This window comes from Flavobacterium sp. Root420 (assembly GCF_001427905.1).
Taxonomy (GTDB): domain Bacteria; phylum Bacteroidota; class Bacteroidia; order Flavobacteriales; family Flavobacteriaceae; genus Flavobacterium.
Genome location: NZ_LMEF01000006.1, coordinates 1 through 57671, shown reverse-complemented (window position 1 = coordinate 57671; position 57671 = coordinate 1). Strand labels below are relative to the sequence as shown.

The 57671-nt window shown below is 32.6% G+C and carries 59 protein-coding genes (1 of these 59 running past the window's edge); 39 read left to right on the top strand and 20 right to left on the bottom strand.

All coding sequences use genetic code 11. The features are described 5' to 3' along the window. The 10 genes from deoC to ASC72_RS05905 form a co-directional block, all read left to right on the top strand. Positions 1-344: the 3' end of a deoxyribose-phosphate aldolase gene (gene deoC / locus ASC72_RS05950; protein WP_056188303.1), read on the top strand. 400 nt of this gene lie to the left of the window's left edge; only the last 344 of its 744 coding nucleotides appear in the window; its start codon lies off the left edge, out of view; it ends in the stop codon at positions 342-344. Beyond that, positions 345-2486, top strand: a complete 2142-nt coding sequence (locus ASC72_RS05945) for an energy transducer TonB (protein ID WP_056188298.1) — start codon at positions 345-347, stop codon at positions 2484-2486. Positions 2487-2642: 156 nt separating this feature from the next. After that, positions 2643-3545 carry a heme o synthase gene (gene cyoE, locus ASC72_RS05940; protein WP_056188295.1) on the top strand — a complete coding sequence of 301 codons (903 nt, stop codon included), beginning with the start codon at positions 2643-2645 and terminating at the stop codon, positions 3543-3545. Positions 3546-3547: 2 nt separating this feature from the next. Continuing rightward, positions 3548-4135 (top strand): cytochrome c oxidase subunit 3, encoded by a 588-nt coding sequence (locus ASC72_RS05935; RefSeq protein ID WP_056188292.1) that lies wholly within the window; start codon positions 3548-3550, stop codon positions 4133-4135. Positions 4136-4177: 42 nt separating this feature from the next. Further along, positions 4178-5158, top strand: a complete 981-nt coding sequence (locus ASC72_RS05930; protein WP_056188289.1) for a cytochrome c oxidase subunit 3 — start codon at positions 4178-4180, stop codon at positions 5156-5158. 18 nt (positions 5159-5176) lie between these two features. After that, complete coding sequence (locus ASC72_RS05925) at positions 5177-5533, top strand: cytochrome C oxidase subunit IV family protein (RefSeq protein WP_056188287.1); 357 nt, start codon at positions 5177-5179, stop codon at positions 5531-5533. Positions 5534-5611: 78 nt separating this feature from the next. Then, a complete protein-coding gene (locus tag ASC72_RS05920; RefSeq protein ID WP_056188283.1) occupies positions 5612-6268 on the top strand; it encodes a hypothetical protein in 657 nt (218 codons plus the stop codon). Between the two features lie 10 nt (positions 6269-6278). Then, positions 6279-6968 (top strand): SCO family protein, encoded by a 690-nt coding sequence (locus tag ASC72_RS05915; RefSeq protein ID WP_056188279.1) that lies wholly within the window; start codon positions 6279-6281, stop codon positions 6966-6968. Between the two features lies 1 nt (position 6969). Continuing rightward, the gene (locus ASC72_RS05910) at positions 6970-7509 is read left to right on the top strand and encodes a DUF420 domain-containing protein (protein ID WP_056188276.1); all 540 of its coding nucleotides are present in this window, start codon (positions 6970-6972) and stop codon (positions 7507-7509) included. Then, entirely contained in the window at positions 7502-7801 is a 300-nt protein-coding gene (locus ASC72_RS05905; protein WP_056188273.1) for a hypothetical protein, read from the top strand. Before ASC72_RS05910 ends, ASC72_RS05905 begins: the two co-directional genes overlap by 8 nt. 42 nt (positions 7802-7843) lie before the next feature. On the opposite strand, the gene ASC72_RS05900 is transcribed toward ASC72_RS05905, so the two are convergent. Next, positions 7844-9250, bottom strand: a complete 1407-nt coding sequence (locus tag ASC72_RS05900; RefSeq protein WP_056188271.1) for a DUF4403 family protein — start codon at positions 9248-9250, stop codon at positions 7844-7846. Positions 9251-9426: 176 nt separating this feature from the next. Here ASC72_RS05900 and ASC72_RS05895 point away from each other — a divergent pair, with 176 nt between their 5' ends. The 7 genes from ASC72_RS05895 (at position 9427) to tsaB (ending at position 17250) form a co-directional block, all read left to right on the top strand. Next, on the top strand, positions 9427-10128 hold the full coding sequence (locus tag ASC72_RS05895) for an ABC transporter ATP-binding protein (RefSeq protein WP_056188268.1): 702 nt from the start codon (positions 9427-9429) through the stop codon (positions 10126-10128). Further along, complete coding sequence (locus tag ASC72_RS05890) at positions 10121-11365, top strand: ABC transporter permease (RefSeq protein ID WP_056188265.1); 1245 nt, start codon at positions 10121-10123, stop codon at positions 11363-11365. The genes ASC72_RS05895 and ASC72_RS05890 overlap by 8 nt, the downstream gene beginning before the upstream one ends. 2 nt (positions 11366-11367) lie before the next feature. Further along, a complete protein-coding gene (locus ASC72_RS05885; RefSeq protein WP_056188262.1) occupies positions 11368-12633 on the top strand; it encodes an ABC transporter permease in 1266 nt (421 codons plus the stop codon). A 39-nt stretch (positions 12634-12672) separates the two neighbouring features. Next, positions 12673-13791 carry an efflux RND transporter periplasmic adaptor subunit gene (locus ASC72_RS05880; RefSeq protein WP_056188259.1) on the top strand — a complete coding sequence of 373 codons (1119 nt, stop codon included), beginning with the start codon at positions 12673-12675 and terminating at the stop codon, positions 13789-13791. A gap of 78 nt (positions 13792-13869) precedes the next feature. Next, complete coding sequence (locus tag ASC72_RS05875) at positions 13870-15255, top strand: TolC family protein (protein ID WP_056188256.1); 1386 nt, start codon at positions 13870-13872, stop codon at positions 15253-15255. A 6-nt stretch (positions 15256-15261) separates the two neighbouring features. Next, positions 15262-16551 (top strand): efflux RND transporter periplasmic adaptor subunit, encoded by a 1290-nt coding sequence (locus ASC72_RS05870; RefSeq protein WP_056188255.1) that lies wholly within the window; start codon positions 15262-15264, stop codon positions 16549-16551. A 27-nt stretch (positions 16552-16578) separates the two neighbouring features. Further along, positions 16579-17250 carry a tRNA (adenosine(37)-N6)-threonylcarbamoyltransferase complex dimerization subunit type 1 TsaB gene (gene tsaB / locus ASC72_RS05865; RefSeq protein WP_056188252.1) on the top strand — a complete coding sequence of 224 codons (672 nt, stop codon included), beginning with the start codon at positions 16579-16581 and terminating at the stop codon, positions 17248-17250. A gap of 8 nt (positions 17251-17258) precedes the next feature. Here the strand turns inward: tsaB and ASC72_RS05860 are convergent, their stop codons facing one another. The 3 genes from ASC72_RS05860 to ASC72_RS05850 form a co-directional block, all read right to left on the bottom strand. After that, positions 17259-18068: a mechanosensitive ion channel family protein gene (locus ASC72_RS05860; RefSeq protein WP_056188247.1), complete on the bottom strand. Its 810-nt coding sequence runs from the start codon at positions 18066-18068 to the stop codon at positions 17259-17261. A 90-nt stretch (positions 18069-18158) separates the two neighbouring features. Further along, positions 18159-18566 (bottom strand): hypothetical protein, encoded by a 408-nt coding sequence (locus tag ASC72_RS05855; RefSeq protein WP_056188242.1) that lies wholly within the window; start codon positions 18564-18566, stop codon positions 18159-18161. 156 nt (positions 18567-18722) lie between these two features. Next, a complete protein-coding gene (locus tag ASC72_RS05850; RefSeq protein ID WP_056188241.1) occupies positions 18723-19622 on the bottom strand; it encodes a NifU family protein in 900 nt (299 codons plus the stop codon). Positions 19623-19765: 143 nt separating this feature from the next. Here ASC72_RS05850 and ASC72_RS05845 point away from each other — a divergent pair, with 143 nt between their 5' ends. Beyond that, positions 19766-20755 carry a type IX secretion system membrane protein PorP/SprF gene (locus ASC72_RS05845; protein WP_056188238.1) on the top strand — a complete coding sequence of 330 codons (990 nt, stop codon included), beginning with the start codon at positions 19766-19768 and terminating at the stop codon, positions 20753-20755. Between the two features lie 6 nt (positions 20756-20761). Then, entirely contained in the window at positions 20762-21280 is a 519-nt protein-coding gene (locus ASC72_RS05840) for a gamma carbonic anhydrase family protein (RefSeq protein ID WP_056188236.1), read from the top strand. A gap of 97 nt (positions 21281-21377) precedes the next feature. Here the strand turns inward: ASC72_RS05840 and ASC72_RS05835 are convergent, their stop codons facing one another. The 5 genes from ASC72_RS05835 to ASC72_RS05815 all read right to left on the bottom strand — a co-directional run bounded on the left by ASC72_RS05835 (position 21378) and on the right by ASC72_RS05815 (position 25497). Continuing rightward, complete coding sequence (locus tag ASC72_RS05835; RefSeq protein ID WP_056188232.1) at positions 21378-22094, bottom strand: LytTR family DNA-binding domain-containing protein; 717 nt, start codon at positions 22092-22094, stop codon at positions 21378-21380. A gap of 101 nt (positions 22095-22195) precedes the next feature. Further along, positions 22196-23308 carry a sensor histidine kinase gene (locus tag ASC72_RS05830; RefSeq protein ID WP_056188229.1) on the bottom strand — a complete coding sequence of 371 codons (1113 nt, stop codon included), beginning with the start codon at positions 23306-23308 and terminating at the stop codon, positions 22196-22198. After that, positions 23309-23590, bottom strand: a complete 282-nt coding sequence (locus ASC72_RS05825) for a DUF4907 domain-containing protein (RefSeq protein WP_241775646.1) — start codon at positions 23588-23590, stop codon at positions 23309-23311. Positions 23591-23630: 40 nt separating this feature from the next. After that, positions 23631-24638, bottom strand: a complete 1008-nt coding sequence (locus tag ASC72_RS05820) for a kelch repeat-containing protein (RefSeq protein WP_056188227.1) — start codon at positions 24636-24638, stop codon at positions 23631-23633. Positions 24639-24654: 16 nt separating this feature from the next. After that, positions 24655-25497, bottom strand: a complete 843-nt coding sequence (locus ASC72_RS05815; RefSeq protein WP_056188224.1) for a DUF6268 family outer membrane beta-barrel protein — start codon at positions 25495-25497, stop codon at positions 24655-24657. 229 nt (positions 25498-25726) lie between these two features. Between ASC72_RS05815 and ASC72_RS05810 the strand changes: the two genes are divergently transcribed. Together ASC72_RS05810 and ASC72_RS05805 are read left to right on the top strand one after the other, a co-directional pair. Next, a complete protein-coding gene (locus tag ASC72_RS05810) occupies positions 25727-27055 on the top strand; it encodes a DUF4270 family protein (protein WP_056188221.1) in 1329 nt (442 codons plus the stop codon). Next, the gene (locus tag ASC72_RS05805) at positions 27056-28291 is read left to right on the top strand and encodes a hypothetical protein (RefSeq protein ID WP_056188219.1); all 1236 of its coding nucleotides are present in this window, start codon (positions 27056-27058) and stop codon (positions 28289-28291) included. It begins immediately after the preceding gene. A 5-nt stretch (positions 28292-28296) separates the two neighbouring features. Here ASC72_RS05805 and murI read toward each other — a convergent pair whose 3' ends face one another. The 8 genes from murI to ASC72_RS05765 form a co-directional block, all read right to left on the bottom strand. After that, positions 28297-29073, bottom strand: a complete 777-nt coding sequence (gene murI, locus ASC72_RS05800) for a glutamate racemase (RefSeq protein ID WP_056188216.1) — start codon at positions 29071-29073, stop codon at positions 28297-28299. Positions 29074-29226: 153 nt separating this feature from the next. Then, the gene (locus ASC72_RS05795; RefSeq protein WP_198528484.1) at positions 29227-29730 is read right to left on the bottom strand and encodes an OmpH family outer membrane protein; all 504 of its coding nucleotides are present in this window, start codon (positions 29728-29730) and stop codon (positions 29227-29229) included. A gap of 15 nt (positions 29731-29745) precedes the next feature. Then, complete coding sequence (locus tag ASC72_RS05790; RefSeq protein WP_056188214.1) at positions 29746-30768, bottom strand: OmpH family outer membrane protein; 1023 nt, start codon at positions 30766-30768, stop codon at positions 29746-29748. Positions 30769-30816: 48 nt separating this feature from the next. Beyond that, positions 30817-33576 carry an outer membrane protein assembly factor gene (locus ASC72_RS05785; RefSeq protein WP_056188211.1) on the bottom strand — a complete coding sequence of 920 codons (2760 nt, stop codon included), beginning with the start codon at positions 33574-33576 and terminating at the stop codon, positions 30817-30819. After that, the gene (locus tag ASC72_RS05780; RefSeq protein ID WP_056188362.1) at positions 33509-34249 is read right to left on the bottom strand and encodes an isoprenyl transferase; all 741 of its coding nucleotides are present in this window, start codon (positions 34247-34249) and stop codon (positions 33509-33511) included. The genes ASC72_RS05785 and ASC72_RS05780 overlap by 68 nt, the downstream gene beginning before the upstream one ends. A gap of 4 nt (positions 34250-34253) precedes the next feature. Beyond that, complete coding sequence (locus ASC72_RS05775; RefSeq protein WP_056188207.1) at positions 34254-34937, bottom strand: DUF6089 family protein; 684 nt, start codon at positions 34935-34937, stop codon at positions 34254-34256. Between the two features lie 173 nt (positions 34938-35110). Then, positions 35111-35995: an NAD kinase gene (locus ASC72_RS05770; RefSeq protein WP_056188204.1), complete on the bottom strand. Its 885-nt coding sequence runs from the start codon at positions 35993-35995 to the stop codon at positions 35111-35113. 109 nt (positions 35996-36104) lie between these two features. Beyond that, positions 36105-36764 (bottom strand): CBS domain-containing protein, encoded by a 660-nt coding sequence (locus tag ASC72_RS05765; RefSeq protein ID WP_056188199.1) that lies wholly within the window; start codon positions 36762-36764, stop codon positions 36105-36107. A gap of 116 nt (positions 36765-36880) precedes the next feature. Between ASC72_RS05765 and ASC72_RS05760 the strand changes: the two genes are divergently transcribed. From ASC72_RS05760 to ASC72_RS05710, 10 genes are all read left to right on the top strand, one after another. Next, positions 36881-37594, top strand: coding sequence for a pyridoxine 5'-phosphate synthase (locus ASC72_RS05760; protein ID WP_056188196.1), 714 nt, complete (start codon positions 36881-36883; stop codon positions 37592-37594). Positions 37595-37641: 47 nt separating this feature from the next. Beyond that, a complete protein-coding gene (locus ASC72_RS05755; RefSeq protein ID WP_056188192.1) occupies positions 37642-38406 on the top strand; it encodes an alpha/beta fold hydrolase in 765 nt (254 codons plus the stop codon). Between the two features lie 53 nt (positions 38407-38459). After that, positions 38460-38804: a phage holin family protein gene (locus ASC72_RS05750; protein ID WP_056188189.1), complete on the top strand. Its 345-nt coding sequence runs from the start codon at positions 38460-38462 to the stop codon at positions 38802-38804. Positions 38805-38920: 116 nt separating this feature from the next. Continuing rightward, entirely contained in the window at positions 38921-40243 is a 1323-nt protein-coding gene (locus ASC72_RS05745; RefSeq protein ID WP_056188186.1) for a trigger factor, read from the top strand. Between the two features lie 316 nt (positions 40244-40559). Further along, positions 40560-41234, top strand: coding sequence for an ATP-dependent Clp endopeptidase proteolytic subunit ClpP (clpP, locus tag ASC72_RS05740; RefSeq protein WP_026985566.1), 675 nt, complete (start codon positions 40560-40562; stop codon positions 41232-41234). Positions 41235-41399: 165 nt separating this feature from the next. Next, the gene (clpX, locus tag ASC72_RS05735; protein ID WP_056188183.1) at positions 41400-42632 is read left to right on the top strand and encodes an ATP-dependent Clp protease ATP-binding subunit ClpX; all 1233 of its coding nucleotides are present in this window, start codon (positions 41400-41402) and stop codon (positions 42630-42632) included. Positions 42633-42810: 178 nt separating this feature from the next. After that, a complete protein-coding gene (locus ASC72_RS05730) occupies positions 42811-44265 on the top strand; it encodes a hypothetical protein (RefSeq protein ID WP_131725783.1) in 1455 nt (484 codons plus the stop codon). A 19-nt stretch (positions 44266-44284) separates the two neighbouring features. Further along, positions 44285-45091 (top strand): hypothetical protein, encoded by an 807-nt coding sequence (locus tag ASC72_RS05725; RefSeq protein ID WP_056188177.1) that lies wholly within the window; start codon positions 44285-44287, stop codon positions 45089-45091. Positions 45092-45094: 3 nt separating this feature from the next. Beyond that, positions 45095-45886, top strand: a complete 792-nt coding sequence (locus tag ASC72_RS05720) for a hypothetical protein (RefSeq protein WP_056188174.1) — start codon at positions 45095-45097, stop codon at positions 45884-45886. Positions 45887-46973: 1087 nt separating this feature from the next. Continuing rightward, complete coding sequence (locus tag ASC72_RS05710) at positions 46974-47441, top strand: hypothetical protein (protein WP_131725782.1); 468 nt, start codon at positions 46974-46976, stop codon at positions 47439-47441. Positions 47442-47862: 421 nt separating this feature from the next. Here ASC72_RS05710 and ASC72_RS05705 read toward each other — a convergent pair whose 3' ends face one another. Continuing rightward, positions 47863-48828, bottom strand: coding sequence for a GlxA family transcriptional regulator (locus tag ASC72_RS05705; RefSeq protein ID WP_056188166.1), 966 nt, complete (start codon positions 48826-48828; stop codon positions 47863-47865). Between the two features lie 130 nt (positions 48829-48958). Between ASC72_RS05705 and ASC72_RS05700 the strand changes: the two genes are divergently transcribed. The 6 genes from ASC72_RS05700 to serB all read left to right on the top strand — a co-directional run bounded on the left by ASC72_RS05700 (position 48959) and on the right by serB (position 52720). After that, positions 48959-49369: a VOC family protein gene (locus ASC72_RS05700; RefSeq protein ID WP_056188163.1), complete on the top strand. Its 411-nt coding sequence runs from the start codon at positions 48959-48961 to the stop codon at positions 49367-49369. An 87-nt stretch (positions 49370-49456) separates the two neighbouring features. Continuing rightward, the gene (locus tag ASC72_RS05695) at positions 49457-49861 is read left to right on the top strand and encodes an SRPBCC family protein (RefSeq protein WP_056188158.1); all 405 of its coding nucleotides are present in this window, start codon (positions 49457-49459) and stop codon (positions 49859-49861) included. Positions 49862-49969: 108 nt separating this feature from the next. Further along, positions 49970-50377, top strand: coding sequence for a VOC family protein (locus tag ASC72_RS05690; RefSeq protein WP_056188359.1), 408 nt, complete (start codon positions 49970-49972; stop codon positions 50375-50377). Positions 50378-50379: 2 nt separating this feature from the next. Then, the gene (locus ASC72_RS05685; protein ID WP_241775645.1) at positions 50380-50826 is read left to right on the top strand and encodes an SRPBCC domain-containing protein; all 447 of its coding nucleotides are present in this window, start codon (positions 50380-50382) and stop codon (positions 50824-50826) included. Between the two features lie 60 nt (positions 50827-50886). After that, positions 50887-51333 (top strand): VOC family protein, encoded by a 447-nt coding sequence (locus ASC72_RS05680; RefSeq protein WP_056188155.1) that lies wholly within the window; start codon positions 50887-50889, stop codon positions 51331-51333. A gap of 157 nt (positions 51334-51490) precedes the next feature. After that, the gene (gene serB, locus ASC72_RS05675; protein ID WP_056188153.1) at positions 51491-52720 is read left to right on the top strand and encodes a phosphoserine phosphatase SerB; all 1230 of its coding nucleotides are present in this window, start codon (positions 51491-51493) and stop codon (positions 52718-52720) included. Between the two features lie 538 nt (positions 52721-53258). Here serB and ASC72_RS05670 read toward each other — a convergent pair. Both ASC72_RS05670 and ASC72_RS05665 read right to left on the bottom strand, forming a co-directional pair. After that, positions 53259-53579, bottom strand: a complete 321-nt coding sequence (locus ASC72_RS05670) for a hypothetical protein (protein WP_056188150.1) — start codon at positions 53577-53579, stop codon at positions 53259-53261. A gap of 73 nt (positions 53580-53652) precedes the next feature. Next, on the bottom strand, positions 53653-55161 hold the full coding sequence (locus tag ASC72_RS05665) for a GH3 auxin-responsive promoter family protein (protein ID WP_056188148.1): 1509 nt from the start codon (positions 55159-55161) through the stop codon (positions 53653-53655). Between the two features lie 243 nt (positions 55162-55404). Between ASC72_RS05665 and ASC72_RS05660 the strand changes: the two genes are divergently transcribed. Together ASC72_RS05660 and ASC72_RS05655 are read left to right on the top strand one after the other, a co-directional pair. Further along, positions 55405-56199, top strand: coding sequence for a DUF2797 domain-containing protein (locus ASC72_RS05660; RefSeq protein WP_056188145.1), 795 nt, complete (start codon positions 55405-55407; stop codon positions 56197-56199). Positions 56200-56456: 257 nt separating this feature from the next. Then, on the top strand, positions 56457-57536 hold the full coding sequence (locus ASC72_RS05655; RefSeq protein ID WP_056188142.1) for a glycosyltransferase family 9 protein: 1080 nt from the start codon (positions 56457-56459) through the stop codon (positions 57534-57536). The last annotated feature ends 135 nt before the right edge of the window (positions 57537-57671 follow it).

The window sequence follows — 57671 nt, the reverse complement described above, 5'->3', positions numbered from 1 at the left end:
AATGGATAATTGAAGTTGCTGCTTTAAGCGATAAAGAAATTATCCAACTCTCTGCGTTGATAAAAAATGTTGTTATATCAAATTTTAAAGAAGACGATTATGCTTCTGTTTTTGTGAAATCATCAACAGGATTTTATAAAACTGAAAATGATTTGCCAAACGGAGCGACAATTCCTTCGATTATAATGATGCTGGAAAATGCATCACCTTTGCCGGTAAAAGCTGCTGGTGGAGTGCGATCTTATGAAGATGCAATTGAAATGATTCGTTTAGGTGTTAAACGAATTGGAACTTCGGCAGCAAAAGAAATTGCAAACGGTGACAATTCCCCAAATGAATATTAAATGAAAACCAAAATTTACGTGAATAAGATTTTTTTATCCCTTACTTTTACATTAATTACATTATTTGTTTTTTCGCAAGAAACTAATAATTCTTCTGTAAAACCTGGTTTTACCACAGAACAGTTTCCTGTTTTTCCAAATTGTGAAAATTTAGAATCTAAAAAACTGGAAAATTGTTTTTATAAAGAAGTCCAGGATTTCGTCTTTCAAAATTTTCAGGTTCCTGAAAATTTAAAACAAACCAATTATCAAGGAGAAGTAAAAGTCCTTTTTGAAGTTGATGCAACTGGTGTGTTTAAAGTGATTTATGTAAATGCTGCCAATGATGCACTGTCTGAAGAAGCAAAGAGGGTTTTTGGTCAATTTCCTCAAATCAAACCGTCAACTTATAATGGAAGGCCAACGTATTCAAAGTATACAATTTCAATTGGAATTCCCTTAAAAAGTACGGAGCAGATTGCGTCTGAAGCGCTGGCTGCTGCGGAGATTTTAAAGCCGGTTGAAAAACCAATGACAGAGCTTGATAGCATAGTTTATAAAAAATACAATAACCCTGAGTTCGAAAGTCATTTAAATATTCCGTTTTCTCATAGTTATTACGCACAATTTGATGGAGCAATGAATCAGGTTGGAAGTAATAATCATACCGCTTCAAAACCATATACTTATGCTGAGGTTTCGAAATATTATAATTTGAAAGCCGTTAACGAGTCACTTAAAAAGAATGTTTCAACCTGGCTGGGAAGGAAATGGTGGAATGAAAATTTGGTTCAGATTCAAGGTGAAGATTATTGGTTAACGTTAAATCCTGTAGTCGATTTGCAAATGGGTAAAGCATCAGATCTTGACGCATCCTATACCTATGTGAATACACGAGCTTTAAATTTTAGAGGTGGTTTAGGAAAACAGATTAATTTTACAACCACGGTTTTTGAAAGTCAGGGAAGGTTTGCAGGTTATTTTAATGATTATGCAGAAACATTAAAACCTTCAGGAGGAAATCCGGCAATTATTCCGGGAGTTGGTATTGCAAAAAGATTTAAAACAGATGCATACGATTTTCCTTTAGCGGAAGCTAATATTACCTATGTACCAAGCAAATTCTTTGATTTACAATTAGGTTATGGGAGGAATTTTATCGGAGATGGTTATCGTTCATTGTTAGAGAGTGATGGAGCCAGTCCATATCCGTATTTTAAAATCAACACGACTTTTTGGAAAATAAAATATACGAACACCTATATGTGGTTAAAAGATGTTCGTCCTGATGTTACGGTTGAGAAAACATACGCATCAAAATTCATGGCAAATCATTATTTAAGCTGGAATGTTTCAAACAAATTAAATTTAGGTTTTTTTGAATCTGTAGTTTGGACTGATAGTAATAATAGAGGTTTTGATGTCAATTTTATAAATCCAATTATCTTTTACCGTACTGTTGAATTTGCATCGTCTTCTAAAAGTGGTAATGCGCTTTTAGGATTTACTGCTAAATATAAATGGAATAATAATGTTAATTTATATGGTCAGTTTTTGCTGGATGAATTTTCGGTTGGAGATATGGCGGCCGGAGAGCAAAGTTGGAAAAATAAATTTGGCTACCAATTAGGAGCAAAGTATTTCAACGCTTTTAAAGTGAAAGATTTACTAGTTCAATTAGAATACAATCATGTACGCCCTTATGTGTATTCACATAGTGCTGTTATAACAAATTATGGTCATAATAACCAAAGTATTGGCCATCAATGGGGAGGAAATTTTAATGAGCTTTTAGTAATTGGCCGATATCATAAAGGGCGTTATTTCGGTGACGCTAAATTTACAATTGGAACCAGAGGTCTTGATTTTGATACCGCTCAGAATAGTTTTAATTATGGAAGTAATATCTATAAGAGCTACGATGAAAAACGACCTTACGATAAGGGAGTTGAAGTAGGGCAGGGGAATAAAACAAGTATTTTTATTGCCGATATTCAGGGGGGATATTTGATAAATCCAATGACAAACCTGAAGTTATTTGGAAGTTTTATCTATAGAAATTTTGATCCGACACAAGAAACAGCTACAACATTCAAACAGAGCACAACCTGGTTTACAATCGGATTGCGTACTGATGTCTTTAATTGGTATTTTGACTACTAGTATTTAATAAGATTTTTCGAAATAATTGTGTTAAAGATTTGCAAGTCCTTATTTTATATAGGTTTTATTGAAAAAAATCTAATTTTATAGTCAGGAATTGTACAATCTAATTTGTACATTTGCACCACTCAAAAAAAACATACAAACAATAACGGTTTGAATACTACAAAAAATACATTTTCATTAAAATCAATATTTCAGGATTTCAAAGAAATAACTAAAGCAGGATTAGCTATTAGTGTTTTGTTCTCTTCAATTGCGGGATATTTATTGGGTGTAAATGATGAACACCCTTTTAAATGGAGTGTTTTGGCGATTTTGTCAATCGGTGGATATTGTATGGTTGGAGCATCAAATGCTTTTAATCAGGTAATTGAAAAAGACATCGATTTATTAATGGATCGTACAAAAAACCGTCCTGTTCCGGCGGGGAGAATGTCTCCAAATATGGCTTTGTTTGTTGCCAGTTTACTGACTATTTTAGGTATTGGTTTGTTGTATTCAATAAATGCAAAGTCGGCAATGTTTGCTGCAATTTCAATATTTTTATACACTAGTATTTATACGCCATTAAAAACGGTAACTTCGTTATCAGTTTTTGTTGGTGCTTTTCCAGGTGCAATTCCATTTATGTTGGGCTGGGTAGCAGCTACAGGAGAATTCGGTATCGAAGCCGGAACCTTGTTTTTAATCCAGTTTTTCTGGCAGTTTCCTCATTTTTGGGCTATTGGATGGTTTTTGTATGAAGACTATGAAAAAGCTGGAATCTTCATGCTTCCAACAGGCAAAAAGGATAAAGGCACTGCGTTACAGGTTATTTTATATACAGTTTGGTTAATCATAGCCTCCTTATTACCTGTTTTAGGGTATACAGGACAGTTATTCATTAGTCCCATTGCTGCAGTTATAGTGTTTTTATTAGGATTGTGGATGTTGTTTTATGCTGTAAAGCTGTATCAAATACGAACGGCAAAAGCAGCCAGAACATTAATGCTGGTAAGTGTTTCGTATATATCGTTACTTCAAATAGTGTATATAGTAGATAAATTTTTAAGATAGTTATGGAAATGACAATGACAACAGGTGAGGAACAATTACAGAAATCAAAATCGGCTAAACTGATTTTGTTATTCGCTATGGTAAGTATGACCATGATGTTTGCCGGACTTACAAGTGCATTTGTAGTAAGTAAATCAAGAGCTGACTGGTTGAAGAATTTTGAACTGCCAACAGCATTTTATTACAGTACAGTAGTTATTATTGGTTGCAGTATTACTTTTTATTTGGCTAAAAAAGCAATTCAAAAAGACAATAGAAGCGCAACAACGGCATTGCTTTTAGGAACATTAACGTTAGGTGTTTTATTTGTGATTTTGCAATTTAAAGGTTTTGGACAAATTGTAGAAAGCGGGTATTATTTTACTGGAGAAGGTAGCTCGATTACTACAACTTTTCTTTATGTGGTAACGGTTACACACTTATTACACTTGGCTGGCGGACTAATTTCACTTTTAATTATAATTTATAATCATTTTAAACAAAAATACAATTCGACTCAAACTCTTGGTATAGAACTAGGTGCGATGTATTGGCACTTTTTGGATTTATTATGGGTATATTTATTTTTATTTTTATATTTCTTTAAATAAGAAAAAAACGTAAATTTGGGAACTTTTTAACGAATATCTTTTATGGAAGCGACAGTTACTACTGCAAATAACGAAGAAAAAACTTGGGGAGGCGGCAATGAGCCATTAGGAGCAAGTTATGGTAAAATGATGATGTGGTTTTTTATCGTATCAGATGCCCTGACATTCTCTGGATTCTTGGCGGCTTATGGTTTTTCTAGATTTAAATTTATTGAAACCTGGCCTTTGGCTGATGAAGTGTTTACTCACTTCCCATTTATGCATGGCGTTTCGGCTCCTATGTATTATGTGGCCTTAATGACTTTTATTTTGATTTTCTCATCTGTAACAATGGTTTTGGCTGTTGATGCAGGTCACCAATTGAAAAAAACAAAGGTTGCTATTTATATGTTCTTAACTATTATTGGAGGTTTGATCTTCGTTGGTTCTCAAGCCTGGGAGTGGAAAAACTTCATTAAAGGAGAATATGGTGCAGTTGAAACAGCAGGTGGAAGTTTATTGCAGTTTGTTGATGCACAAGGAAACAGAGTAGCTCTTGAAAAGTTTGCTGTGAAATTGCCAGAACAAAGACAAGCGCTTACAAGAGCAGAAGGTATGTGGTTTGTAGAAGATGCAGAAACACGACCTACCTATTCTGTTGCTGAAGTACAGGCTGGTTTTAAAGCACATCCTGAGTTATTGATAAGAACGGAGCAGCTTACTGATAAAAAGAAGAAAACGGTATTGACAAGAGCAGAATCTGAGTCTCGTCTAAGTACTGCAAAATATGTAGTAGAAGGAGCTAACTTAACCAGAAACGAATACGGAAGTAAATTATTTGCTGATTTCTTCTTCTTCATTACTGGATTCCACGGATTCCACGTGTTTTCAGGAGTTATAATCAATATCATTATTTTCTTTAATGTATTATTGGGAACTTACGAAAAAAGAAGAAGTTACGAAATGGTAGAGAAAGTTGGTCTATACTGGCACTTTGTCGATCTAGTTTGGGTATTTGTATTTACAGTTTTCTACTTAGTTTAATTTTTAAGATTTATCATTATGTCACACGGCCACGAATACGTATCAAATACAAAAAGAATCTGGTTTGTTTTTGGATTGCTATCAGTTGTAACAACAGTTGAAGTTTTCCTTGGAATTGTTAAACCAGGATTTTTAGAATTCAATCATTTTGTAGGTTTGAACTTGTTGAACTGGATATTTTATATCTTAACAATATTCAAAGCATATTATATAATATGGGCATTTATGCACATGGAAGGTGAAAAAAGTAGTCTTAGATGGGCTGTTGTATCGCCAGTTATTTTCCTAGTTTTATATTTATTGTTTATTCTGTTGACAGAAGGGCATTATATTTATGGGGTTTTTAAAGATTCTACTATTAAATGGAATTTTTAACATGATATTAATTCGAAAAGAAGCTCCGTTTAACGGAGCTTTTTTTATTTTTGTACTTCAATAACTTCCGTTAATAAAATGAAAAAAAATATAGTTCTCTTTGTACTTTTTGTTCTGCCAATTGTAGCCTATTTGTTTTTTGCTTCAGGAGTAAACAGTTTTACTAAACTTCCCACAATAACTCCTAAAATTGCTGACCTTGGTAATTGGAAATCACTAAAAGGCGAAAAAGTAACCTTAAATAATAAGATAACTATTCTTGGGTTTTCTGGTTCTGAAATTTTAAAAAATAGAGGAAACTTTTTCAATCTGAATGAAAAAATCTATCAACGTTATAATGGTTTTAAAGATTTGCAGTTTGTAGTGGTTTGTCCTTTAGGAACAGAAAAAGATGCCCAAAAAATTGTTGAGTCTCTTGGCGCTTTTACTGATGTTTCAGGTTGGCATTTTGTTTTTGCTTCCTCTGCGGAAATTAAAACCTTCTACGATCAATTGCATTTAAAAGGAAAATTAGATCAAGATCTCGGAACATCAAATGTTTATATAGTAGATAAAGAACGAAATTTAAGAGGAAGAAAGGGCGCTTCGAAAGATAAAAAAGACGAATATAAAGAGGGTTATAATACCTTTCATCCTTCTGAATTAAGCAATGAAATGCTGGATGATTTTAAAATCATATTATACGAATATCGCGCTGCTCTTAAAAAGAATCATAATGCCACAAAAGAACTTTAATCTTTAAAATATGTTTAAAAACAAATCATATATCGGAATTTCGTTTATCATTTTAATTTTCGGAATTTACGCAGTGCCAAAAATTGTTGACAGAATAAAAAATGGCGAAGTTGTAAAAGGAAATCGTTTGGATAACGTAGGTTTGAAAACTTCAAAATCTGACACCAAATTATTGACTATTGGCCCAGCTCCTAAATTTGAACTAACGAATCAGGACAACGTTAAAATATCAAATGAATCTTATAAAGGGAAAGTATATGTGTTAGAGTTTTTCTTCACAACTTGTCCATCTATATGTCCAAAGATGAATTTAAGTATGCTGGAAATTGAGAAAACTTTTTTCGGAAATCCAAACTTTGGAATCGTTTCCATTACAATCGATCCGGCTCATGATACGGCACAGGTTTTAAAAGATCACGCTAAATTACTTGGCGTGAAATCATCAAACTGGAATTTCCTGACAGGAGACAAAGCAACCATTATGGATTTGTCAAACAAAGGATTTAACCTGTATGCTGGCGAAAATGCTAAAGTAAATGGAGGTTTTGAACATTCTGGTTTGTTTGCCTTAATTGATAAAGATGGAAATATTCGTTGTAGAAAAGATGAATTCGGAAACCCGATTCTATATTATGACGGATTAGATAAAAAAGGAGTTAGAGATATTCAGGAAGACATTAAAATATTATTAGAAGAATAAAATGGAAGATCATTCATTAGAAAAAAAATACAGCAAGTTTATTGTTGCTGTATCAATCATAATTCCGGTTGTCGTGGCTATATTATTTGGTGTTAAGCTAAAAGACTTCGGAATTAATGTTGAGCCGCTTTCATTTTTACCTCCAATTTACGCAACGATAAACGGAATTACAGCAATTGTTTTAATATGGGCTGTTTTGGCTATTAAAAATGGAAAACGTAAACTTCATGAGCAATTAATGACTTCTGCAATTGCTTTGTCCGTAGCCTTTTTAGTGATGTATGTTGCGTATCACATGACCGCAGATTCTACTAAATTTGGTGGTGAAGGTGTAATACGTTATGTTTATTTCTTCATTCTAATAACTCACATTTTATTGTCTATTGCAATTATTCCGTTAGTATTAATAAGTTATGTCAGAGCGCTTGCACAACGATTCGACAGACATAGAAAAATAGCTAAAATAACTTTTCCACTTTGGTTGTATGTTGCAGTTACAGGTGTTGTGATTTACTTAATGATTTCTCCTTATTATGCATAAAATAGAAAATAGAATACAGAATAAAGAAAATAGAATAGAAAACAGAAGAAGAGTTAGGGATTTAATCTCAACGAAATACTTTTATGTTCTTTTCTCTATGTTCTTTTCTCTTGCAGCTAATGCTCAATGCGCCATGTGTCGTGCAGCGCTTGCGGGAGATTCTAATACAAAAAAAGCAGAAGCAGTAAATGACGGTATCGTTTATTTGATGGTAATTCCGTATTTACTTGTTGGAATTATAGGTGTTTTAATTTATAGAATGTACCAATCAAAAAAGAAAAAAGCAGTATAATTTTTATACTGTTTTTTTCTTTTTTGATGAGCTTGTAACTTTTTATTTTAAGCCATCAACAGAAACATTTACTGTTCCGTTTACCTTTATAAAAGCTATAATGGCCTGATTTGTCAATTGAATTTTGTCAAACAGGATGTCTTCCATTTTTCCATTTACAAACACACCTGGCATTGGAGAATAGTTTTTAAGATAAGACGCCATGCTTTTTTTGCCTTCTTCTAAATTAGGCTGGATCGAATAGCGACAACTTTGTTCCATTTTTTTTAATATGTAGCCCTGTCCTAACCAGCTTGCGGTACGCATCAGTTTACTTTTGGTATCTAAGACATAATCAAGTTTGTCAAAATAAATTTCTTTTGTCTGCGGATTATATTGTGGAAATCCATTTAAATAAAGCGTTCCGTTTATGGATCCTAAAACATCCAGCGCAATCACCATTTTCCCGTCTTTATGCCAGATTGTAACATTTTTTACTGTTATTTTTTTGCTTCCGGAACCAAATTCCTGGCCTGCAAAATTTTTGGTCATTATTTTAGAAGCATCAATGTAAGTTGAAATTGCTGCGATATTAGCTGAAATCTGATTTGGAATTTTAGCAACAGGTTTCAAAACAATTTTATTGGCATTGAATTTAGATTCAGGTTGTTTACCAACAATAGTTTCCATATTACATTTCACTCCCATATCCAATAAAAACAAATCATTTTTAAGTTTTGCATTGGTTGAATAAATTTCAACTGGGGTAATTCGTAACCAGCTTTCATAAGTATCACTCATTTGAAATGGCGTGCATATTTTTTCTAAGGCTGATAAAACATTCGGTTTAAAATCCATTGATTTTTCTATCGCTTCATCAATTTTCTTTTCAATTTTAGATTTAAAAATAGAAATGGCAGGATTAACCAGATAGGTTATCGGCATGTTTTTTCCGAAAACGAGCATTGTCGGACTTTCGTTCCAATCTAGAGATTTAAATTCAGTTTTGGTGTTTAATTTCCAATTTGTCAATGCTACTTCACTAGATAGAGTAATAACTCCATTTAAATTAAATTCACGGGTATCATAAAGTTCGACACCGAGTTTTTTTGTTCCAATCCTATATTTGATAGTAGCTTTTAAAGGCAGAACTGTTTTTATCTTTTTATCTGGATTTGCAGGATCATTTTGAATTTTTATTGGCGCCTGTTTCCAAATTTTCATTTCAATATCATCATCTTCGATGTTATTGTCTTCATAAATTAATCCTGTTAAAATTGAGTTAGTCTGATTCTCAATATCGGTTAATTTTACCGTTATTGGCAGGTTAATAAAGGATGGATTCGCATCATAAACTAACGGACTGGCATCATCTGGTTCGGGTTTTAAAGTTTCTAATTTTTGCGATGTTGAACATCCGGAAAACAGTGTAAGTGCCGTGAATAAAGAGAAAATTGAAAAAAACTTCATTATTAAGATTTTTTTGATTGATGCAAAATTAAGAAAACAATTATATTATCTTAAAAATGTGTAACATTTGATAAAGAATCGAGTCTTATTGTAATATCAAAACGAAATTATTAACGTTTTCTTACCATAAATTACTTAATAAAAATGTTATTATTGTTTTAAAATTTAACAGTACCATGATAGAAATCAAAGATTTACATAAATCCTATAAAATGGGAAGTTCAGAATTACATGTGTTAAAAGGAATAAATTTTAATATTGAAGAAGGCGAGCTGGTTGCTATCATGGGATCTTCTGGTTCAGGTAAATCGACACTTCTTAATATATTAGGAATTTTGGACGAAGCTGATTCTGGTAGTTATATTTTAGATAAAACACCTATTAAAAAATTGAACGAAACGATTGCTTCTAAATACAGAAATAAGTTTTTAGGATTTGTTTTTCAATCTTTCAATTTGATCAATTATAAAACTGCGCTGGATAATGTGGCGATGCCATTATATTATCAGGGAATAAAGAGAAAAGAGCGATACGAAATTGCTATGAGATATTTGGAAAAAGTAGGTCTGGGTTCACATTCACACCATTTACCGAACGAACTTTCCGGAGGTCAAAAACAGCGTGTTGCAATTGCCAGAGCGTTAGCATCTAATCCAAAAGTTTTATTGGCAGATGAACCAACGGGAGCTTTGGATACTAAAACTTCATATGAGGTTATGGAACTTATTCAGGGAATTAACGATGAAGGTAAAACTATTTTGATCGTTACACACGAGCCTGATATTGCCGCAATGTGCAAGAGAAATGTGGTCCTGAAAGACGGATTAATTATCGATGATAAAAAGGTAGAACAAGTTAGAGCTTCATCTTATGTTTAATATTGAGCGTTGGCAGGAAATATTCGAAGCAATCTCCAAAAATCGGCTAAGAACATTCTTAACAGGAATTTCTGTGGCCTCAGGTATTTTTATTTTAGTGATTTTGCTTGGTGCGGGTAAAGGGCTTCAGAACGGAATTGAAAAACAATTCGAACGTGACGCTGCCGGAATTATTGAAGTTTGGTCCGGAACAACTACAAAAGAGTATAAAGGGTTAAACCCGGGAAGACAAATTCAGTATAGAGACGCAGACTTTAATCAATCTGTGCAGAAATTTGATGATAAACTAGATATGAGAGCCGCAACCTATAATTTTTGGGGAGCGCCATTTTCCTACGGAAAAGAATCTGGAAGTTATCAATATAGAGGTGTAACTCCCGATTATGGCGGAGTCGAAAATTTAAACATAGTTCAGGGAAGATATGTAAATAGTTCAGATTTGGCCAATAATGAGAAAGTGGCGTGTATCGGAATGAAAATTAAAACGGATCTGTTTAAAGACAAAGATGCTTTAGGTAAAGAAATCATAATCAATGGTATTAATTTTAAAGTAGTTGGTGTTTTTACTGATCCGGGAGGAGAAAGAGAAGAAGCCAGAGCTTATTTACCATTAACTACTGTGCAAAGAGCTTTTGGTGGCGGAGATAAAATAAGCAATTTGTTTTTTACGATGAAAAAGACAAATGATTATGACGAAGCTTTAGCGCAATCTAAAAAATTCACTCAAGATTTGAAGAATCTGCTGAAAAGTAGAAATATGGTAGCTCCTGAAGATGATGGTGGTGTTGGTGTTTATAATTCGGTTGAAGATGCCAAACAGTTTTATGATTTAAATCTTTATATCAGATTGTTCTTTTGGTGGGTAGGAATTTGTACGATCATTGCCGGAGTTGTTGGGGTAAGTAACATTATGCTAATTATTGTAAAAGAGAGAACAAAAGAAATTGGAATCAGAAAGGCTTTAGGTGCGTCACCATTTTCTATCATTTCAATGATATTGCATGAATCCATTTTTATTACAACAATTGCTGGTTTTTCAGGGCTACTAGCCAGTTTGCTCTTGCTTGAATTTGTGGGACCAATGGTGCAAAGTGAATATTTTCAACATCCCGAAGTCGATTTCAGCGTGGCATTGACAACACTAGCTCTACTTGTATTTGCGGGAGCATTGGCAGGATTTTTCCCAGCATATAGAGCAGCCAAAATTAAACCTATTGTAGCACTTAGAGACGAATAATTATGTTTAAGAAAGATAATTGGGACGAGATTTTACAGGCTTTAACAGCCAATGTTTTCAGAACAACTCTAACTGCATTTGGTGTGTTTTGGGGTATATTTATTTTGGTAATATTGTTAGCGGCCGGAAATGGTTTAGAAAATGGTATCAAAAAAGGTTTTGACGGAATTGCCACAAACACAATGTTTATGTGGAGCCAGACAACATCAAAAGCCTATAAAGGTTTGCCTAAAACCCGTCGTTACGATTTTAGAAATAGTGATGTAGCAGCATTAAAAGCAGCTTTGCCTGATTTATTATATGTTTCACCAAGAAACCAATTAGGTGATTTTAACGGGACAAATAATGTGGTGCGCGGTACAAAGACTTCAGCATTTACTGTCTATGGTGATTATCCGGAGTTGATTAAACAACAGCCAATGGATATCATTAAAGGTCGTTTTATCAACCAGCAGGATATTTTGGAGAGAAGAAAAATTGCTGTGATTGGAAAAGGTGTTATTAGTGAATTGTATGGAAAAGAAGAAGAAGCGATTGGGACTTACATAAAAGTAAATGGAATTAACTTTATGGTAGTTGGCGTTTATCATTCTAAACAGCAAGGCGGAAATGCAGAACAGGAACAGAAGAATATTTTCGTCCCGTTTACGACTTTTCAACAAGCGTTTAATTATGGAGATAAAGTGGGCTGGATGGCGCTTACGGCAAAAGATGAAACTTCAATAACCGATTTAAAGCCAAGAATTCTGGAACTTATAAAATCACTTCATTCCATAAATCCGAAAGATGACAGAGCCGTAGGTAATTTCGATTTGTATGAGCAATTCAACAAAGTGCAAAGTTTGTTTAACATCTTAAAAATCATTGCCTATTTCGTAGGAACACTGGTTTTGATTTCGGGCGTGATTGGAATTTCAAATATTATGCTTATTGTAGTTAAGGAACGTACAAAAGAAATAGGAATTCGTAGAGCTTTAGGTGCAACGCCTGGCGCTATTCGCGGACAAATTTTATCTGAATCTATATTTTTAACTATTATTTCAGGAATGTTTGGAATTGCAGTAGCAACCGGAATTATTGCCCTCTTAAATATGGTTTTGGATTCGATGCCCCCCGAAAGTAATACTATGTTTGCGAACCCGAGTGTAGATTTAAGAGTAGTATTTGTTGCTTTATTAATATTAGTAGGATCTGGTTTGCTGGCAGGATTTATTCCGGCGCAGACCGCAATTAATGTAAAGCCTGTAGATGCTTTACGAACAGAATAAATTATCAATCAAAATATAATCGATTAAATCAAAAACAAAATGAAAAAAGGAGTAACCGTAACCATTTTAATCTTTATTGCTTTAGTTTTCTTTGGCGCACTTTACTATTTGTATGCGAAAAATCAAGAATCACCAATCGTTTTTAAAACAGAGAAAGCAGAGATTAAAACGATCGTAAAAACCACCATTGCAACTGGTAATATTCAACCTGATGAAGAGGTCCTAATCAAACCAAATATCTCAGGTATTATCGAAGAGGTATATATCAAAGCTGGTGAGAAAATTAAAGCAGGCGACATGATTGCTAAAATTAGAGTTGTTGCCAATGTATCTAATGTAAGCAGTACTCAAAATCAGGTACAAACAGCTAAAATTGCATTAGATAATCAGGAGAAAATTTATAAAAGACAAAAAACCTTATTTGAAAAAGAGGTAATCTCTGCTAACGATTTTGATGCAGCTCAATTAGCTTATACTCAGGCGAAACAAAATTATTTAGCTGCGAGACAAAGTTTGGATATTGTAAAAACAGGAACAACAACATCATTAGGAAGTTATGCCAATACTTTAATACGTTCAACTGTAAACGGAATGGTTTTGGCTGTTCCGGTAAAAGTGGGAAATCAGGTTATTGAAAGTAATAACTTTAATGAAGGAACTACAATTGCCAGCGTTGCAGATGTTGGGAGAATGATTTTTATTGGAAAAATCGATGAATCTGAAGTAGGAAAAATTAAAGTTCAAATGCCAATTGAAATTACTGTTGGTGCAATTGAGAATAAAAAATTCGATGCTCTTCTGACGGATATCGCTCCAAAGGGTATAGTAGAAAATGGTGCAATTCAATTTGAAATAAAAGCTTCTTTAGAAAACAGAGATGCTACTTTTATCAGAGCCGGATTAAGTGCAAATGCTTCTATTATTTTAGAGAAAGCAGACAAAGTTTTGGCAATTAAGGAATCGTTAGTTCAATTTGACAAAAAAACTCAAAAACCTTATGTTGAAATCGAAACAGGACCACAGAAGTTTCAGAGAAAAGATTTAGTTCTGGGTGTTAGCGACGGAATATACGTTCAGGTTAAAAGCGGTATTAAGGATTCAGATAAAATTAAAATCTGGAATCAGGGCTTGATCAGTGAAGGAGAAGAAAAAAAATAATTTGAAAGTATAAAGAGTTTTTTGGGTTTATAAAATGTTAAATTTGCATAGTGTTTGCTATGCTTTCATTCAAAATATATGAAAATAAATAAATATAATAGTCTTGTTTTTGCTATACTTTTAGGGTTTGGATTATCAGCCCAGGCACAAACAAAACAATGGACACTGGAAGAATGTGTGCGATATGCACTAGACAATAATATCACAATAAAATTATCAGAACTAGATGTAAAAAATGCTGATATAGATAAAAAAGATGCTTTTGGAAATTACCTTCCGTCAGTAAATGGAAGTGCTTCACACTCCTGGAATATTGGTTTGAATCAGGATGTTACGACAGGTCTTTTGCGTAATCAGACAACTCAATATTCATCAGTAGGTTTAAATGCGGGAGTTGATATTTACAAAGGTTTACAGATTCAAAATACATATAGAAGAACAAAACTTTCTATTATTGCATCACAGTATCAATTATTAAAAATGCAGGAAGATATTTCGCTGAATGTCGCGAATGCGTTTCTACAAATTCTATCTTATAAAGAAGAGTTAAAAGTAAAAAAAGAACAATTAGCGATTGATGAAAAGCGATTAAAACGTTCTGAAGAAATGGTAAATGCCGGAACAATTCCACGTGGGGATTTATATGATCTAAAAGCGACCATTGCAACAGATCAACAGGCGATTACTGTTTCAGAGAATAATTTACTGATCTCAAAATTAAGTTTAGCGCAGCTTTTACAATTAAAAGAATTTGCAGATTTTGATGTAATAGATGATACAAATGCAAAAGATGAAAATAATATCATGGCGCAAAACCCAATTGATATTTACAATAAAGCAAAAGAAACAAGAACAGAATTGAAACTGGCACAGACTAATCTTGAAATTGCTGAGAAAAATGTAGCTATTGCAAAAGGCGCTTATCAGCCTACGCTTTCTGGTTTTTATGGTTTTAATACCAGAGCCAGTTATAGTGATAAAGTTGTAGGAGTAGATGCTAATGGTGATCCGATTTTAGGAGGTCCAGATCCTGTTTTTCAACAATTTAGTGATAATAAAGGACATAATTTTGGGTTTCAGTTGAATGTTCCAATTTTCAACGGTTTCTCAGTTCGAAATAATGTAGAACGAAATAAAGTTAATTTAGAAAAATCTAAAATAGATTTAGAGCAAAAAAGTTTAGATTTGCAACGTAACGTTTATACTGCTTTTACAAATGCAAAAGGAGCGTTAAATACATATGAATCATCAACTGTAACTTTAGAAGCGAGACAGCAGGCTTATAATTATGCTAAAGAAAAGTATGATGTAGGTTTGATGAATTCATTCGATTTTACACAGGCTCAGACATTGTTGACAAATGCACAGTCTGATGTTATCAGAACGAAATACGATTACATGTTCAAAATAAAAATACTTGAATTCTACTTTGGAATTCCAATTGTCCCAATTATTACAAAATAATTTATTATGTCAAAAAAAACAGTTTATTTCTTAATAGGAGGCGCCGTAGTTATTATTGCAGTTTTAGTAGGTCTTTCAAAATCGGGAGTAATAGGAAATAAAGATGAAGGAAAAGAAGTAGAAATTTCAAAAGTAGTGGCTTCAACCATTGTCGAGACAGTTTCGGCAACAGGAAAAATTCAGCCGGAAATTGAAGTAAAACTTTCATCAATGGTTTCAGGTGAAATTATTGCATTAAATGTAAAAGAAGGTCAGGTTGTTAAAAAAGGAGATTTATTAGTAAAAATAAATCCGGATTTATATACCTCCGGATTAGATCGATCTGTTGCTAATTTATCTGGAACCAAAGCCAGTTTGTCGCAGTCTGAAGCAAGCTTTAAAGAAGCAAAAGCGAGCTACGAACGTAATAAAACATTATACGAGAAAGGTGTAATCTCAAAATCAGATTGGGATAAATCAATTGCAACTTTTGAGGTCGCCAAGGCTACCAAACAGAGTTCTTATTACAATGTTCAAAGCGCCTCGGCATCTGTAACTGAAGCTAAAGATAATTTGGGGCGTACTTTAATTTATGCTCCTGCAGACGGAACTATTTCGGTTTTAAATGTAGAATTAGGAGAGCGTGTTTTAGGAACGCAACAAATGGCTGGAACCGAGCTTTTGAGAGTGGCAAACCTAAACAACATGGAAGTTGAAGTGGATGTTAACGAAAATGACATTGTGAAAGTGAAAATTGGAGATGAAGCCAATGTTGAAGTAGATGCTTATTTAAAAAAGAAATTTAAAGGTATCGTAACGAGTATTTCTAACTCTGCAAGCTCGACGCTAACTTCAGATCAGGTTACTAATTTCAAGGTTAAAGTTCGTATTCTAAAAGAATCCTATCAGGATTTGTTAGAAGGCCAACCAAGCTCTTATTCTCCCTTTAGACCCGGAATGACAGCAACAGTTGATATTTTGACAAAAACAAAAGCAAATGTATTAGCAGTGCCTATTAGTTCAGTAGTTGTAAAATCAGATACGGCAGCCGTTAAGGATTTTACAGTAGAAGATCCTAATGAGAAAAAAGTAGTGCCAAAAAGTGATAAAAAATTCGAGTGTGTTTTTGTGAAAGTTGGAGATAAAGCTAAAATCAGAATCATTAAAACAGGAATTCAGGACGATACCAATATCGAAGTAATGTCTGGATTGAAGCCAGGTGATGTTGTTATTACAGGACCTTATACAACTGTTTCAAAAGAATTGAATTCTGGTGATAAAGTAAAGCTTAAAAAAGCTGAAGTTCCCAAAAAATAAATATTATAATCTTAAAAAATAAATACTTTGTCTTTTATTCTCAATATCGAAACGGCTACAAAAAACTGTTCTGTAGCAATTGCAAAAAATGGTGAAACAATTTTATGTAAGGAAATTGCAGAAGAAGGATATTCGCATGCCGAAAAACTCCATGTTTTTATCGAAGAAGCAATTGCCGAAGCAGGAATCACTGTTCAGGATTTAACTGCAATTGCAGTAAGTCAGGGACCTGGTTCTTATACAGGTTTGCGCATTGGGGTTTCAGCAGCAAAAGGATTGTGTTTTGCATTAAATATTCCGCTAATTGCTGTCGATACTTTGAAGACTTTAGCATCGCAAGCCAAAGTTTCTGAAGGTAAAATAATTCCAATGCTGGATGCCAGGAGAATGGAAGTTTACAGTGAAATTTTTAATGCGAACTTGGAAGTTGAAAGAGAAATCCAGGCAGAAGTTATTACAGAAGATTCTTTTGCTGCATATACGGATGTAATTTATTTTGTTGGAGACTGCGCAGACAAATGCAAACCAATTTTGACGAAAGATAACTTCATTTTTTTAGAAGATATAAAATACCCTTCAGCTTCGGCAATGAGTAAAATTAGTTTTGATAAATATCAAATAAGCGACACTGTAGATGTCGCTTATTTTGAACCTTATTATTTAAAAGATTTTATGATGGCACCTCCATCAAAAAAGTAATAAAACTTTTATTTTTGAAGCGTATACGGTTGAACTGAAATTCCGGCTTCATCTAAAGCTGCTTTACAGTTCTCTAGAGTTTCAGAGAAAACAGCACCATAGTTTACATTTTTTGCCCACGGACGTACTGAAAATTCTACGGCACTAGCTGTCAGGTTTTTTACAAAAACTTCCGGAGCAGGCTTTTTAAGTACTTTAGGATTTTTATTTAAAACATTTAAAAGAACTTCCTTCGCTTTTTTAATATCAGAATCATAGGAAACTGCAAAAGTCAAATCAGCTCTTCTTTCTCCCTGCATAGAATAATTAATGATCGTTCCGTTAGATAACGCACCATTTGGGACAAAAACAGTTTGATTGTTGGCAGTAAGCATTTTCGTAACAAAAATCTGAATTTCACTTACAGTTGCTATTACACCCTGAGCTTCGATAGTGTCACCAACTTTAAAAGGTTTGAAAACGATAATTAACATTCCGCCTGCAAAATTAGAAAGCGAGCCTTGTAGTGATAAACCAACTGCAAGCCCCATTGCTCCTAAAATGGCAACAAATGATGAAGTCTCGATACCAAGTTTTGAAATAAAGGTTACAAATAACAAAACTCTCAGTGCCCATATTAAAATATCGGAAAGGAATTTTGTAAGTGTCGGATCTAAATTTCTTTGAACCATTACTTTGGTAATAATTCTGTTTATTAATCGGATGGCATATATACCAATAAATAAAATTAGAAATGCCGAAACTAATTTTGGCGCATAATCAACTAGTACGTCAATGAATTTAGTGACGTATATACTAATTTGTTCTGGACTCATCATGTTATATTGAATAAAAAAACCTTCTCAAAACGAGAAGGTGTATTAGTAGTGCAAATATAAAGATATTTCTTCTATAAGAAAAATAAGTATCTATTCCTTATCAGCAATTTCGTCAGTAGGTTTTTCTTCGATAGTTGCTGCTGTTTCACTTGCATCAACCACAGTTTCTGAGGCAACTGTTTTAGTGTCGCTGGTTAATTCGTTTGTTTTTTCTTTTACAGAATCAATTACATCACTTATAGAATCGGTTGCTTTTTCAACATACTCACTAACAATATCCTTCGCCTGACCTGCATATTCAACTGCACTGTCAAGTAATGGTTCTGAAGCTTCTTTGGCTTTAGCGATAGTCTCTTCTGCAAAAGTCTCTGCTTTTTCAATATAAGGTGTAGCAGCTTCCTTGGCTTGCTCAAAAGTAGTTTCAGCCTGATTGGCCAAGTCTGTCGTGGATTCTTTGGCTGAGCCGAATAAATTCTTGAAAAATGAAGATAATCCCATAGTTTTATAATTGATTAGTTAATAATACAATATTAGACTTTTTTACAGGATTACAGCATGAATGTTAAAATAATTTATTGAAAGTTAAGAGATACGAGGTAATAAAAAAAGCGTCCACCAATGGCGAACGCTTTCTGTATTTTCTAATGTTATTTTTTATGCATTTACAGCTTCGACTTTAATAGCCTCATCATTTAACATGCTTTTCAACATGTTTTCGATTCCACTTTTTAGAGTAAAAGTAGAAGATGGACATCCGCTACAAGCACCTTGCAAAATAACTTTCACTGTTTTGTCATTTTCATTATACGAATCGAATGCAATATTTCCTCCATCGGCAGCAACGGCTGGTTTTACGTATTCTTCCAGGATGTTGATGATTTGTTGTGAAGTTACATCCAATTTATCAAAAGCTTCATCTTTAGTAACATCATTTTTTGTAGCAACTTCAATTAAACTTTCATCTAAAACAGTTCCTCCGTTTTCGATAAATTGTTTGATAAATGTTCTAACTTCCAATGTGATTTCATCCCAGTCGTTAATATCGTATTTAGTAACCGAAATATAATTTTCATCAATAAAAACTTCTTTTACATAAGGGAATTTGAATAATTCTTTTGCTAATGGAGAAGAAGCAGTTTGGTCAATATTTTTGTATTCTACCGGATTTCTGGTTAACATTCTGCTAACCACAAATTTTAGTGCCGCCGGATTTGGAGTTGTTTCTCCGTAAACCGTAATGGGTTGTTTTTTGGCTTTGTTTTCGTTGATTTTAATAATAACCCCACCTTTGTCTACAAATGCTGCAATTTGTTCTGCAACAGCATCTTGTACGTCTTCCCATTCTACAATACTGTATCTTTCGATAGCGATGAAATTTCCTGAAATGTAAACTGTTTTTACAAACGGAAGATAAAATAATTGTTGTGCTAATGGCGATTCTTGTGCCTCATCAATATTCTTAAATTCAAAATTTTGATTTTGAGTAATGAAATCTTCAAATTCAAATTTTAATATAGTCGGATTTTGAGTTTCCTTTATGGTGATTTTTGTCATGATTTGTAATTTTTCACAAATTTACTAAAGTTATTTTCTACTAATAGCTATATTTGGTTTTTTAATAAAATAATTAAGACTCTTTTCAAATAAATCGTATTAAATTAGGAGAGTCTAAAATATATTTAAACAATTTTGCCTTTATGGAATTTAGAATCAGGGTTTTATTCATATTTTTAATCACTTCGGTTTATTCTTATTCACAAGAAGGAATTCCAGTTTATTCAGATTATTTATCTGATAACTATTACTTGATTCATCCTTCTATGGCTGGAGCGGCAAATTGTGCGAAAATAAGATTAACAGCCAGAAAACAATGGTTTGGTCAGGATGATGCACCGGAACTTCAAACGTTAAGTTTTAACGGTCGAATAGGCGAGAGATCCGGGGCCGGAATTATTGTTTTTAATGATAAGAACGGTTATCATTCTCAAAAAGGCGTAAAGCTTACTTATGCACATCATATTATGTTTTCGAGAGATGAGATCGATTTGAATCAATTATCTTTTGGTATTAGTGGAGGAGTAATTCAAAATCAATTAGACGAAACAACGTTTGGAACAACATTTGACCCAATTGTTTCCGGACAGATTCAAAAAGATTCTTATTTTAATGTTGATGTTGGAGCGTCTTATAATTACTTAAATTTTTATGCTCACGCTACAGTTCAGGGACTGATCGAAACCAGAAGAGAATTGTATACGGATTATGAAAGTGATAATGTTAGAAAGTATCTTTTGAGCGCGGGATATGTTTTTGGTAAAAGTGAAAATATCACCTGGGAACCTTCAATATTGTTTCAAATGTTTGATCAGACGAAAGAAAAATCGATCGATTTAAACATGAAAGCGTACAAAAATATGGATTTTGGAAGCTTATGGGCGGCATTATCATATAGAAGAAGTTTTGATGGCGCACAATATCTTTCGGGAAGTGGTGTTTCATCTCAAAAATTGCAATATTTTACACCAATTATAGGTGTAAATTTTAAAAACTTTATGTTTGCGTACACGTACTCTCAAGTGATGGGAGATGTAAAGTTTGATACCGGCGGGTATCATCAAATTACTTTAGGAATCAATTTATTTTGTAAAAAGGAACGTTACGATTGTAATTGTCCGGCTATTAATTAATTTTTTATGCTAATTAAGTCTGTAAACGGAAAATCACCTTCAATTCCAGAGGATTGTTATGTTGCTGAAAATGCTACTATTGTTGGCGATGTTACATTTGGCGAATCTTGCAGTGTTTGGTTTAATGCTGTAATTCGTGGCGATGTTCACTTCATTAAAATTGGGAATAAAGTTAATATCCAGGATGGAGCAATCATTCATTGTACGTATCAAAAACATCCAACTATTATAGGAAACAATGTTTCAATTGGCCATAATGCAATTGTGCATGGGTGTACTATTCATGACAATGTTTTAATAGGAATGGGCGCGATTGTAATGGATAATTGTGTAGTTGAAAGCAATGCTATTGTGGCCGCTGGAGCAGTTGTTACACAAAATACAATTGTAACTTCAGGAAGTATTTATGCAGGTGTTCCTGCCAAAAAAGTAAAAGACATTGACCAATCTGATTTTGCAGGTGAAATCGAACGTATTTCAAACAACTATGTAATGTATTCGGGTTGGTTTAAAAACGAAGAATAAATTCTAAAATAAAAATATCAAAATAGAAATTCCAAATTCCAATCGTTGTCAGACATTCCTGGAATTTGGAATTTTATTTTTTTGGAATTTTAAAAAATTATAAATTGATCTTTTCGAAAAAGGTACTCTTATAACTTTCACTAATCGGAATTCGTTTATCACTAATTAAAACCTTATTTTTCTGAATCGATTTTACATGTTTTATATTGATGATATACGACCTGTGAATTCTCGAAAAGCCTTTGCTGGAAAGTAAATTCTCAAGTTTTATTAAACTGATTAAAGTCAGGGTAAATTTATTGTCTGTGGTATAGATTTTTACATAATCTTTTAGACCTTCAATAAATAAAATATCGGCAAAATTCATTTTTACATTCTCATATTCGGCTCTGACAAACATAAAATCCTGTTCTAATTCGGGAGCAGTAGTGTTTTCAGAAATAGCCTGAACCGTTGCTGCAGGATTGAAAATTTGCTGCGCACGTACTACCGATTTTAAAAAACGATGAAACGGAATTGGTTTTACCAAATAATCAACAGCACCAAGATTAAATCCTTCAACAGCATAATCAGAATAGGCTGTTGTAAAAATGATTAAAGGCTTTTTTTCTATGGTATTTAAAAATTCAATTCCAGAAAAATGAGGCATCTGAATATCCAAAAAAATCAAATCTACATTCGTCTGATTAATAAATGAAACGGCATCGATGGCATTATTAAAAGTGCTAACCAATTCCAGCGAATCTACTTTTCGGACAAAATCTTCTAATAATTCAACCGCTAAAGGTTCATCATCTATAATTACACATTTCATCTGTTTCAGTATTAGGTTATTAAATTTGTTTTGGCCTTCAAAAGTAGTTTTAAACCAGTAGATTAAGTTTTAAAGTTTTCATAAATTACAGTTGCTTGCAATCAATTTATTGGTGTTTGAATTTCATCTAATTTTAAATTTAAATGCACACGGTAATACTGATTGTCCTGTGTTATATCTAATTCATGTGCGTTTGGATAAAGCAAATCCAGACGATTTTTTATATTAGCCAACCCGATTCCTGAATTTTCAGGATCTTTTGTATAATCTTCAATAGTATTTTCTATCCAAAAATCAAGACTGTTTTCATGTATAAAAATTTTAATTTTTACGTGGGCCGCACCTTTATAATCGGTTCCGTATTTGAATGCATTTTCAACAAACGAAATCAGTAACAAAGGTTCTATAAATTTATTTCTGGTATCACCATGAACGTTTATAACAATGTCTTCAATATCGTTGAGCCTTAGTTTTTGTAGCTCAATATAATTCTGGATATAATTAATTTCTTTTTCTAAAGCCACCGTTTTATTATCCGTTTCATAAAGCATATAGCGCATTAATTCAGACAATGTTACGATGGCGTCAGGGACCAAATCAGATTTTTTGTGTGCCAACGAATAAATACTGTTTAAAGAATTAAATAAAAAATGCGGATTTGTTTGCTTACGCAGATAAATTAATTCAGTATTTGTTCGATGTGTTTCGGCAATTAATTTATTTTGTTGATTGTTGTAAAATTCTGTTAGTGTTCTAATTATAGCACTTATAGTTAAAATTAAAATGTAAAATAACGAAGGGCCAATTTTAAAAAACAAAGGCTGTCTTCTTGCCATTATGATGCGTCTTTCTCCTCTCATAAAATCAGTTGGACCTTCGGGCATTATTTTGGGAGGCAACATATTTGGTGGTCTCACATGATTGAATTCAGGAATGAAATAATTAATCCTGATTATCATAAAAAGAAGAATGAGCGCTAAAACAAAAGCAAAATAAAGCCAGTATTTTTTTTCTAAAAGCAAGGCAGGTACCAAATAAAAATAGTTCAGATAAAACAAAACAATTCCGGTAAACCATTGTACATAAAAATCATTGTTGATTCTAAACGGACTTTCATAAAATTGAATTAATGAGGTCAAAATAAAGAAAGCCCATATAATACTATGGAACAAAATTTTGTTTGAGCTGGTATTTTTGATGGTATTTATATTCATTTAGAATTTTATTTTTAATAAAATTAAATCATTTTTTGTTACCGTCGGTGATAAGTCTTTATTGAGTTTGTCGATTACCAGATTGCCTATTTTTAAGGCATCTTTTTCTGTTCTAAAGCTTTTTGTTTCGTTTATTACAGGTATAATTGATTGTTTGATTAAAATTCTATTCTTGGAGGCAATTGTATAACCCCAGCCGGTTGTGGTTTTGAATGATTCGATTTTGAATGCGCTCTTTTCAGTACAAGACGTCAGTAATAAAGTAAGTAAAAGAAAGAGCAAATTCTTCTGGGTTTTATTCCGGAAGAATTGCTTTTTTGTATTAATTATCATCATCATTTTGTTCTTCTAAAGGCTTAAACTCCCAGGCATCATCAAAATAAGTTGAACCTATTCTTCCAAGCATATAAAAGCCTCGATTATTTATTGCAAAACCAACAGCATCTGTTCGGGTAGAACCTTCCATTGGTGTTCTTTCAACCCATAAATCTGTAGATGGATTATACTCCCAAACTGTTTTAATACTTTCTCCACCCACAAGATATCCTAATCCATTCATGGCAAAACTTGAAGCATTCGCACGAACAAGGGCATAATCATCATTGAATGATTCATCATCATCCTCGTCTTTATCGATGTCCCTTTTTCTTGTCCAAACTTCTGTAGAAGGATCAAATTCCCAAAAATCTTCCTGATAAGTTCCGTTGTTAATTCCAGTTCCTAAATAAGCTTTGTCACCAATTACAAAAACGGTAGCATTTCGTCTTTTATTTCCGCTAAAACCGTTTACAAGTGTCCAGGTATTGGCCTGATCATTATATTGATAAAAATCTTTAAGATAGTTTCCATCATATCCGGTTCCAAAGTAAGCTTTTCCGCCAACCTGAAAACCTAATGCGCCATAACGGCCAGTTCCTGCAAAATCCGTTTTTTGAGTCCAGCTGTTGCTTGCCGGATCGTACTGGTAAAAATCTTTTAGTTTGTTAGTTCCATCATAACCAAGTCCAACATATCCTTTTTCATTTAATGCAAAACTTGAAGCAGAGCTTCTTCCCACACCAGTAAAATCAGCTTTTTGTTCCCAATAATCTCCATTAGAATTGTAAGCCCATAAATCTTTCAAATAAACATCTCCGGTATAGCCTGTTGCAATATACGCGTAATCTCCAATAACAAAACTAGTAGCACTAGATCTCGCAGGTCCGTCAAATGCTGATTTTTTGATCCAGTTTCCTATTAAATCATCATCGTCATCATCGTTGCTACAGCCTATAAAAAAGAGACTCGAAAACAGTGCCGCGAATAATATTCCTTTTTTTAAATTATTCATAGTGTATTAAATTTATTTATTGTTTGTATTTGATGCCAATGCCTAAAACATATCCGTTGCCAATATTAAAATCATATACTTCGTGATTATCACGATCAATCAGCGTATATTTTTTATTAAAATCATAGCCAGCTTTAAAATTTAAGAACCATTTACCATCAACATTTCTTTCATACTCAAAGGCACTGGTCATTTGTGATAAACTCACTTTTGTCGCCTCTTTATTTAGATTGATTTGTGAATCTAAATTGTAAAAATTTCCATTAAAACGGTTAGTGAGGTTGAACTTGTTCCGGCCATTATTTGAATATGATATTTTAGAATCCGGAAACCCAATCAGCAAACTACTTCTGTCATTCAGTTTATAGTTTAAAGACAAAACAGGTATGAATTTAGGATATCCAAAAACCGTTGTTCTGGCAGCACCAAAATTTAAATCTGTTTTAGAACCTAATTTTTGATGCACTTCGAAACTTCCTAAAATTGTTACATCAGAAATGCCTACATTTTGTTGAAAATTGACGGTCGGCGTAATAGTAAAATTCAAGTCTGTTTTTTTTGAAACATTTTGTGAAACTTCAAATTGGTTTTGTAATTGATTAAAACGATCCGGATTTTCAAATAATCCTGAACTTCCTAGTTCATAATTGACATTCAAGTGAGAATATTCTAATGTATTTGTTACTTTACTTTTGGCGTTTATTTTTTTATTGATTTTAAAACTAACATTGGTCTCGTTAAAATTAATTTTATCAGTAGGCTCCGTTTTTAAGTTCATATCTACAGATAATTTTTCCTGTGCTTTCATACTATAAAATGAAATTGTAAAAAGCGAACATATCAAAAACAGTATTTTCATTGTTTATTTATTGGTTCAAAAGTATGTTCCTAATGTTTTTAAAAAAAAGAAGATATATGTATGGCACGTTTTGATAGACAAAAGAGCCCTTTTGATGGCTGAATGAACAATTTGGTACTATAATGCTATTGTAGATGTTTTAATGCTATTTATAGTGTAAAAATGCTAGGCTGTATATGTTATAGTGTATTGCAGAAGAGCGCATTTTATATTTGTTCAAAAATTAATTATGTACAAGTTTATATTGATGTTGTTTTTGGCTGTCACTATACTTTCATGCGGTACAGATACAGATGCCGGTGAATTTGTTGTAGGATCAGATTATTTAGCTTTAAATAATAAAGTTGTTTTGATTGATACTGTAACAGTGGATATGTCAACTATAAATTTTGATTCTCTTGTTACTTCTAATCAACAGCGAATTTTAATTGGGAATTATGACGATCCTATTTTTGGAAAAGTAAAATCAAATAGTTATTTCCAGGTCGCGTCTAATACTTATAGTTTGAATACTGGTGGTTCAGATACAGAAACAGTAAACTACGTTTTTGATTCTATAGTAATGACACTGAAATATGATAATTATTATTATGGCGATACGACAAAAGTGCAAACTTTTGATATTCATCGTCTAACTCAGAAAGTTAAGCCTAATGTTGATGATAAAAGTTTTTATAATAATTCTACTTTGACTTATAATGATGAAAGTATTGGATCAATTTCATATAAGCCAAGGCCAATCGAAAAGGATTCTATCACAATTAAAATGAATGACACTTTTGGATCTGAACTTTTCCAGAAAATGAAAAAAAGGGAAGTGACGGACTTTGATAGTTTTACTGAATATTTAAAGGGATTTGTAGTAGTTCCTTCAACTTCTAATTCTTCGAGCGTTATTGGTTTTAATGCTTCAACAAGTGTTATACGATTGTATTATTCAAAATCTCCAAAAGATATCGATGAAGAGTCTTACGAAGTCGAGTTTACAATCTCAGATGTGACAAAACAATTTAATTCTATTTCTTCAGATAAAACAGGAACCTTACTCCAGAATTTACCCAATTCGAGTAGTAAATTGTCAAGTTCACTCACAAATCGACAGGGTTTTATTCAATCTGGTACGGGAGTAGCCTGCAGAATTGATTTTCCAAATATCAAGCAACTCAAATATATATCTGAGAAAGGTGCCATTGTTGACGCACAATTGCTTTTAAAACCGGTTAATAATTCGTATTCGGAACAATATCCACTAGCAGATTCTCTAAAAATTTATGTGGCAGACAATTTAAATAGAATGAGTGGTTCTTTGGTAAATTCTGCTGGAGCATCTGTCTACGGCATTTTAAATAAAAAAACAGACGAGTTTAATGAGAATGTAGGGTACACGATTCCTATTGGATGGTTTCTACAAAAAGAGATGTGGAAACAGTCTGATTCCAGATCCTCTCTGATTCTGACGTTACCGGTTATTTCTAAAGCGGTAAACAGAATTGTTCTCGGAGATCAAAAACATCTAAAAAATAAAATTCAGCTGAAAATTTATTACATCTCTTATTAAATGAAAAATAAAATAGTTTATTTAAGTTACTTCATATTGATGTCGCTAACTTCATTTTCACAAAGTATTTCAAGTTCTCCTTATTCGCTATATGGTGTAGGAAGTTTGTACGATTCTGATTTTGGTACTATTCCATCTATTGGATCGTCGGGAATCGCCTTGCCTTCCGCCACATTTATTAATAATCTGAATCCATCGTCATTAGGTTATTTACCTCAAAATCATTTTATGTTTGACATTGGTGGAAAAGCTATCGCAACAACTTATCAGAGTGGTTCGAGAGCGGAGAATCGTAACAATTTTCAATTTTCACATATTGCTTTTGCTTTTCCGGTTACAAAGAATTCGGGATTTAGTGTGGCTTTGAGGCCTTATTCGAGTGCAACATTTAAAATCTCTAATTTAAAATTACCGATTGAAAATAGCCAGGAATATTATTATATGACTGCCACTGGTTCTGGGGGATTAAATAATTTTGATTTCTCATACGGATATCGATTTGGAAAGAAAGTATCAGTCGGAGTTTCAGCTGCTCTATTGTTTGGAAATACAGTTGATGATCGAAGTTTTTTAATACTAAATTCAGTTACCACTATTCATAAAAAAACAGACTATAATGGTTTGCGTGCGACTTTGGGAGCGCAATATAAAATTGATTCCACTTTAACAATTGGTTCAACGTTTAAAATGCCAACTCAAATAAAAGCTTCTAAAGTCCAGACGGTTCAAACTATTGCTGATGAGGTTGTGACTAGCATAGAATCAGATGTTGTTTCAGATACAGATGATTATTATATGCCTTTGGAAATTGGAGTGGGGATTAGCAAACGTTTTAAAAATAATTTAAACCTGACTTTAGATTATGAAAAAAGTTTATGGAATGATTCTAATCAATCTGAATTGTATGGAGATTTTGTGAATCAGGATCGATTTGCGTTGGGATTTACGTACAGGGCTAAAAAAAATATTCGGAAATATTGGGATAGCGTTCAATATGCGGCCGGAGCGAATTTTGACACCGGTTATCTTGAAGTTGATGGCAAACGTGTAAATAACACAGCTATCTCTATTGGACTTTCACTACCAATAGAAAATACTTTTTCTGCTTTAAATATTTCGTATTCCTATGGGCAAAAGGGAAGAATTTCAGACAATCTGATAAAAGAAAATTACCATAAAATCTCCCTTAATTTATCGTTGGACGGCATTTGGTTCGTCAAACGAAAAATAGAATAGTGAAGTTAAAAATCCTTTTGTATTACCGGATATTTATAATTTAATATAGACTCTAAAACTGCGGGATTTGAATTGACATAAAATTCAGGCTCGTTTTTTTGATTGTCAGACAAACCAACTTTTTCACGCAGAATATTTTGTGTCTGACGAGCTACTGCTTCTCCCGAATCAATAATCTGAATATGATCGGGAAGTATTTTTTTGATTTGCGGAATCAAATAGGGGTAATGACTACATCCCAGAACCAGATAATCAATGTTGGCATCAATCATAGGCTGTAAATAAGATTCTAATAACTGAGTCATTTCCGGTGAGTTCAGGTTTCCATCTTCAATAAGCTGAACAAGGCCATGACCTACCTGTTCAATTATAGTAGTGTGCTGAAACATTTCGGCAGTTTTATTGAATAATTCACTATTTAGTGTTCCTTTAGTAGCTAAAATTCCAATTACTTGTGTTTTAGAATTATTAGCAGCCGGCTTTATAGCGGGTTCGATTCCTATAAACGGAATGTCATAGGTTGCGCGAAGTTCTCGAATTGCATTTGTTGTAGCGGTATTACAAGCTATAACAATTAATTTGCAGCCCATTTCGAGTAATAAATCAACATTTTTTTTGCTTAAGGCAACAATCTCTTCTTTGGTTCTTTGGCCATAAGGAGCATTTTTGCTATCAGCCAAATAGATGGTTTTTTCGTTTGGAAGTAGATCGTGAATGGCGCTCCAAATGGAAGTTCCTCCAATACCGGAATCAAAAACGCCTATAGGATTGTTGTTCGTCATACTGCAAATTTAGTATTTTTTGAAATAGATTTATACTCTTAGTAAACTGAAATTATAGAATACTATTGTTTTTTAATCATAAATTAATATACAAAAAAACTGCCCAAACTTTTTAGAAAATTTGAGCAGTTTTGATACTAAGAAATTCGTTTTTTAGAATCCTAAATCTTTTTTTACATCAGCAGTAATGTTTGGACCATCAGCTAATATTAAAGTAGAACCGTCTAATACGTATTGGTATCCTTTAGCTTTTCCAACTTTTTGGATAGAAGCTTTAACTTTTTCCATGATTGGTTTTACGATGTCAGAATCTTTTTGTTGTAATTCTTTTTGAGCATTATCTCTGTAAGAAGTAATTCTGCCTTGCATATCCTGAACTTCTTTAGAACGTTCTCCGTTTACAGCTTCAGTTACAGTTGCAGCTTCAGCTTCATACTTTTTGATTTTAGTTTGATACTCATCAATCATTTTTTTGTATTCAGCATCATATGTAGCACTTAATTTTTGTAGTTGATTTTGAGCATCAAGCATTGCAGGCATTTTCGACATAATCTCGCTAACATCAACATGGGCTACCTTAGCCTGTGCGTTCATTGTGTTACTTGCTCCTAAAATTAGTATGGCAGCAATTAGTAAAGTTTTGATTTGTTTCATCATTTTTAAAAATATTAATTAATTATTGGTCGTATTTGATTTTTGTGTTTCGGCTTCTTTTGCTTTTTTAGCCGCTTCTCTTTCTTCTATTATTTTCTTTCTTCTTTCTTCTAATTCTTTTTTACGCTGCTCGTAGAGCTTTTGTCTTTCTTCTGCCTTGTTTACAGCTGGCTCAGCTGGTGGTGTTGTTTCATTTGTTGCAGCTGGTTTAGCAGTTGCGTCTGTCTTACCAGTTTCAGTTGTTTTAGCGGCTTCAGTAGTTTTTGCAGGTTCAGAAACCGTGCCATTTTTTTTGGCTTCTCTTTCTGCTTGTATTGCTTTTCTTCTGTCGTCGTATTCTTTTTTCTTGGCTTCCTGTTCTAGTCTTCTGTCTTCAATTAATTTTTCTCTGGCTGTCTTTTTCTCGTCAAGTGCTTTTTGCCTGTCTGCCATTGCCGGATTTTCGTCAATTGCATTTTCTTTACTTTCTTTAGCTTCCTGATCTTTCAATTGTTTTTTCGTCAATTGCTCACGTTTGTCAGTTCGGTTTAAAACACGAATAACCTGATCACTGATGTCAAATTTCTTATTGCTGAAAAGCATTGTCAGATCTGATGATTTGTCGAAAATAAAATCATAATTTTTAGCTTCGGCAATATCCTGAACAGCAGTAAAAACCTGATCCTGGATTGGCTTTGCTAATGCCGCTTTTTGATGAATTAAATTTCCGTTAGAACCAAATTGCTTCTGCTGATAATCCAGCATTTCATCTTCCAGAAATTTAATTTCTGTTTCTCTTTCATCAATTAGCTCTTTCGTCAATAAAGCTTTTTCAGCTTTAAGACCTTCTTTAAGCGTATTTATATCTAATTTTTTGGCTTCTATTTCCTGTTTCCATTTTTGAGCTTTTAACTCTAATTGGGCTGTGGCTTCTTTGTAATCAGAAACATTTTCCAAAATGTATTCCATGTCGATATAGCCAATTCGAGTCGTTCTTGTCTGAGCCTGACTTGTATGTGCTACAATCAGGGCTAAAAATATAAATAAAAATTGTTTTCTCATAACATTAGTTTATTTTCGAATTTCTAGCCAAATGTACTAAAAATTGGACTAAAATTGCTGGCCAATGATAAAGTGCGTTTCCCAACCGTTTGCTTTATTTGTAACAGATCCAGGAAGAGCATCAAACCCATATCCTAAATCAATTCCTAACAATCCAAATGCCGGCATAAATACACGTAAACCAAAACCTGCTGAACGACTTAAGTCAAACGGGTTGTAATCTTTAAATGTTGGATAGGATGAACCCGCTTCTAAGAACGTTAAAGCATAAATAGATGCTGATGATTTTAATGTAATTGGATAACGCAATTCCATAGAGAATTTGTTATAAATTGTTGCTCCAATTTGTTCGCCTCTAGAGTTTACCGGAGTTAAAGAGTTATTCGGATAACCTCTCAACTGGATTGTTTCTCTACCATCCATTGAGTAGTTTGCCATTCCGTCTCCACCTAAATAAAAGCGTTCGAAAGGGACAACTCCTCTTGCCTGATCATAAGCTCCTAAGAAACCAAATTCTGTTAAGGTTCTTAATACTAGCTTACCGTATACTTTAGTATACCAGTCTGCTTTAAATTTAATTTTATAATATTCTAACCAATTGTATCTTTTCTGGTCCACTTTACCCTGATCAGTATCAGCACTTGCATAATCAGAACCAACACTATTATATAAAGTTTGACCTGATGAGTTTGTGCCAGCGGACTTCATATAATCACCTTTGTTTAATGGCTGTCCATCAGCACCAGAGGTATTCTCTCCGGTGTATTGCATTTTATATTCTTTCTGATTTGGTAAGTCAGCATAGTTAATACCATTAAACAATGAATATGGAGGAGTTACTTTTGCAGAAATACTAAACTCAGAACCATAAGTTGGGAATATCGGGTTTACCCCTTTATTACTTCTTGAAAGTCCAATTGTATAGGCTAAGTTTCTTGACGCTCCGTTACCAAATGTAAATAAACCTGTGTTATAATTGTTAAGGTCGTAATGTTGGTAACTTACCGATTGTGATAAAACAAAATAATCATCTGGCACAGTTAACCTTTTTGCTAATCCTACTTGTACAGTAAAAATATTAAAACTTTTGCTCTTGTCCACATCTCTTGTAATATAATTATTAAGGTATTGTGTACTATAAGAGATAGATGAACTGAATTGTACTGGTTTTTTACCTCCAAACCATGGCTCAGAGAATGATAAACTATAGGTTTGAAAATAAGTACTTCCTTGTAAACGAAGTGCTACTTTTTGACCATCTCCCATTGGTAGCGGTTTGTAAGCTTCTTTATTAAATAAATTTCTTGCAGAAAAGTTATTGAACGACAGTCCTAAAGTTCCAATGAAGCCACCTCCACCGTAACCTCCCTGAAGTTCAACCTGACTAGATCCTTTTTCAACAACCTGATATTCGATATCTACTGTTCCTGCTCCTGCATCAACATTTCTAAATTCAGGTTTGATAGCCTCAGGATCAAAGAATCCTAGCTGACCAATTTCACGAATAGTTCTAACCAATTGTTCTTTACTGTATTTTTCACCTGGCTTGGTTCTTAATTCCCGGTAAATAACATGATCATTTGTTTTGTCATTTCCTGTAACATAGATTTTATTGAAATATGCAATAGGACCTTCTGTAACTCTAATCTCAAAATCAATTGTATCATTAACTGTTCTTACCTCTACAGAGTTAATTTTTGAGAATAAATAACCATTATTTTGATACAGGTTGGTAATATCTTCTGCATCTGGTTTTGTATTATCGGCAATTCTTTTCTCTAATAAAACTCCGTTGTATACTTCACCTTTTTTAATCCCTAAATAACGGTTTAAAAGCTGGTCAGAGTAAACAGTATTTCCTAAGAATTTAATATTACCAAAGTAGTATTTATTTCCTTCTTCCATATTAATTTTGATAGCCAGCATGTTTTTCTCCTTGTTATAAATAACAGAGTCATAAATTATACGGGCATCACGATATCCTTTTTCCTTATAAGCAGCAATGACTTTTTCTAAGTCGGTTTTGTATTTTTCAGGAATAAATTTTGAGGCTTTTAAAACACGCAAAATATTCTTTTGTTTCGTGTCCTTCATTGCAGATCTCAATTGGGTATCAGTAAGTTGTTTGTTTCCGATGAAATCAATACTGCTGATTTTCACCTTATCACCCTTATCAACCCGAACGAGCATATTAACCTGATTTCCGGCAGTACTATCCGGAGTATTTGTTATAGTAACTTTTGTGTTATAGAAACCTTCTTTTTTGTATTTGTTTTCGATGTAATTTTTGGTCGTTGTAATTAAGTTTTCGTTGACAATTTTATTCTTTGTCAGGTTATTATCCTTAATTAATCCTTCTACTTTACTCTTTTTAATACCAACAAATTTAACTTCATTTAATTTAGGAAGTTCGACAATATTCAGATCTAAATAAATACTGTCGTTTTCAATTTTATTTACATAAAAGGAGATTTCATCGAATAGACCAAGTTTACCTAATTTTTTAATAGCGCCACTGATTTCTTCACCAGGTACGGTTATTTCCTGTCCTTTTTGAAGGCCAGTAAAAGTAACAACAGTTTGTTCATTGAAGCTTATTTTACCAACAACAGAAACTTTAGCAAGAATATATTTTTTTCCCTGATCAAAAGGAACTCTTTCTTGTGCTTTAATTTGTGAAAAACTACCCAAAAGAATTAGGGTAAGTACTATTTGTATTCTTTTTTGTAACACTAAAAAATTATTTAATTTGTTCACTGGTTTTTCCAAATCTACGTTCTCTTTTTTGATAACTAATAATAGCCTCATATAAATCTTGATCTTTAAAGTCTGGCCACAAGACATTAGTAAAATATAATTCTGCATAGGCTATCTGCCATAGCAAAAAATTACTTATTCTATGTTCTCCACTTGTTCGTATTAATAAATCTACGTCAGGTAAATTTTGCGTGTAAAGATGCTCATTTATAATTGAATCGTCAATAGTGTCTAATGAAATTATATTATTTTTAACTTTATCACTGATGATTCTAACGGCATTTACCAATTCTTCCCGAGATCCGTAGCTTAAGGCGAGAGTTAGAGTGAGACGAGTATTATTTTTTGTCTTATCAATAACGTCCAGAAGTTCTTTTTGAGCTGACTTTGGCAGCTTTTCAAGATTTCCAATAGCGTTGAGTCTGATATTGTTTTCCTGCAGCGTAACAAGTTCTTTTTTTAATGAATTGATCAATATTTTCATTAATGCCTGGACTTCAAGTTTAGGACGATTCCAGTTTTCTGTCGAAAATGCATAAAGGGTTAAATACTCAATACCAAGTTTGGCACAAGTAGTAATTGTTTTTTTTACCGATTTAGTTCCGTTTTCATGACCAAAAGCGCGTAAAAAGCCTTGTTGTTTGGCCCAGCGCCCATTTCCGTCCATGATAATGGCCAAATGTTTGGGTAAATTTGTTTGATCTATAGAGTCTAGTAAGTTCATTTTATTATTCTGCGCAATAGCAAGGTTTTTGTCCAAAGGTATAGGTTAAAGTAATACCAGAGAAAACATACCAATCATTATTATTTAAATTTCCAAAACGCAACGATTTTAAATTATCATTGCCCGGATTACTTCCGTCCAAATCATCAGTAAAGGTATAACGGGCGCCAACCTCTGCTCCAATAACAAAATGAGGAGTGATGTTTGATTTTATACCTAACGTCATAGGGATAGCAATTGAACTTGAATTTTTATCTTTTCTGGTTTGCCCTCCGCTGATGTACAATTCGTCATATAAAAAGTAACTTAATCCTGAATATATATAAGGAGTAACTTTCGGATGATAATCGTGAAGATTAAAATCGAAGAAATTAAATTCTAATCCGGCAGAAAACTCTTTTACAGTATTTTCAAAACTATAGCCTCTGTTGCTTCTTCCTGTCTCTTCTGAATCTTTGTCGTTTCCAGCAATTGTAGATTGTGTGTAGGAGAAGCGATACGCATGGCGTGGGCTTTTATTCCATTTATACAAAACGCCAAAAGCTAATTTTTCAGGAGCAATATAAGTTGTTTTTCCTACGTCGCCTACAAAGTTGCTTCCGCCTAGAAAAACACCTATCTCATGGATTTGAGCATTTAGTGTGATAAAGGGGAAAAAACATAACAATAAATTAAAAATTTTCTTCATTTAATTCAAAATTGCGTGCAAATATAATAATTATCGATACGAATCAACGTTCCTTTAGCTAAATGTGCTTTTTTTTCAATTTACGATATGATTTTGAGACATTTAATGATGATTCACTACATGCAGAACGAGAAAATGTGGTATTATCGTATAGTGTAGCATTAGAAAAAAGCTTAATTCCTTTTGTCTTCTCCCCAAAGTAATTTGTTTCTCAGGGTTTTTAAGAAAGTTTCACCTGGAATTTCAACCATTTTTATTTTGTAATCTGTTTTTTTGATAGTTAAAACCGATTCATTCTTTACAGATGAAATTCGTGAGTCTAATGAAATTAAATATTGGTCTTCTCTTCCTGAAACACGAAGTTTTATTTCGGTATCGTCAGGAATTACCAATGGTCTTGCGGTTAAGTTATGTGGCGCAATGGGTGTAATTACTAAACTTGCTACATTTGGAGTTAATATCGGACCGCCACAACTTAAAGAATATCCTGTAGAACCGGTTGGTGTTGAGATGATTAAACCATCCGCCCAATACGAATTTAGATATTCATTATTCAGATAAGTTTCAACAGTAATCATCGACGTAGTATCTTTTCGGCTCACTGTAACTTCATTCATGGCAAAATTCAACTCTGCAATAGCATCATTTTGTGGCTCACAAGTCAAACTCAACAGGGTTCTTTCTGTGGTAGTGTATTTTTTGTCGATTACAAATTGTAAAAAACTGTCAATTTTTTCTTTTTGAACAGTAGCCAAAAAACCTAATCTTCCGGCGTTGATTCCTAAGATTGGAACACCTGAATTACGAACTAAAGTTGCCGCTCTCAAAATAGTTCCGTCACCACCAATACTAATCAGCATTTCAAAACTGCTATCAAGCGAGGTACTGGATGAAAAAGTTTTATAATCATTTTTAATCAACTCTTTTTCATAAAGCATTTTTAGGAAAGTTTCTTCAATTACCATTTCTACATTATTGGAATTGAAAAACTGAAAAATATCTTTAATGATAGGTTCTGTACTGTTTTGATAATACTGTCCGTAAATGGCTACTTTCATTCTTTTTAATTAGATAATGTGTCAATTATAATGTGTCAATTAAAAAAAAACAGATAATGTGTCAGCCGTTGAAGAATTATCTAATTGACACATTATCTAATTTTCTAATTTATATGTTCAGGTATTTGTCTAAATAATCAGAACGTTCTTTTAAACTGTTGATATAAGCGTCTTCCTGATGCTCTGAAATGATTTCATAATTGTATCGCCTGAATGTCTGAATTATTTCATTCATCGGGCCAACGCCAATTTTTATTGTTATCTGAACATTTTCTAAATCAGCTTCAGATACAAAACAGCCCAGGATTTTACCATTATTACTTTCTACAATTTGAGTCACCTGACCCATAGAATAATCTAAAAGTCCTCTTTGAACAATTATAATTCCGCCTTGTTCTTTTAAAAATGGAGTTTCCTGAAAAAATTTCATGATGTCTTCCATTTCATAATAACCTATATAGGTATTATTTTCGTCAATAACCGGAACTGTATTGGTATGGTTTTTCGCAAAAACTTCTAAAACATCCAGCCACATCATTGATTTTCTGGCAAAAAAACGTTCTAAAGTGTATTTGTAGTCAATCGCCTTTTTGTCAGTATCAAAAGTTTCAACATCATCAGAAGCAATACTTCCAATGAAAATACTGTTTTCCAAAACCGGAAAATGCGAAAAATTAACATCGGCAAAAAAGTCCTGAACCGTGGCTATCGTTTCCTGACTATCAATTGCTCGAAAATCGTTTGTGATATAGTTGGTAATTTCTGTCATAAATCAGTTGGAGATATTTGATGCAAAATAATCAAAAAATAGCAAAAACTGCTACGTTTTACTTTGTATTTTTGTCGTAACAAATATAGTGTTACTAGAATTAATTATCCATTTATATGACAAAGTTAAGTGTAAATATCAATAAAATTGCAACCTTACGTAATGCAAGAGGTGGAAATGTTCCTGATTTATTAAAAGTGGCTACCGATATTCAGAAATTTGGCGGACAAGGAATTACCATTCACCCGCGTCCGGACGAGCGCCACATACGTTATCAGGATGCCCGTGATTTAAAACCGATCGTTTATACCGAATATAATATTGAAGGAAATCCACAGCATAATTTTATTGATTTGGTTTTAGAATGCAAGCCGACTCAGGTAACATTAGTTCCTGATGCAATTGGTGCAATTACTTCTTCTGCAGGTTGGGACACTATAAAAAATCAGGATTATTTAGCGGAGGTTATTCAGGAATTTCAACGAAACGGAATCAGGACTTCAATTTTTGTTGATCCGGTTTTGGAAATGATCGAAGGTGCAAAAAAAACTGGAACTGACCGAATTGAATTGTATACCGAAGCTTTTGCCCACCAATATGATTTAGGGAATAAAAACGGAATTGATCCTTATGTGAAAGCCGCAGAATTAGCTAATGAACTAGATTTAGGAATCAATGCCGGACATGATTTAAGTTTGGATAATATTCAGTTTTTTAAACAAAATATTCCAGGATTATTAGAAGTTTCGATTGGACATGCTTTAATTGCAGAGGCACTTTATCTTGGATTAGATAATGTGGTGAATATGTATTTGAATAAATTGAAATAAGGTTTCGAAGCTTTCAAAGAGAATTATAGAATAAAAATAAAATTATAATGTTATACTCAAAAATAGAAGGGGAAGGAAAGCCATTTATTATCATGCACGGTTTTCTGGGAATGTCAGACAACTGGAAAACACTAGCCGGACAATATGTTGAAGCCGGATTTCAGGTTCATATTTTAGATTTAAGAAATCACGGGCGCAGTTTTCATTCAAATGAATGGAGTTATGAAGCTATGGTGCAGGATGTTTCCGAATATTGTCAGGCAAATCAATTAACGAGAATTGATATTTTAGGACATTCGATGGGAGGAAAAGTGGCCATGCTTTTTGCAACGACACATCCCGAAATTGTAGATAAATTAATTGTGGGAGATATCGGTCCGAAATTTTACAAACAACACCATCAGGATATTTTGGCAGGCTTAAATGCAGTTGATTTTTCTGTAAAACCAAGCCGAAATGATGTTGAGGCAATTGTGGCGCAATACGTTCCTGATTTTGGAACGCGTCAGTTTTTGTTAAAGAATTTATACTGGAAGGAGCCCGGACAATTAGCTTTTAGATTCAATTTGGAAGTTTTCAATAATAATCTGGAAGCCATCGGAAAAGCTTTGCCAGAGGGTTTGGTTTTTGATAAGCCTACCTTATTTATTCGTGGAGGAGAATCCGGTTATATTTTAGATTCAGATTTTGATGCCATTCGTCAACATTTTCCAAAGGTAAAGTTCGAAACGATTCCAAATGCCGGACATTGGCTTCATGCCGAAAATCCTAAAATGTTTTTTGAGATGACCACTACATTTTTGAAAGAGTAATTTATTTGATCAAAATTTTAGTACTTTTATTAAAACTTTAAAATCGAAAAACTATGAAATTATTACTCAGACTTCTTGTTACCGCAGCGCTGGTTTTGTTAATTGCCAATTTTCTGCCAGGAGTTCATGTTGCCAGTTTTGCCACGGCTGTAATCGTTGCAGTGGTTCTGGGATTATTAAATCTTTTTATTAAACCAATTTTGGTAATCCTGACATTGCCGGTAACATTCATTACTTTAGGATTGTTTTTATTGGTTATAAACGCCATTATTATTCTGCTGTGTACTAACATAGTAGGAGGTTTTGCGGTTGATACATTCTGGACAGCTTTATTCTTCAGTATCATCTTGTCTATCCTTCAATCTATTACTTATGAAATTTTAGGAGACGATAAATAAATTGAAATATAAGCGGGTTAAAAACCGCTTCAAATACAATAGATTAAAAACTTGGTTGGGTTGCAAAAATTTTATAATTTTGCAACCCAATTTTATTATGTAAATTAAAGAAGAAGATGGATATTAAAAGAGTAGCAATAGACGCTGTGAATGAAACGATTGTAATGACAGTTGTTCACATGGATTATAAAGGTCAAGTAGCAAAAAGAATAAACGAAAAAATGCCTTTGGCTACCGTTAAAGGTTTTAGAAAAGGACAAGTTCCTAAAGACCTTGTTGAAAAACAATACGGAAAAGCTATTAAGCAGGAAGAAGTTAAGAAAGTAGTTGATTTGGCTTTAGAGCGTTTCATTCAATCTGAAAGATTAAATCTTTTAGGAACTCCTCTTGCTAAAGAAAACGAAAACTTTGATTGGGATGCTGAAGAACTAACTTTCGAATACGAAATTGGTTTGGTTCCTAACTTCGAAATTGATTTAGAAGCAAAAAATAATATCGTAAAATATATCGTTACTGCTGATGATAAATTAATCGACGGACAAGTAGAGCGTATCCAAAAACAATTCGGAAAAGCAATTCCTCAAGAAGTAGTTGCTGCTGATTCTGATTTGACCGGAACTTTCTCAAACGAAGAAAAAGGTATCAACAATACAACTACAATTTCTGTAGCTACATTCAATAAAAAAGCAGGTGATAAATTCATTGGTAAAAAAGTTGGTGATGTTGTAACGGTAAGTACAAAAGGTTTATTCGAAGATGATCACCAATTAATGGATTACTTAAAAGTAGGTCATGATGATGTTCATGGTTTAGATGTTGAAGTTAACTTTACAATCGAAGCAATCAACGGAGCTGAATTGGCTGAATTAAACCAGGATTTATTTGATAAACTTTTTGGTGAAGGAAAAGTAGCTTCTTTAGAAGATTTAAAAGCTAAAATTAAAGAAGATGCTGAAGCGCAATTCGCACAGCAAGCTGACCAAAAATTATTATTAGACGTTCAGGATTTCCTGATCGAAAGCACAAAATTTGATTTACCAGCTGAATTCCTTAAAAAATGGTTGCAAACTGTTGGAGAGAAAAAACTTTCTGCAGAAGAAGCTGAAGTTGAATACGCAAGATCTGAAAAAGGTTTACGTTTTCAATTAATCGAAGGAAAAGCAATGGCTCAAAGTAATATCCAAATTACATTTGAAGATTTGAAAGCTTTTACAACAAACGCTATCAGACAACAAATGGCTCAATTTGGTCAAACAAACCCAACTGACGAAGAAGTTCAGGGAATTGTAGCCAGAGTTTTATCTAACCAGGAAGAAGTAAAAAGATTATCTGAGCAAGTTGTTGCTGAAAAATTATTGGAAGTGTTCAAAGAAAAAGCAAATCCAACAACTAAAGAAGTAACTTACGAAGAATTTATTGCTGCGTCTTACGGAGAATAATTTCTGAAAAAACAAGTATATTAGAGCGTCAAGAGATTTTTCTTGACGCTCTTTTGTTTTAATTTATTTTTGATTACTTTTCAGGAGCTAATCCAGCTATCCGTTACAAGTTTTTTCATGCCTGCCTTTTTTTGTAAGGCAAAAAAAGAGCTTCCTCCGGTCGCTTTTTTTTACCAACAAAAAATAGTTGTCATTTCAAAAAGCTTTTCACTACTATCTGGGCTAGAAATAAGACAAATTGACATCCTTTATAAAGAGGTATAACCTTTGATGGAAGAATATACAGATATAACGTAAAACTTAGAACACTTTAAATATGAACTACGGTAAAGAATTCAAAAAATTTGCTACAAAGCACCAGGGAGTAAACGCAATGTATTACGATAAAATCGTAGCTGCGATGAACCCAACTAACATGACTCCATACATTATTGAAGAGCGTCAGTTGAATGTTTCTCAATTAGATGTATTTTCAAGATTAATGATGGACAGAATTATCTTTTTAGGAACTGGTATCGACGACCAAATCGCGAATATCGTTCAGGCTCAGTTATTATTTTTAGAAAGTGCTGATGCATCAAAAGATATTCAAATTTATCTAAATTCTCCTGGAGGAAGCGTTTACGCAGGATTAGGAATTTACGATACAATGCAATACATCAAACCAGATGTTGCGACAATTTGTACAGGAATGGCAGCTTCAATGGGAGCTGTATTATTATGTGCAGGAGCTGCAGGAAAACGTTCGGCTTTGCCACATTCAAGAGTAATGATTCACCAGCCATCAGGAGGAGCACAAGGTGTTGCAACTGATATGGAAATCAACTTACGTGAAATGTTGAAACTGAAAGATGAATTGTATCATATCATTTCTCAACATTCAGGACAAACTTTTGATAAAGTGCACAAAGACAGTGAGCGTGATTACTGGATGAAAGCTGACGAAGCAAAAGAATACGGAATGATTGATGAAGTGTTGAGAAGAAGCTAATAAAAAAGTTTCAAGTTTCAAGTTTCAGGTTGCTGCGGTTAACCTGAAACCTGAAACAAAATAAAACTTGAAACAAAAAATAAGTTAATAGGTTGCTAAGTTTTTGAGGTTTTAGCAATAAATCTCAAAAACTTAGTAACTTTGCCGCTTAGTAACTAAAAGAGAATGGCTAAAGTAGTATTAGAATGTTCGTTTTGTGGAAGAAAAAAGCCAGAAACTAATTTATTGATTGCAGGTATTAATGCACATATCTGTGATAAGTGTATTGAACAGGCACACGGAATTGTATTAGAAGAATTAAAATCAAGCGGAAGCGCGAAATTGGTTGGTGATTTAATTTTAAAGAAACCAAAAGAAATCAGAGCTTTCCTGGATCAATATGTTATTGGTCAGGATCAGACAAAAAAAGTAATGTCGGTGGCGGTTTACAATCACTACAAACGTTTAATGCAACAGCAACTAGACGATGAAGTAGAGATTGAAAAAAGTAATATCATTATGGTAGGGCAAACCGGAACCGGAAAAACATTGGTAGCTAAAACTATTGCCAAAATGTTAGACGTTCCTTTGGCTATTGTTGATGCAACCGTATTAACAGAAGCTGGTTATGTAGGAGAAGACGTTGAAAGTATTTTGACACGTTTGCTACAAGCTGCTGATTATGATGTAGCCAAAGCGGAAAGAGGAATTGTATTTATTGATGAAATTGATAAAATTGCCCGTAAGAGCGATAATCCATCTATAACTCGTGACGTTTCTGGTGAAGGGGTTCAACAAGCTTTATTGAAATTATTAGAAGGAACTGTTGTTAACGTGCCACCAAAAGGAGGACGTAAACATCCGGACCAAAAATTTGTTGAGGTAAATACGCAGAATATTTTGTTTATTGCCGGTGGAGCTTTTGATGGAGTTGAACGTATTATTTCAAAACGTTTAAATCGTCAGGCAGTTGGATATTCTACATCTAAAAATGTAGACAACATCGACAAAGACAATTTATTGCAATATATTATTCCAAAGGATATTAAAGATTTTGGATTGATTCCGGAGATAATTGGTCGTTTACCAGTATTGACACACATGGATCCTTTAGATAAAGAAACTTTGCGTGCGATTTTGACTCAACCGAAAAATGCATTGATAAAACAATATCAAAAATTATTCTTAATGGATGATGTTGAGTTTACAATTACAGATGAAGCATTAGATTTTATTGTTGACAAAGCTCTTGAATACAAATTAGGTGCTCGTGGATTGCGTTCATTATGTGAAGCAATTTTAACTGATGCCATGTATGAATTGCCAAGTTCAGACGACAAAGTTCTTGTAATTGATGAAGATTATGCAAAACATACTTTAAGTAAAAACTTATTGAAGCGAATGGAAATTGCTTCGTAAACTCTCCTATACTATATTGTTAAAGTTTAAACTTTGACAAACATTAATAATAGAAAACCTGCCTGTAACGGCAGGTTTTTTTTATAAAAGAAAATTATGTTTAATATTTTTCCTACTTTTTTGTGTTTTTATTTGGGATTTAAATATATATTTGGCAAATATCTATTAATTTATAACTATGAGCCAAATTTTAAAGTATTCTGTATATTTATTACTATTGATGATTTTGGTATCTTGTGAAGAAAATTCTGAGACGAATAATGAAAGCCAAAATGTCACACATTTCAAAAATGATTTAGAACTCAACAAATTTTCGAATATAAATATTTCTGAAAATGTAGCAGTAAATTGGGAAAGTGTAAAAAAAACAGAGAAAGGTAATTTTAAAATTTCTGAGATTTCAGCTTATGAAAAAGCAGTAAGTACACTCGAATCTGATTTTTTAGAGAATCATTTAAAATATCAAATTGTTACAATTGAGTCAGAAGGAAAATTACATTCCTATTTTATAGAAGTCTATACGAATAAAGAAAGTGATGTTTATCCAGAAACTATTACAAAACTAAATGGTTTTACAGGGACATTAAATGTATTTCTCTTAAATGGAGAAAATTTAGGATCAGTAGCAATATATAAAGGAAGAGCCAGAAATATTTCAGAAAACAATAATCTAGATGTTTTGGCAGAAAGTATTAATGCTTTTATAACCAAATCTGATGCTACCAATAAAATGCCCCAGTGCGGAGGAAATTATACGGTAATTATCGATCAAACTATTTCTCGTTATGATGTTTGGACTGTTGGAGATAAAATAATAGCAATCAATTATGTTGGTACAACGACAACAAGGACAAGTAGTATTATGCCTTATCCTTGCGATGGTATAGCGGATAAAAGTGATGTATTTAATCAAAGAATTGAACTTTATAATTTTAAAGCTAGTTCTGGAGGAATTAATGGAGAAATTGCTGCACCTCAAATTTTTAATGAGCTAACAGGGAAAGCAAAATGCTTAAATGATTTACTTACTAAAAATGGAGATTCTTTTGTGCAAAAAATATTAATTAATTTTGAAGGAAAAAATTCAGAATTTGATATAAAAATCGTTTCTGTAGACAAGATTACTTCAAAAGATGCAACAGGAAATATTATAGAAATCAACGGGCATACTTTAGCAGAAAAAGGTAAGAGAGAAATACTTATAGAAATCAGCACGTCTAAAACAAATGAGAATTCTGCTTTAGATATCGTAAGAACCATTTTGCACGAATATATTCATGCGGATCTTCATAGTAAGACATTCACCAAGGAATTTGCTGAAGCAACAGATTTTGCAAAAGTTTTAAAAATGTATGAAAATCAGCATGGAGTTATGGCTGCATTATATATAAATAGTATGAAAACAGCCCTAAAAGAATTTCATAAAACAGTTCTTATAGATGATTATAACAAATATATTGCTTATTATGGAGAAAATCCTAGTGATGCTTTTTATGAGGCATTAGCTTGGGGAGGTTTAAGACTTGAGAATGTTAAAGCTTGGACAGATTTGACAGCTGATAAAAAAGCTGCAATTGAAAATCTGGCCAATAGAGCTACTAAATTAAGTAAAATGGTTCCTTGTGTTGATTAATATTTTAAATTATTTAATTATGAAAAAATCTGTTTTTTTAATAATATTCTTTTTCTTAATCACTATATTAAAAGGACAAGAAAAAGAAAAAGATACTCTATTTTTTAATCTCGATAAGTATTACACCATATCACCTAGCATTATACCAAATCTTATAAATAAAAATTATTTGGAAATTATTGAATTACAAAAAGAATTAATGCGACATACAAATACTAATGGTTATATTTATTTCATAGGTGATGGAATTTTAACTACAGGGTTAAAGCCTAAAAAAATTCTATCTATAAAAGACTATATCGAAAACAGAAAATTTTATCTTGATGGGAAATATAATAAAATAGTTGATGAAGGAAAGCTTAAAGATTCGCTAACAGATAAATATAAAATATTTTTTGTTAATGGAGATAAATTCATTAGTCCCAGAGTACTCGAATATCATTCTTATTATCCCTTAAGGGAAGGTGATAAAGACATTCAAAACATAATAAAAGATACTCTTTATTTCAAGTTAGATAATGATTATGTATATAAGCCAAAAGATGGTTATAAATCAAAATATATTTCAATAGATTATTTAATTAAAGATAACAGCAAAGATGAAGTTTTCTTTTTTAAAGAATTAGCAAAAGTAAAAGCATTGAAGCCTGGAGAAGTACTTTCACTTAAAGATTTCATAAGATCTTCAAGATTTTATGATGAAAATAAATCGCATAAATTGAATGAGATGTATCTAATGAAGTTCATGTCTGATTATGTTATTTATCTAGTTAATAACAAAAGGGAATACTTAAAAGTTGAACCCTCAGTTGTAATTGAAGATTAAATCATGAAAATATTTTTTCTAACAACCTTATTCTTTTTTATCTCTGGCTTAAAAGCACAAAAGAAAAAAGACACGCTTTTTTTTAATATTGACAAATATTATACTATTTCGCCTACAATAACTTCAAATCTATCTCAAAAAACGTACTGGGATAAGGTTGAATATGAAAAAGAGCAGATAAAACATACAAAAACAAATGGTTATGTATTTTTTATTGGAGATGGATTTTTAACAAAAGGTTTAAAACCAAAAATAATTCTCTCAATAAAAGATTTTATTGAAAATAGAAAGTTTTACCTGGATGGTAAATATAACAAAATAGTAGACGAAAGAAAGTTACAAGATTCTTTAACCAATAAGTATACTATATTTTTTGTTAATGGAGATGAGTTTATCAGTCCCAGACAATTACTATATTACTCATATTTCCCTATACGTCAAGGGGATAAGTCTATAGAAAATAAGATGAAAGACACTCTTTTTTTTAAATTGGACAATGAATATGTTTATAAATCAAAAGACCTAAATAACGGTTCTTCTATCTATTTAATTAAAGATAGCAGTAAAAGTGAAGTTTTCTATTTTCAAGAATTAGAGAGAATTAATAATTTAAAACCAAATGAAATACTTTCTCTTAAAAAGTATGTACGAGCTTCAAGATTTTATAATGAAAATGATTTACATAAATTATCTGAAGTATATTTTATGAAATTTCTAAAGGATTATGTCATTTATTTAACTAGTGGTAAAAATGAATATATAAAAGTAGAACCTTTTACTGTAATGGAAGATTAAATTATGATCGGTAGTTGAAGTAAAATGAAATTACTTTGAAAAATTATTTCATATTTGTTTTTACAATTATTACCTGTCTATTATGAAACTTTCCCTAAAGGAAGTAAAGATTACATAAGAATTGAAGCAAGATACGTAGCTGAATCTATATGGTGGAACATCAGGAAATCAACTGCAATTGGAAAACCTTGTAAAATTTAGAACATGAAAAAAGTATTATTTAATATTTATTATCAAGATAGATGCTTTAAGTTTTTTCTAAATATTTTTGAAAATGGAAAATTATACTCAACTACCTTGTATTTAAGTATCTTAAGCCCTCAATTATGTAATTGTCCCAATAAAACATTCAGCTAATCCATTTTTTTCACAATCAAGAATTAATGGGCTAGAACAAGAAAATGTCGACACCAAAAAATTGAAAGATTTAATTTTAGATATAGAGACAATTGTTGAAAACAAACTATTGTATCAAAAATTTCCACAAGTACTAATTCATATTATTTTAGAAGATATTAGTTTTCAAGGGATATATTTAGGTCATTTCAAAATGTATAATGCTTTTTTTAACAATGAAAATATATGAAAACATTAACGAAGAACTATTTTATTTTTGTGACAATCTGCATTTTGTTGTTTGTCTACTTTTACTTTAATCAATATTTTTATACAATAAATTTGTATGATACCTATTATCTTATAAGTTATTTTTTTCTTGTTATACCGGCTCTTATTATCGGCACTATTTTTTATTTGATAAAGATTTTAATACCAATTTCATATTTGAAAACAAAAAGAATAACAAGAAATTATTTAGTTTTTGCAACAATCTGTATTTTGTTGCTTATTTATTTTTACATTTTCGACAATTTTTACATACTTCGCTTTAAGGGAAATTTTTATTTTGTCAGTTACTACTATTTTATTTTACCAATTCTGATTATTGGCACCATTTTTTATTTAGTTATAAAACATAGACAGATAAAGAATGAGTAATGTATCATATATACAAAAAGGCCCCGATTTTAATTGGGACTTTTTTATTGAACTCTAAATTTTTGCTTGGAACAAAATGACAGCGAACAAAATGGCCGATATTCAAAATACATATGAAGGATGGAAAAATGTAACCCCAAACAATTGCAATATAAATAAAAAGACAGTGAAAAACATATTTTTAATAATCATAATATCATTAGGTTTGAATGCGTTTGCACAAAAAAAACCTAATAGACTAGAAGATTCTACTAGACCTATATATGTTTTTGCATTTAATGAAAAGATTGACAGAGCAACATATAAAAAGGTTCAAGGAATAACAATGATTACAGATTTTGAAATAGTAATAAATAAAAAGAAAGTATCTTTTCATTCTCCCCGCCCTCTAATGGACAGAAATGAAAAATTACAAGTGAATACCACTAGAAGTGAACTCGAAGAGATTATAAAAAATGATAATATTAATAAGCAGCCTTATTTTTATATTTTTGTCAAAAGTGAAAACAAATATTATTCTGCTGATTATATTATGTTCAGAACTATACAATGTGAGTAATATCAACAGTGAAAACAAAGTGCTGAGAAAATATACTATTATAAAGTATATGAGTGCTAATTTTAGTTCTTAAAAAACATTTGAAAAAAAATAAAAAGATAGTACTTATTTAAAGTGGCGCACAATAGAATGGATCAAATTTAAAAGGTTTAAAGTTTTTCAGTTTTTACTAGTATAGCTGTTTCTTATTTTATTGATACAGTTTTTTTGTATCTTTATAAGATAATTTTTAAAGCTATTTCGCTATGAATGAGGTTATTGAAGATTCAGAGGGACATATACTTCTTTGGCAAATTATAAATATCATCGGATTAATAATCATTGTATATGTATTGTATTTGCTAATTAAGTTTTTACGAAATAAGTATCGAAAATGAGATCAGGTAAATAAAACTAAAGTCCCGATTTTAATCGGGACTTTTTATTGCACTCTAAATTTCTCTCTATATTCAATGGGTTTCATACCGACCATTTTATAAAATACTTTTCTGAAAGCTTTTGGATCATTATATCCAGTTTTCTCAATAATTTCTGAAATCGAAAGCTGTGTTTGTTCTAAATATTTCTTAGAACTCTCCACTCTAATATTCTGCAAATATTCAATTGGCGGAATTCCGGTAACTTGTTTAAATCTTCGTGTCATGTTTCTGGCACTTGTCGGAATATCTTTTGTAATTTCTTCCAGTTTTTCAATGCTATGATATTGATTCTCAATTTTCTGCTGCAGCATCGCAACCAAAGTATCATTATGTAAATGATTTGGTCTGAAAGTACTGAAGTAACTTTGTTTGTATCGATCTAAATCAATAGAAAATACTTTGGCTATTTGAACCGCAATTTCGTTTCCGCAATATTTCTGAACCAAAAGAATGAGTAAATGAAATGATGAGGTTGATCCGCCACTTGTGTATAAACTTCCATCGGCTGTTAATGTTTCCTCAGGTTTTAAGTTTACCAATGGAAAAGCTTTTGTAAAAGCACTGCAGGCATCAACATGTGTAGTAGCTAGTTTTTCGTTTAATAAACCAGATGCCGCAAACAAAAATGCACCCGTACAGAAACTAGCCAATTCAGCTCCGGACTGATGTTGTTTTTGCAACCACGGAATAAATTTTTTATTCTTCGCAATCATTTCACTCATGTTATCTGTAGTAAAAGCGGGAATCAAAATAAGCTCCAGATTTATATCTGAAGTTTCAATCGAATTAACCTCATAGCCAAATAAATGTTTTTGTTCGATCTGTTCTGTCGATTGAAATATCATAATTTCAAAAGGTTTTTCAGTTCCTTTTGTCAGTTTATTAGCGGTTTCAAAAACTTCCAAAATCGCGGCTATACTTAATAATTTATAGTCATGCGGTACAATTAAAGCTATTTTCTTGCTCATAATCTTTAATTTATGATTTATACAAATGTAATTATTTTGTCTTAAATGACCCTAAAGTTGACTTTTATTGTATCAAAAAGCCTATTCTAATATTCTAAATTTGTGTCAGATAATTTGTAATTTTATAAATATGGGAACAAAAATTTTCTTAAATCTTCCTGTGAAAGATTTAAATAAGTCGATATCATTTTTTAAGCAGTTGGGTTTTTCGTTTGACTCAAAATTCACAAATGAAAAAGGAACTTGCCTGATAATTGGTGAAAATATATTTGCAATGCTTTTGTTAGAAGAATTTTTTAAAACATTTACTCCAAAACAAATTTGCGATACAACGACAAGCACAGAAATGATTGCCGCTATTTCTGTTGAGAGTAGAGACAAGGTTGACGAGATTATGACAGCGGTTGTTAAGGCTGGTGGTACAAAACACAATGAAGCTAAAGATTATGGCTGGATGTACCAAAGAGATTTTTTTGATTTGGACGGACATCATTGGGAGATTTTTTATATGGATGAAAGCCAGATTCCAACTGAAATGTAATCTGAAGGGATGCAAGAACAATTTTGCAGCATCGTTATTCAGAATTTTAAAGAACAATTCAATTAACAAATAAATAATAAAAATATAATGATCACAGTACAAAGCACAATCAACGCCTCAATAGATAAAGTTTGGAATTTCTGGACATCACCTGAACACATTACAAAATGGAGTTTTGCGTCGCCAGACTGGCACACGCCTTTTGCAGAAAATGATTTGAGAGAAGGCGGAAAATTCAAATCGACTATGGCAGCAAAAGATGGCAGCATGAGTTTTGATTTTGAAGGAGAATATACTTTGGTAAAACAAAACGAAGTCATTGAATACGTTATGGCAGATGGAAGAAAGGTTGAAATAACTTTCAAAGAAACACCAAACGGAGTGGAAGTAATTGAAAGTTTTGATCCTGAAACACAAAATCCGGAAGAAATGCAACGCGGAGGCTGGCAGGCAATTCTGGATAATTTTAAAAGTTACACAGAAGCTAATTAGCTTTTAGGCTCAAAGGCGCATAGTAACAAAGGTTCAGAGGTTAAAAAAAAAGCTTTGTGTCTTAGTGCCTTCGTGGCAAAAAAATGTTTAACGAAAAACAATAAAAAGATGACAAAACAAATATGGTTGAATTTGCCGGTAAAAGAGGTGGCAAAATCAAAAGCTTTTTTTTCGAAAATAGGTTTCTCTTTTAATGAAGAACATGACACGCCAAGCTCAACTTGTATGGTGGTTGGCGAAGGAAAATTTGTTGTAATGCTTTTTGAAGAGTCATTATTTGCCAGTTTTTCTCAAAATAAGCTTACAGATACACAATCGAGTTCAGAAATTTTGATTTCAATTGATGCAGAAAGTAAGGAAGAAGTTGATGAATTAGCGAAAAAGGCTGCAGAAGCCGGAGCAAATGTTTTTGCTTTGCCCGCCGAAAGCCAGGGCTGGATGTACGGCTGTGCTTTTGCCGATTTAGACGGTCATCGTTGGAATGTTTTATATATGGATTTTAGTAAATTATCATAGTTATGGAAACAATTGAAACATTAGAGTTTAAAATTAGAATTAAAGCTCCTGTAGAAAAAGTTTGGTCCGTTTTATGGGATGACGAAACGTATAAAAAATGGACAGGTGCTTTTTGCGAAGGATCTTACGCAGTAAGCGATTGGAATGAAGGCGATAAAATTCATTTTATGTCTCCAAGCGGAGAAGGAATGAATAGCATTATTGAAAAGAAAATTCCAAATGAATATATGGCTTTCAAGCATGTGGGAGAAATAAAAGATTTCAAGGAATTGCCTGTCACCGAAGAAACACAAAAGTGGAGCGGCGCTATGGAAACCTATCGATTAACACCAGACGATGAGTTTACAGATTTGGTTGCTCAGGTTGATGTAGTTGAAAAATATATTGATTATTTTAAAGAGGCTTTTCCAAAAGGATTGGAAACAGTAAAAGAGCTTTCTGAGAAATAGAGGAAAGAGAATAGAAGAAAGAATATAGATTTAAAACAACAAACAAAAAAACAAAATATCATGGCAACATCAGTAAACCCCTATTTAGTTTTTAATGGAAATTGCGAAGAAGCATTTCTATTTTACAAATCAGTTTTTGGAGGAGAATTTCCTTATATCGGAAAATTTAAAGATATGCCGGCCGCTGAAGACGGAGGCTGCGCCGAAGTATCAGAAAAAGATGCTAATCGAATTATGCACGTTTCACTGCCAATTGGAAACACCATTTTAATGGGAAGCGACAGTAACGAACAATCCGGAGATGTAAAATTTGGCGGTAACTTTTCAGTTTCAGTCAATGTAGAAAGTAAGGAAGAAGCAGATAGAATCTTCAATGGACTTTCAGCAGGAGGAAACGTCTTTATGCCAATGGATAAAACGTTCTGGGGAGCTTATTTCGGAATGTTTACCGATAAGTTCGGTATCAATTGGATGGTAAACTTTGATGAAAATGAACCAAATAAATAATTAAAAAGTTAGGTTATTTTAATAGCAGAGCATATTTGTTAAATTAATTCAAAAAGCACATGATTATGTGCTTTTTGTTTATAAAAAAACAAACAATATCCTTTTTTATCAACGATAGATTGCCGATTTTTGTCGCTTCAAAAACAATAAGGATAAAATGGCGATAGAAGATAAAGAGATTATTTTATTAAAAGTTTCAGGACACGATAAAATAGGAGTGACTGCTGGTTTAACAGCTGTATTGGCGACCTATGATGCTAATATTTTAGATATCGGCCAGGCCGATATTCACGACACGCTTTCTTTAGGAATTTTATTCGAAATTGAAGCCGGTTCTTCTTCTGCACCTGTTTTAAAAGACTTGTTGTTTAAAGCTTACGAATTAGAAATTAAAGTTAAGTTTATTCCCATTTCGATTGAAGATTATGAAGTATGGGTAAAATCACAATCGAAACAACGTTACATTATCAATATTTTAGGCGAAAAACTCGCAGCATCTCAATTGGCTGCCGTGACTAAAATTATGTCAGACCAAAACCTGAATATTGATTCAATTATTCGATTGACAGGCAGAACTTCTGTCGTTGATCTTGAAGAGTATCCACGTTCTTGTATTCAATTATCTGTTACAGGCGAAATTGTAAATAAGATTCTAATGACAGCCAGTTTTATGGAGATTTCCAGAACATTGAATGTCGATATTTCTTTCCAGGAAGATAATATCTACAGAAGAAACAGACGTCTGGTTTGCTTTGATATGGATTCTACTTTAATCCAAACAGAAGTAATCGACGAATTGGCAGAACTGAATGGAGTAGGCGATCAGGTAAGAGCGATCACGGAATCTGCAATGAATGGCGAAATTGATTTCAACGAAAGTTTCAAACAGCGTATGGCGTTGTTAGAAGGTTTGAGTGAAGAAGTTTTACAAAAAGTAGCCGAAAATTTACCAATAACACAAGGTGCACATCGTTTAATGAAAGCCTTAAAATATTACGGTTACAAAACTGCAATTCTCTCTGGAGGATTTACCTATTTTGGTGAATATCTGCAAAAAGAATTGGGGATCGATTACGTCCATGCCAACCAATTAGAAATTAAAGACGGTAAATTAACCGGAAAATATATAGGCGATATCGTAGACGGTTTAAAGAAAGCCGAACACCTAAAAGCCATTGCTGAAAAAGAAGGTATTCACATCAACCAAACCATTGCAGTTGGAGACGGCGCCAATGATTTGCCAATGCTAAACCTGGCCGGCCTCGGAATCGCTTTTCACGCCAAACCAAAAGTTAAAGAAAGTGCTTCTACTTCAATATCTAGTTTAGGTCTTGATGGAGTTTTGTATCTTTTAGGATATCATGATCGATATATTGATATGATGTAATAAATCAATAAACATAAAGTTTGTCATTCTGAGGAACGAAGAATCGCACAAGAAGTTCGACAATCAAAATAAAAAAACCTTAGCTCATAATTTGAACTAAGGTTTTTTATTTGGGACATGCCCCTCCGGGTCGGGCTATACGTTCCAATCTTTTTGTTTTTAAAGGCAAAACAAAAAGGATTTCCACTTCTATCCCTCATGCGGTTTAGTGGAATTAGCGGTTAAAAGAAAATAGAGGTTTAAATAAGTTTAGATTAGATTTATTTTGAATAGCCTCCAGCTTTAGCTGGAGGAAATTAATTTGAGTGATTCAAGGCTTTAGCCAAATTATACAGCAATGTAGATTTTGGCTAAAGCCAGATGTGTAGCTGTATTTTGTACCACTAGCTGAAGCTAGTGGCTATCCAAATGTGAATTAAGTTTAGTGGCTAATTTTTAAGTATTTTTTTATACAATGGAACAGGATAATCTTCTAGGAATCGCCAATCTGAATGATCTTGATAATCTAGTTCTAATTTTTTCTCTGAATATTTATTTTTTAAATCATTGAAAAGTGTAGAAATGACTTCTGAATCTTCTCCAAAAAACCAATAATTTCTAGCTCCTCCAAAAGTTTCAAGGAAAAAATAATGGAATTATTTTTTCCTTGAAAAATATTTACTACTTCATTGTCAAAATCAAATAATGATTTATTGTATTCAGATGTAGGTAATCCATTTTCTTTGACAAAGTCAAAAATGTGAGTTATGGAAATAAGTTGAGGATACTTTGATTGATATTCCCAGATATTTTTATAATTTGGAATTCTTAAAAGTAAAGGAGTTCCTTCATATTCTGTTTGAGTTGTTAACCATTCCATGTTTTTTGCAGATTTATTCTGATTTTAATAATGTGATTGTAAATACTATAAAAAAAACTTTTTTAAACAAATCTTACATCTCCTTCAACTGCTCCAAATAATCTCTCTGATTTGAAAGTCTCGGAATCTTATGTTGTCCACCCAATTTATCACGTTCCTTCAACCAATCGTAAAATAAATTCTCACGTGCCACATTAATCACCAAAGGATTTAATGTCATATTGTTATAACGTTTGGCTTCGTAATCAGAGTTTAAAGTCTGTAAGGTTTCATCTAATATTTTTTGGAAAAGACCAACATCAGCCGGTTTTTTCTTGAATTCGATCATCCATTCGTGTGCGCCTTTTTCTTTGTCCTGCATAAAAATAGGAGCAACTGTATAATCGATAACTTCGGTTTGGGTAACCTGGCACGCTTTGGCAATCGCCTCATCCGTGTTTTCCACCATTAATTCTTCCCCAAAAACATTAATATGATGTTTGGTTCTTCCTGTAACTCTAATTCGGTACGGATTTAATGAAGTAAACCGAACGGTGTCACCAATTAAATAACGCCATAAACCAGAATTGGTTGTAATTACAATGGCATAGTTTTTATTCAATTCCACATCGGCCAGACGAATTACTTTTTGGTTTGGAGTATCAAAAGTATCCATCGGAATAAATTCGTAGAAAATACCATAATCCAGCATCAACAATAAATCACTGGAATTATTTAAATCCTGAATGGCAAAAAAACCTTCAGAAGCATTGTATATTTCGTAGTATTTAAAATCTTTGCTAGGCAATATTTTCTTGTATTGTTCTTTATAAGGAGAGAAACTTACGCCGCCATGAAAGTAAACTTCCAGATTTGGCCAAAGTTCAAGCAGGTTTCCCTTTCCCGTATCTTCTAAAACCTTATTCATTAAAACCAGCATCCAGGAAGGAACTCCGGCAAAACTGGTCACGTTTTCAGTTTTTGTTTCATTGATAATTGCAGCAATTTTGGTTTCCCATTCACTCATTAATGAAGTTTTGCTGCTCGGCGTACTGCTAAATTCAGCCCAAATAGGCATGTTTTCGATCAGGATTGCCGATAAATCGCCGAAAAAAGTATTATTGTTTTCGTAAATCTGAGAGCTTCCCCCTAAGCGAAGACTTTTCCCTAAAAACAACTCTGAATCTTCATTGTTATTCAAATACAAACAAAGCAAATCCTTACTTCCTTTATAATGGCAATCTTCTAAAGCTTCGTTGCTTACAGGAATAAATTTACTTTTGGCATTGGTTGTTCCGCTCGATTTGGCAAACCACTTAATTGGAGTTTCCCAAAAAACGCCCTGTTCACCCTGACGTGTACGTTCAATTAAAGGCTGCAATTCTTCATAAGTCGCAATCGGTACTCTTTCAGCAAAAGTTTGATAAGAACTTATAGATGCAAAATCATATTTTTTCCCAATAACAGTGTATTCGGAGGCGGTCAATAAATTATGCAATAGCTCTTCCTGAACTTCATTCGGATATTTAAGAAAAAGTTCTATTTGGTGAATCCTTTGTTTGAGGACCCAGGATGCGAAAGAGTTAATGATTGATACGGGCATGAATGATTTTAGATTTTAGAATTGATTTTAGATTGCTGATTTTATGTTATTGTAAAAATCGAGAATTTAAAATTTGAATATCATTAGACAAAGATTAACTTTGCCTTTGTATCAAAAATAGTGTTTTTTTGTAAAAAACAATTCTATTTGAAGTAAAGATTCCAGTTCAAAAGTGGAATTTTAACAATAAAAGTTCACTATCCTGAGCAAATCTAAAATCTAAAATCAGCAATCTAAAATACAATGACATATCAAGGTGTACTTACAAAAATGCAGACAGAAATTGGAAATCCTATTCAGTATTATCTGGTTTTTGAAGATAGTTTTCTTAGTATGAACCAGTTATTAAATAAAGAAATAGAAATTAATTGCACAGGTTTCCAATGTTTGAATTGCAGTAAAAAGAAAAAAATCTACCGACAAGGTTTTTGTTATGATTGTTTTTACTCAAGCCCAGCTGTAGGAGATTGGATTATGAGGCCAGAATTGAGTACGGCTCATTTGGGTATTGCAGATCGTGATTTAGCTTATGAAGAAAAAGTCCAATTGCAACCTCATATCGTTTATTTGGCTTTGTCAACTGAGATAAAAGTGGGCGTAACACGCAAAACTCAGGTTCCAACCAGATGGATCGATCAGGGTGCAACACGTGCTATTGCTATTGTTGAGGTTCCAAATCGATATTTGGCCGGAATTACCGAAGTCTCTTTAAAAAATCATTATACTGACAAAACCAATTGGAGAAAAATGCTTCAGGACACTGAAATTGCCTTTGATCTGATTGCTGAAAAAGCAGAAGTGGAAAGTTTGCTCCCACTAGAAGTAAAAGAATACTTCTATACTAAAAGCGATGATTTATTCGAGCTGAATTATCCTGTTGTAAATTATCCTGCAAAAATTGCCAGTTTGAACTTAGATAAAACGCCTACTTTCAGTGGAAAATTAGTGGGAATTAAAGGCCAGTATTTAATTTTCGAAGACGGAACAGTTTTTAATGTTCGTGGTTCAGAAGGGTATGTCGTTACAATAAACGTCTAGGTTTATTGGGTAGTCGTCTGGTTTAACTGGTCAACGGTATAGTATATTTCTGTCCTCGAAATAGCTATCGTAATTTTAAATCTTCCAAGCAATTAGAAATGTGAATGTTGAAACATTTGCTTACAATATTGTAATAATTGCTTAATCAAAGAATTTACTTTTAAAAAAAAATAGAGCCTAGTTTTGAGCTAGTTCAAACTGTGATTTTTTTGAATTTAAATAAAAAGATTTAATAATACTTTAAGTTATTCGATAAGATGGGTATTTTAAAAAAAGTAAATGTTTTTAGGCGCAGTTTAATGCGCAGTGTTACTAAGAATATTGGAAAAGCAAGCTTACAGAACGATATTGTTTTAGCTGATAAAGCGGCTATAAAAAGAATCCTTATCTGTCGACCAAATGGAAGATTAGGAAATCTATTATTGATCACTCCTCTTATTCAGGAAGTCACCGCTATATTTCCAAATTGTAAAGTCGATTTGTTTGTTAAGGGAACATTAGCTCCAATAATCTTTGAGAATTATGAAAGCATCGATAAGGTAATCGATTTACCTAAAAAGCCGTTTAAAAATTTACTAAAATACCTTAATGTCTGGATTTCGATAAAAAGACAAAATTATGATATGGCGATCAATGTCGATCAAAATTCTTCTTCAGGACGTTTAGCAGTTCAGTTTTCAAATGCTAAATATAAATTTTATGGAGATTCAAATGAAGAAACTCTATTTGTAAAAAAAGACTATGCTCATATAGCCAAATATCCTGTTTATAATTTTCGCCATTATTTAACCAAACTTGGATTTCCAAAAAGCAACAAAATTATACCTCCATTAGATCTCAAATTATCTTCTGCTGAAATAACTGAGGGCAGGAAAGTTTTATATAACCTGATAAAAAATGAGAAAAGAACAATTTGCATATTTACCTTTGCAACTGGAGAAAAATGTTTAACAGAGGAATGGTGGGATAATTTTTATACACAACTCACAACAGAATATACAAACTATAATATCATTGAAATTTTACCTGTGGAGAATGTTTCGCAAATAAGATTTAAAGCTCCGGCATTTTATAGTAAAGATATTCGCGAAATAGGATCTGTAATCGCTAATACTGATTTATTTATTGGTGCAGATAGCGGTATTATGCATTTGTCAAGTGCTGTACAAACTCCAACAATCGGATTGTTTTCTGTTTCAAACCTAAAAAAATATGGACCTTATGACAATTGCAGTATTGGAATAGATGTTAATTTATATACAAATAAGGATTATTTAAAAACTATAAATTCAATTTTGAATAATGGAAAATTAAACATTTATTCAAATGCGATATAAGACATAAAGCAGAAATAAAAAAGGCATCCGTTATAGGAGGGCACTGAAAAACATCCCTTATTTTAATCAGGTTTATTTTTTAGACAACAAAAAAACGCTTATAACGGGATTTAAAAAGATCCGTTGTAAGCGTTT

What these genes read in the sequence shown, in the direction of transcription:
- ASC72_RS05945 (WP_056188298.1), top strand. Translation starts at nt 345, where the DNA reads ATGAAAACCAAAATTTACGTGAATAAGATTTTTTTATCCCTTACTTTT.
- ASC72_RS05935 (WP_056188292.1), top strand. Translation starts at nt 3,548, where the DNA reads ATGGAAATGACAATGACAACAGGTGAGGAACAATTACAGAAATCAAAA.
- ASC72_RS05930 (WP_056188289.1), top strand. Translation starts at nt 4,178, where the DNA reads ATGGAAGCGACAGTTACTACTGCAAATAACGAAGAAAAAACTTGGGGA.
- ASC72_RS05925 (WP_056188287.1), top strand. Translation starts at nt 5,177, where the DNA reads ATGTCACACGGCCACGAATACGTATCAAATACAAAAAGAATCTGGTTT.
- ASC72_RS05920 (WP_056188283.1), top strand. Translation starts at nt 5,612, where the DNA reads ATGAAAAAAAATATAGTTCTCTTTGTACTTTTTGTTCTGCCAATTGTA.
- ASC72_RS05915 (WP_056188279.1), top strand. Translation starts at nt 6,279, where the DNA reads ATGTTTAAAAACAAATCATATATCGGAATTTCGTTTATCATTTTAATT.
- ASC72_RS05910 (WP_056188276.1), top strand. Translation starts at nt 6,970, where the DNA reads ATGGAAGATCATTCATTAGAAAAAAAATACAGCAAGTTTATTGTTGCT.
- ASC72_RS05905 (WP_056188273.1), top strand. Translation starts at nt 7,502, where the DNA reads ATGCATAAAATAGAAAATAGAATACAGAATAAAGAAAATAGAATAGAA.
- ASC72_RS05900 (WP_056188271.1), bottom strand. Translation starts at nt 9,250, where the DNA reads ATGAAGTTTTTTTCAATTTTCTCTTTATTCACGGCACTTACACTGTTT.
- ASC72_RS05895 (WP_056188268.1), top strand. Translation starts at nt 9,427, where the DNA reads ATGATAGAAATCAAAGATTTACATAAATCCTATAAAATGGGAAGTTCA.
- ASC72_RS05890 (WP_056188265.1), top strand. Translation starts at nt 10,121, where the DNA reads ATGTTTAATATTGAGCGTTGGCAGGAAATATTCGAAGCAATCTCCAAA.
- ASC72_RS05885 (WP_056188262.1), top strand. Translation starts at nt 11,368, where the DNA reads ATGTTTAAGAAAGATAATTGGGACGAGATTTTACAGGCTTTAACAGCC.
- ASC72_RS05880 (WP_056188259.1), top strand. Translation starts at nt 12,673, where the DNA reads ATGAAAAAAGGAGTAACCGTAACCATTTTAATCTTTATTGCTTTAGTT.
- ASC72_RS05875 (WP_056188256.1), top strand. Translation starts at nt 13,870, where the DNA reads ATGAAAATAAATAAATATAATAGTCTTGTTTTTGCTATACTTTTAGGG.
- ASC72_RS05870 (WP_056188255.1), top strand. Translation starts at nt 15,262, where the DNA reads ATGTCAAAAAAAACAGTTTATTTCTTAATAGGAGGCGCCGTAGTTATT.
- ASC72_RS05860 (WP_056188247.1), bottom strand. Translation starts at nt 18,068, where the DNA reads ATGATGAGTCCAGAACAAATTAGTATATACGTCACTAAATTCATTGAC.
- ASC72_RS05855 (WP_056188242.1), bottom strand. Translation starts at nt 18,566, where the DNA reads ATGGGATTATCTTCATTTTTCAAGAATTTATTCGGCTCAGCCAAAGAA.
- ASC72_RS05850 (WP_056188241.1), bottom strand. Translation starts at nt 19,622, where the DNA reads ATGACAAAAATCACCATAAAGGAAACTCAAAATCCGACTATATTAAAA.
- ASC72_RS05845 (WP_056188238.1), top strand. Translation starts at nt 19,766, where the DNA reads ATGGAATTTAGAATCAGGGTTTTATTCATATTTTTAATCACTTCGGTT.
- ASC72_RS05840 (WP_056188236.1), top strand. Translation starts at nt 20,762, where the DNA reads ATGCTAATTAAGTCTGTAAACGGAAAATCACCTTCAATTCCAGAGGAT.
- ASC72_RS05835 (WP_056188232.1), bottom strand. Translation starts at nt 22,094, where the DNA reads ATGAAATGTGTAATTATAGATGATGAACCTTTAGCGGTTGAATTATTA.
- ASC72_RS05830 (WP_056188229.1), bottom strand. Translation starts at nt 23,308, where the DNA reads ATGAATATAAATACCATCAAAAATACCAGCTCAAACAAAATTTTGTTC.
- ASC72_RS05820 (WP_056188227.1), bottom strand. Translation starts at nt 24,638, where the DNA reads ATGAATAATTTAAAAAAAGGAATATTATTCGCGGCACTGTTTTCGAGT.
- ASC72_RS05815 (WP_056188224.1), bottom strand. Translation starts at nt 25,497, where the DNA reads ATGAAAATACTGTTTTTGATATGTTCGCTTTTTACAATTTCATTTTAT.
- ASC72_RS05810 (WP_056188221.1), top strand. Translation starts at nt 25,727, where the DNA reads ATGTACAAGTTTATATTGATGTTGTTTTTGGCTGTCACTATACTTTCA.
- ASC72_RS05805 (WP_056188219.1), top strand. Translation starts at nt 27,056, where the DNA reads ATGAAAAATAAAATAGTTTATTTAAGTTACTTCATATTGATGTCGCTA.
- murI (WP_056188216.1), bottom strand. Translation starts at nt 29,073, where the DNA reads ATGACGAACAACAATCCTATAGGCGTTTTTGATTCCGGTATTGGAGGA.
- ASC72_RS05795 (WP_198528484.1), bottom strand. Translation starts at nt 29,730, where the DNA reads ATGATGAAACAAATCAAAACTTTACTAATTGCTGCCATACTAATTTTA.
- ASC72_RS05790 (WP_056188214.1), bottom strand. Translation starts at nt 30,768, where the DNA reads ATGAGAAAACAATTTTTATTTATATTTTTAGCCCTGATTGTAGCACAT.
- ASC72_RS05785 (WP_056188211.1), bottom strand. Translation starts at nt 33,576, where the DNA reads ATGAGGCTATTATTAGTTATCAAAAAAGAGAACGTAGATTTGGAAAAA.
- ASC72_RS05780 (WP_056188362.1), bottom strand. Translation starts at nt 34,249, where the DNA reads ATGAACTTACTAGACTCTATAGATCAAACAAATTTACCCAAACATTTG.
- ASC72_RS05775 (WP_056188207.1), bottom strand. Translation starts at nt 34,937, where the DNA reads ATGAAGAAAATTTTTAATTTATTGTTATGTTTTTTCCCCTTTATCACA.
- ASC72_RS05770 (WP_056188204.1), bottom strand. Translation starts at nt 35,995, where the DNA reads ATGAAAGTAGCCATTTACGGACAGTATTATCAAAACAGTACAGAACCT.
- ASC72_RS05765 (WP_056188199.1), bottom strand. Translation starts at nt 36,764, where the DNA reads ATGACAGAAATTACCAACTATATCACAAACGATTTTCGAGCAATTGAT.
- ASC72_RS05760 (WP_056188196.1), top strand. Translation starts at nt 36,881, where the DNA reads ATGACAAAGTTAAGTGTAAATATCAATAAAATTGCAACCTTACGTAAT.
- ASC72_RS05755 (WP_056188192.1), top strand. Translation starts at nt 37,642, where the DNA reads ATGTTATACTCAAAAATAGAAGGGGAAGGAAAGCCATTTATTATCATG.
- ASC72_RS05750 (WP_056188189.1), top strand. Translation starts at nt 38,460, where the DNA reads ATGAAATTATTACTCAGACTTCTTGTTACCGCAGCGCTGGTTTTGTTA.
- ASC72_RS05745 (WP_056188186.1), top strand. Translation starts at nt 38,921, where the DNA reads ATGGATATTAAAAGAGTAGCAATAGACGCTGTGAATGAAACGATTGTA.
- clpP (WP_026985566.1), top strand. Translation starts at nt 40,560, where the DNA reads ATGAACTACGGTAAAGAATTCAAAAAATTTGCTACAAAGCACCAGGGA.
- clpX (WP_056188183.1), top strand. Translation starts at nt 41,400, where the DNA reads ATGGCTAAAGTAGTATTAGAATGTTCGTTTTGTGGAAGAAAAAAGCCA.
- ASC72_RS05730 (WP_131725783.1), top strand. Translation starts at nt 42,811, where the DNA reads ATGAGCCAAATTTTAAAGTATTCTGTATATTTATTACTATTGATGATT.
- ASC72_RS05725 (WP_056188177.1), top strand. Translation starts at nt 44,285, where the DNA reads ATGAAAAAATCTGTTTTTTTAATAATATTCTTTTTCTTAATCACTATA.
- ASC72_RS05720 (WP_056188174.1), top strand. Translation starts at nt 45,095, where the DNA reads ATGAAAATATTTTTTCTAACAACCTTATTCTTTTTTATCTCTGGCTTA.
- ASC72_RS05710 (WP_131725782.1), top strand. Translation starts at nt 46,974, where the DNA reads ATGGCCGATATTCAAAATACATATGAAGGATGGAAAAATGTAACCCCA.
- ASC72_RS05705 (WP_056188166.1), bottom strand. Translation starts at nt 48,828, where the DNA reads ATGAGCAAGAAAATAGCTTTAATTGTACCGCATGACTATAAATTATTA.
- ASC72_RS05700 (WP_056188163.1), top strand. Translation starts at nt 48,959, where the DNA reads ATGGGAACAAAAATTTTCTTAAATCTTCCTGTGAAAGATTTAAATAAG.
- ASC72_RS05695 (WP_056188158.1), top strand. Translation starts at nt 49,457, where the DNA reads ATGATCACAGTACAAAGCACAATCAACGCCTCAATAGATAAAGTTTGG.
- ASC72_RS05690 (WP_056188359.1), top strand. Translation starts at nt 49,970, where the DNA reads ATGACAAAACAAATATGGTTGAATTTGCCGGTAAAAGAGGTGGCAAAA.
- ASC72_RS05685 (WP_241775645.1), top strand. Translation starts at nt 50,380, where the DNA reads ATGGAAACAATTGAAACATTAGAGTTTAAAATTAGAATTAAAGCTCCT.
- ASC72_RS05680 (WP_056188155.1), top strand. Translation starts at nt 50,887, where the DNA reads ATGGCAACATCAGTAAACCCCTATTTAGTTTTTAATGGAAATTGCGAA.
- serB (WP_056188153.1), top strand. Translation starts at nt 51,491, where the DNA reads ATGGCGATAGAAGATAAAGAGATTATTTTATTAAAAGTTTCAGGACAC.
- ASC72_RS05670 (WP_056188150.1), bottom strand. Translation starts at nt 53,579, where the DNA reads ATGGAATGGTTAACAACTCAAACAGAATATGAAGGAACTCCTTTACTT.
- ASC72_RS05665 (WP_056188148.1), bottom strand. Translation starts at nt 55,161, where the DNA reads ATGCCCGTATCAATCATTAACTCTTTCGCATCCTGGGTCCTCAAACAA.
- ASC72_RS05660 (WP_056188145.1), top strand. Translation starts at nt 55,405, where the DNA reads ATGACATATCAAGGTGTACTTACAAAAATGCAGACAGAAATTGGAAAT.
- ASC72_RS05655 (WP_056188142.1), top strand. Translation starts at nt 56,457, where the DNA reads ATGGGTATTTTAAAAAAAGTAAATGTTTTTAGGCGCAGTTTAATGCGC.